Annotated in this window: 45 protein-coding genes (1 of these 45 running past the window's edge); 18 read left to right on the top strand and 27 right to left on the bottom strand. The window is 70.8% G+C overall.

The window, feature by feature from the left end:
* The 20 genes from AC5P1C_RS35905 to AC5P1C_RS35810 form a co-directional block, all read right to left on the bottom strand.
* Positions 1–947 carry the 5' portion of a sugar phosphate isomerase/epimerase family protein gene (locus AC5P1C_RS35905; RefSeq protein ID WP_493870185.1) on the bottom strand. The gene continues 223 nt to the left of window position 1, outside the view, so 947 of the gene's 1170 nt are visible here — the first part of the coding sequence; the start codon lies at positions 945–947; the stop codon falls past the left edge of the window.
* A gap of 118 nt (positions 948–1065) precedes the next feature.
* Entirely contained in the window at positions 1066–2442 is a 1377-nt protein-coding gene (locus AC5P1C_RS35900; protein ID WP_493870184.1) for an alkaline phosphatase family protein, read from the bottom strand.
* Positions 2439–3608 carry a metabolite traffic protein EboE gene (eboE, locus tag AC5P1C_RS35895; RefSeq protein ID WP_493870183.1) on the bottom strand — a complete coding sequence of 390 codons (1170 nt, stop codon included), beginning with the start codon at positions 3606–3608 and terminating at the stop codon, positions 2439–2441. The genes AC5P1C_RS35900 and eboE overlap by 4 nt, the downstream gene beginning before the upstream one ends.
* A 3-nt stretch (positions 3609–3611) precedes the next feature.
* Positions 3612–4460, bottom strand: a complete 849-nt coding sequence (locus tag AC5P1C_RS35890; protein WP_493870182.1) for a TatD family hydrolase — start codon at positions 4458–4460, stop codon at positions 3612–3614.
* Complete coding sequence (locus tag AC5P1C_RS35885) at positions 4460–5143, bottom strand: EboA domain-containing protein (protein WP_493870181.1); 684 nt, start codon at positions 5141–5143, stop codon at positions 4460–4462. The genes AC5P1C_RS35890 and AC5P1C_RS35885 overlap by 1 nt, the downstream gene beginning before the upstream one ends.
* On the bottom strand, positions 5140–6171 hold the full coding sequence (locus tag AC5P1C_RS35880) for a sugar phosphate isomerase/epimerase family protein (RefSeq protein WP_493870180.1): 1032 nt from the start codon (positions 6169–6171) through the stop codon (positions 5140–5142). The genes AC5P1C_RS35885 and AC5P1C_RS35880 overlap by 4 nt, the downstream gene beginning before the upstream one ends.
* Positions 6168–7238 (bottom strand): SCO3242 family prenyltransferase, encoded by a 1071-nt coding sequence (locus AC5P1C_RS35875; RefSeq protein WP_493870179.1) that lies wholly within the window; start codon positions 7236–7238, stop codon positions 6168–6170. Before AC5P1C_RS35875 ends, AC5P1C_RS35880 begins: the two co-directional genes overlap by 4 nt.
* Positions 7239–7399: 161 nt before the next feature.
* Positions 7400–8503, bottom strand: a complete 1104-nt coding sequence (locus AC5P1C_RS35870; RefSeq protein ID WP_493870178.1) for an inositol-3-phosphate synthase — start codon at positions 8501–8503, stop codon at positions 7400–7402.
* A gap of 154 nt (positions 8504–8657) precedes the next feature.
* Positions 8658–10037 (bottom strand): ThuA domain-containing protein, encoded by a 1380-nt coding sequence (locus AC5P1C_RS35865; RefSeq protein WP_493870177.1) that lies wholly within the window; start codon positions 10035–10037, stop codon positions 8658–8660.
* Between the two features lie 13 nt (positions 10038–10050).
* A complete protein-coding gene (locus AC5P1C_RS35860) occupies positions 10051–12540 on the bottom strand; it encodes a PQQ-dependent sugar dehydrogenase (RefSeq protein ID WP_493870176.1) in 2490 nt (829 codons plus the stop codon).
* Positions 12541–12755: 215 nt separating this feature from the next.
* On the bottom strand, positions 12756–13757 hold the full coding sequence (locus AC5P1C_RS35855) for a sugar phosphate isomerase/epimerase family protein (protein ID WP_493870175.1): 1002 nt from the start codon (positions 13755–13757) through the stop codon (positions 12756–12758).
* Between the two features lie 12 nt (positions 13758–13769).
* Positions 13770–14987 carry a Gfo/Idh/MocA family protein gene (locus AC5P1C_RS35850; RefSeq protein WP_493870174.1) on the bottom strand — a complete coding sequence of 406 codons (1218 nt, stop codon included), beginning with the start codon at positions 14985–14987 and terminating at the stop codon, positions 13770–13772.
* A 48-nt stretch (positions 14988–15035) separates the two neighbouring features.
* Positions 15036–16085: a substrate-binding domain-containing protein gene (locus tag AC5P1C_RS35845; RefSeq protein ID WP_493870173.1), complete on the bottom strand. Its 1050-nt coding sequence runs from the start codon at positions 16083–16085 to the stop codon at positions 15036–15038.
* A gap of 81 nt (positions 16086–16166) precedes the next feature.
* Positions 16167–17186 carry an ABC transporter permease gene (locus AC5P1C_RS35840; RefSeq protein WP_493870172.1) on the bottom strand — a complete coding sequence of 340 codons (1020 nt, stop codon included), beginning with the start codon at positions 17184–17186 and terminating at the stop codon, positions 16167–16169.
* The gene (locus AC5P1C_RS35835; protein ID WP_493870171.1) at positions 17183–18700 is read right to left on the bottom strand and encodes a sugar ABC transporter ATP-binding protein; all 1518 of its coding nucleotides are present in this window, start codon (positions 18698–18700) and stop codon (positions 17183–17185) included. Before AC5P1C_RS35835 ends, AC5P1C_RS35840 begins: the two co-directional genes overlap by 4 nt.
* 182 nt (positions 18701–18882) lie before the next feature.
* The gene (locus AC5P1C_RS35830) at positions 18883–20064 is read right to left on the bottom strand and encodes an ROK family transcriptional regulator (RefSeq protein WP_493870170.1); all 1182 of its coding nucleotides are present in this window, start codon (positions 20062–20064) and stop codon (positions 18883–18885) included.
* 284 nt (positions 20065–20348) lie between these two features.
* A complete protein-coding gene (locus AC5P1C_RS35825) occupies positions 20349–21029 on the bottom strand; it encodes a GntR family transcriptional regulator (RefSeq protein ID WP_493870169.1) in 681 nt (226 codons plus the stop codon).
* Between the two features lie 197 nt (positions 21030–21226).
* Positions 21227–22174 carry a beta-ketoacyl-ACP synthase III gene (locus tag AC5P1C_RS35820; protein WP_493870168.1) on the bottom strand — a complete coding sequence of 316 codons (948 nt, stop codon included), beginning with the start codon at positions 22172–22174 and terminating at the stop codon, positions 21227–21229.
* Between the two features lie 122 nt (positions 22175–22296).
* Positions 22297–22440 carry an MFS transporter small subunit gene (locus AC5P1C_RS35815; RefSeq protein WP_493870167.1) on the bottom strand — a complete coding sequence of 48 codons (144 nt, stop codon included), beginning with the start codon at positions 22438–22440 and terminating at the stop codon, positions 22297–22299.
* Positions 22409–23743, bottom strand: a complete 1335-nt coding sequence (locus tag AC5P1C_RS35810; RefSeq protein WP_493870166.1) for an OFA family MFS transporter — start codon at positions 23741–23743, stop codon at positions 22409–22411. Before AC5P1C_RS35810 ends, AC5P1C_RS35815 begins: the two co-directional genes overlap by 32 nt.
* 195 nt (positions 23744–23938) lie before the next feature.
* On the opposite strand from AC5P1C_RS35810, the gene AC5P1C_RS35805 reads away from it, so the two are divergent.
* The 7 genes from AC5P1C_RS35805 (at position 23939) to AC5P1C_RS35775 (ending at position 33940) form a co-directional block, all read left to right on the top strand.
* Positions 23939–24916, top strand: a complete 978-nt coding sequence (locus AC5P1C_RS35805; RefSeq protein WP_493870165.1) for a 2-dehydropantoate 2-reductase — start codon at positions 23939–23941, stop codon at positions 24914–24916.
* Between the two features lie 22 nt (positions 24917–24938).
* Positions 24939–26861 (top strand): molybdopterin oxidoreductase family protein, encoded by a 1923-nt coding sequence (locus AC5P1C_RS35800; RefSeq protein WP_493870164.1) that lies wholly within the window; start codon positions 24939–24941, stop codon positions 26859–26861.
* Positions 26862–26869: 8 nt separating this feature from the next.
* A complete protein-coding gene (locus tag AC5P1C_RS35795; protein WP_493870163.1) occupies positions 26870–28813 on the top strand; it encodes an NADH-ubiquinone oxidoreductase-F iron-sulfur binding region domain-containing protein in 1944 nt (647 codons plus the stop codon).
* Positions 28810–29670: a 2Fe-2S iron-sulfur cluster-binding protein gene (locus tag AC5P1C_RS35790; RefSeq protein WP_493870162.1), complete on the top strand. Its 861-nt coding sequence runs from the start codon at positions 28810–28812 to the stop codon at positions 29668–29670. Before AC5P1C_RS35795 ends, AC5P1C_RS35790 begins: the two co-directional genes overlap by 4 nt.
* A gap of 5 nt (positions 29671–29675) precedes the next feature.
* Positions 29676–30524 carry a formate dehydrogenase accessory sulfurtransferase FdhD gene (gene fdhD / locus AC5P1C_RS35785; RefSeq protein WP_493870161.1) on the top strand — a complete coding sequence of 283 codons (849 nt, stop codon included), beginning with the start codon at positions 29676–29678 and terminating at the stop codon, positions 30522–30524.
* 244 nt (positions 30525–30768) lie between these two features.
* Positions 30769–32667, top strand: coding sequence for an exo-alpha-sialidase (locus AC5P1C_RS35780; RefSeq protein ID WP_493870160.1), 1899 nt, complete (start codon positions 30769–30771; stop codon positions 32665–32667).
* Between the two features lie 10 nt (positions 32668–32677).
* Positions 32678–33940, top strand: a complete 1263-nt coding sequence (locus AC5P1C_RS35775) for a DUF5005 domain-containing protein (protein WP_493870159.1) — start codon at positions 32678–32680, stop codon at positions 33938–33940.
* Here the strand turns inward: AC5P1C_RS35775 and AC5P1C_RS35770 are convergent.
* Positions 33876–34898, bottom strand: coding sequence for a bile acid:sodium symporter family protein (locus AC5P1C_RS35770; protein ID WP_493870195.1), 1023 nt, complete (start codon positions 34896–34898; stop codon positions 33876–33878). The two genes, AC5P1C_RS35775 and AC5P1C_RS35770, sit on opposite strands and share 65 nt — an antisense overlap.
* Before the next feature lie 143 nt (positions 34899–35041).
* Between AC5P1C_RS35770 and AC5P1C_RS35765 the strand changes: the two genes are divergently transcribed.
* Positions 35042–35917 (top strand): LysR substrate-binding domain-containing protein, encoded by an 876-nt coding sequence (locus AC5P1C_RS35765; protein ID WP_493870158.1) that lies wholly within the window; start codon positions 35042–35044, stop codon positions 35915–35917.
* Between the two features lie 9 nt (positions 35918–35926).
* Here the strand turns inward: AC5P1C_RS35765 and AC5P1C_RS35760 are convergent, their stop codons facing one another.
* A complete protein-coding gene (locus AC5P1C_RS35760) occupies positions 35927–36949 on the bottom strand; it encodes an Lrp/AsnC family transcriptional regulator (protein ID WP_493870157.1) in 1023 nt (340 codons plus the stop codon).
* Between the two features lie 129 nt (positions 36950–37078).
* On the opposite strand from AC5P1C_RS35760, the gene AC5P1C_RS35755 reads away from it, so the two are divergent.
* The 6 genes from AC5P1C_RS35755 to AC5P1C_RS35730 all read left to right on the top strand — a co-directional run bounded on the left by AC5P1C_RS35755 (position 37079) and on the right by AC5P1C_RS35730 (position 47177).
* Positions 37079–38605 carry an MFS transporter gene (locus tag AC5P1C_RS35755; RefSeq protein WP_493870156.1) on the top strand — a complete coding sequence of 509 codons (1527 nt, stop codon included), beginning with the start codon at positions 37079–37081 and terminating at the stop codon, positions 38603–38605.
* Positions 38606–38809: 204 nt separating this feature from the next.
* Entirely contained in the window at positions 38810–40633 is a 1824-nt protein-coding gene (locus tag AC5P1C_RS35750; RefSeq protein ID WP_493870155.1) for an AMP-dependent synthetase/ligase, read from the top strand.
* Between the two features lie 112 nt (positions 40634–40745).
* Positions 40746–42008, top strand: a complete 1263-nt coding sequence (locus AC5P1C_RS35745; RefSeq protein ID WP_493870154.1) for an ABC transporter substrate-binding protein — start codon at positions 40746–40748, stop codon at positions 42006–42008.
* Positions 42009–42023: 15 nt separating this feature from the next.
* Positions 42024–44798: an ABC transporter permease subunit gene (locus AC5P1C_RS35740; protein WP_493870153.1), complete on the top strand. Its 2775-nt coding sequence runs from the start codon at positions 42024–42026 to the stop codon at positions 44796–44798.
* Positions 44795–45604, top strand: coding sequence for an ABC transporter ATP-binding protein (locus AC5P1C_RS35735; RefSeq protein WP_493870152.1), 810 nt, complete (start codon positions 44795–44797; stop codon positions 45602–45604). Before AC5P1C_RS35740 ends, AC5P1C_RS35735 begins: the two co-directional genes overlap by 4 nt.
* Before the next feature lie 781 nt (positions 45605–46385).
* Complete coding sequence (locus tag AC5P1C_RS35730) at positions 46386–47177, top strand: aldo/keto reductase (RefSeq protein ID WP_493870194.1); 792 nt, start codon at positions 46386–46388, stop codon at positions 47175–47177.
* 52 nt (positions 47178–47229) lie between these two features.
* On the opposite strand, the gene AC5P1C_RS35725 is transcribed toward AC5P1C_RS35730, so the two are convergent.
* Complete coding sequence (locus AC5P1C_RS35725) at positions 47230–50925, bottom strand: nSTAND1 domain-containing NTPase (RefSeq protein ID WP_493870151.1); 3696 nt, start codon at positions 50923–50925, stop codon at positions 47230–47232.
* 270 nt (positions 50926–51195) lie between these two features.
* On the opposite strand from AC5P1C_RS35725, the gene AC5P1C_RS35720 reads away from it, so the two are divergent.
* Complete coding sequence (locus AC5P1C_RS35720) at positions 51196–52623, top strand: glycosyltransferase family 39 protein (RefSeq protein ID WP_493870150.1); 1428 nt, start codon at positions 51196–51198, stop codon at positions 52621–52623.
* On the opposite strand, the gene AC5P1C_RS35715 is transcribed toward AC5P1C_RS35720, so the two are convergent.
* The 3 genes from AC5P1C_RS35715 to AC5P1C_RS35705 form a co-directional block, all read right to left on the bottom strand.
* Positions 52613–53506, bottom strand: coding sequence for a methyltransferase (locus tag AC5P1C_RS35715; protein WP_493870149.1), 894 nt, complete (start codon positions 53504–53506; stop codon positions 52613–52615). The genes AC5P1C_RS35720 and AC5P1C_RS35715 overlap by 11 nt on opposite strands.
* A 152-nt stretch (positions 53507–53658) precedes the next feature.
* A complete protein-coding gene (locus AC5P1C_RS35710; protein ID WP_493870148.1) occupies positions 53659–54402 on the bottom strand; it encodes a class I SAM-dependent methyltransferase in 744 nt (247 codons plus the stop codon).
* A gap of 6 nt (positions 54403–54408) precedes the next feature.
* On the bottom strand, positions 54409–54714 hold the full coding sequence (locus tag AC5P1C_RS35705) for a 4a-hydroxytetrahydrobiopterin dehydratase (RefSeq protein WP_493870147.1): 306 nt from the start codon (positions 54712–54714) through the stop codon (positions 54409–54411).
* 210 nt (positions 54715–54924) lie between these two features.
* On the opposite strand from AC5P1C_RS35705, the gene AC5P1C_RS35700 reads away from it, so the two are divergent.
* The gene (locus AC5P1C_RS35700; RefSeq protein ID WP_493870146.1) at positions 54925–55746 is read left to right on the top strand and encodes a helix-turn-helix domain-containing protein; all 822 of its coding nucleotides are present in this window, start codon (positions 54925–54927) and stop codon (positions 55744–55746) included.
* A gap of 21 nt (positions 55747–55767) precedes the next feature.
* Positions 55768–56181 (top strand): winged helix-turn-helix transcriptional regulator, encoded by a 414-nt coding sequence (locus tag AC5P1C_RS35695; RefSeq protein WP_493870145.1) that lies wholly within the window; start codon positions 55768–55770, stop codon positions 56179–56181.
* A gap of 48 nt (positions 56182–56229) precedes the next feature.
* Here AC5P1C_RS35695 and AC5P1C_RS35690 read toward each other — a convergent pair whose 3' ends face one another.
* The gene (locus tag AC5P1C_RS35690) at positions 56230–56676 is read right to left on the bottom strand and encodes a hypothetical protein (RefSeq protein WP_493870144.1); all 447 of its coding nucleotides are present in this window, start codon (positions 56674–56676) and stop codon (positions 56230–56232) included.
* A 261-nt stretch (positions 56677–56937) separates the two neighbouring features.
* On the opposite strand from AC5P1C_RS35690, the gene AC5P1C_RS35685 reads away from it, so the two are divergent.
* Positions 56938–57671, top strand: a 734-nt coding sequence (locus AC5P1C_RS35685) for a molybdopterin-dependent oxidoreductase (protein ID WP_493870143.1), incomplete at its 3' end; no start/stop codon positions are given.

Genomic DNA, 57671 nt, shown 5'->3' with positions numbered 1-57671 from the left:
TTGGCGTGGAACAGCGGGTAGCGCTTGTTGTTGCGGCTGACGAGCGCCGCCGGGTCGAAGACCTTCTTGCGCTGGGAGCCGTCGTGCGCGGTGTACGTGTGGAACTTGTACTGCGCGACGTGCGCCCAGTAGATGTCCATCTCCAGCCAGACCGACCTCGGGTCGGTGGCCTTGAGGAAGTACTCCAGCCTCCGGATGCCGGAGCTGCGGGTCGGGCGGCCCTGCGCGTCCAGCGGGCCGCCGTCGAGCAGGAAGCCGTACGCCGCGTCGTGGTTGTGGGTGTAGAGCTTGATGCCGGCCTTGCGCGCGATGGCGCCCATGGCGTTCCACTTGTCGGCCGCGACATCCCAATCGGCCTTGTACGAGCTGTTGGTGGGGTCGCCGCCGGTGCCCATGTGGTCCATGCCGAGGATGTTGGCGATCTCCAGGTGCTTCTTGAACGTGTCGAGGTCGGGCTGCGTCAGCGGCCATGACCCCGGTATGAAGCCGTGGTTGCCCTGGGCGCGCAGGCCGTAGTCGTCGAGCCAGGAGCGCAGCAGCTTGGCGCCCTCGACGGACTCCAGGCTGGCGCCGCCTGGAGCGTTGGCGTGCTGGCCGTAGCCCGCGAACTCGACCTGCTTGTAGCCGTAGCGGGCCAGCTCCTTGAACACCTCGCGGAAGCCGGAGGGCAGGGTGGAGGCGAGCGGGTCGCGGCCGGTGGCGTCACGCACCGTGTAGAGGATGAGGCCGCGCTTCTTCGCGGGCACCAGTTCACGGCCGTGTCCGCCGTGACCGTGGTCGTGGCCGTGGCCCTCCGACTGGGCGAAGGACGGTGCCGCGCCGAACACGGGCGCGGCGATCGCGCCCGCGCCGACGGCGGTGCAGGTGCTGAGGAAGCGGCGTCGGCCGATGCCGAGACGCTGTCTGAGGGCCTCGTCGGCTGCGGGAGTCTCGTGGAAGTCGGTCACGGGTACCTCTCTTGAGCTCTTCGACGTGCGGGCGGACGCCACTGGCGCGTTGTCAGTGACGCATGTTTCACTCTTAGTAACTGCTCCTGGCTGGAGGGGTGCTGGGGCGAGGTGTGCCTCAGCCCAGGCCGGCCAGGTCCAGGAGAAGAGATTTCACGGCGGTGGCCGCGATCCGGTCGGGAAGCGCATGGGGGGTGGAGCTGATGACGAGCGGACCTTCGTCGTCGCTCGTGGGGAGGCGACCGTGGCTGCCTCGAATAGGTGACGGGTCAAGGGGCACGACCGCCATGCGGTAGCGCATGCCGAGCTTCTTGCGGGCCAGGGCCTTCGCCGCCTTGACCTTCACGTACGGATCGAGCGGGTCCATGAAGAGCTCGACGGGGTCGTAGCCGGGTTTGCGGTGGATCTCGACGAGCTGCGCGAAGTCGGGCGCGCGGTCGTCGTCAAGCCAGTAGTAGTACGTGAACCAGGCGTCCGGCTCCGCTACGGCGACGAGTTCGCCGGAGCGCGGGTGGTCCAGATGGTGGGCCTTCTTGCCTTCGTCGTCCAGGAGTTGCTCGATGCCGGGCAGGTCGGCGAGTGCCTGGCGGGTGACTTCCAGGTCCTCGGGCCTGCGCACGTAGATGTGGGCGACCTGGTGGTCCGCGACGGCGAAGGCGCGGGAGGTCATGGGGTCGAGGTACTCCATGCCGTCCTGGGTGTGCACTTCGAGCAGTCCCGCGCGGCGCAGGGCGCGGTTGATGTCGACGGGGCGATCCACGCGGGTGATGCCGTACTCGGACAGGGCGACGACGGTGCGGCCCTCGGCCTTCGCCTCGTCGAGGAGGGGGGCGATGGTCGCGTCGAGTTCGGCGGCCGCCTGGTGGGAGCGCGGGTCGTCGGGGCCGAAGCGCTGCAGGTCGTAGTCGAGGTGAGGGAGGTAGCAGAGGGCCAGGTCGGGGTGGCGGGTGCTGATGATGTGGCGCGTGGCGTTCACGATCCAGCGGCTGGAGACGATATCGGCGCCGGGGCCCCAGAAGTGGAAGAGGGGGAACGTGCCGAGTTTCTCGGTGAGTTCGTCGTGCAGGGCCGGGGGCCGGGTGTAGCAGTCGGGTTCCTTGCGGCCGTCGGCGTAGTAGACGGGGCGGGGGGTGATGGTGATGTCGGTGTCGGCGCCCATGGCGTACCACCAGCAGATGTTGGCGACGGTGTAGCCGGGGTGAGCGCGACGCGCTGCGTCCCACAGTTTGTCGCCGGCGACGAGCCCGTTGTGCTGGCGCCACAGGAGTACGTCACCGAGCTCACGGAAGTACCAGCCGTTGCCGACGATGCCGTGTTCGGCGGGGGTGGTGCCGGTGAGGAAGGTGGTCTGGGCGGCGCAGGTGACGGCGGGCAGGACCGTGCCGAGCGGGGCCTGGGAGCCGGACTGGGCCAGGGCCTTGAGGCGCGGCATGTGGTCGAGGAGACGGGGGGTGAGGCCGACGACGTCCAGGACGAGGAGGGGTGTGGGGCTCATGGCAGTTCCTTCAGGCCGAGGTCCGTCAGGAGATCGCGGGCGAGGGTGAGCTCGGCGGCGATGCCGTCGGCGAGCTGGGGGCGGGAGCGGGGTCGCAGTTCGGGCGGCAGCGCCTGCCAGGTGTAGGTCTCGACCTCGAGGTGACGGGTGCGGGGCGCGGGCCCGCCGACCAGCTGGGCGAGGGTTTCCTTGAGTACGGGAAGCGTGGAGGTGAGGGGCGGCGCGGGAGCCGCGTGCAGGGGGACGTGGAAGTGGGCGCGCCAGGGTGCGGTCTCGGGCAGGGCGTCGCCGGCGAGGGATTCGCCGAGGTCGTCGGTGCCGCGCAGTCCGTCCGCGGTGCGGGTGCGGGTCTGGTGCAGGAAGCGGGGCTCGTCGAAGGCGGCGAGGGCCTCGCGGACTCCGGGGAGGTGGGGGTGTTCGGCGTGCAGGGCGGCGGAGAGCTGGGACTTGACGACGGGGATGCCCGCGGCGGCGAGCGCGTCGAGCGCGGTCCGCGGGTCCTCGAAGGAGGTGGCGAGGTGACAGGTGTCGACGCAGACACCGATGCGGTCGTGACCGATCGCGGTGAGGGGGGCGATCGCGTCGCCCGTGGTCTCCACAGTGCAGCCCGGCTCCGGTTCGAGGCCGATGCGGATGGACTTGCCGGTCAGATCCGCGAGTGCGTCCAGACGCTGGGCGAGCACGGTGAGGGCCGAGCGGGCGGCCTCCGCGCGGGTGGCGTCGAAGGGGGTGCGCCAGGCGAGAGGAAGGGTGGAGATGGTGCCTTCGGTGACGTCGTCCGGAAGGAGTGCGGCGAGCAGCCGGGCCAGGTCGGTCGTGTGGGAGAGCCGCTCGGGGTCGGTCCAGTCCGGCTTGTAGACGCGGTATTTGACCTCTTCGGCGCCGAACCCTTCATACGGGAATCCGTTGAGGGTGACGACTTCGAGGCCGCGGCGGTCGAGTTCGGTGCGCAACCCGCGCAGCGCGGCGGGGTCGGTGACCAGGGCGTGCGCGGCGTCCTTGGCGAGCCACAGGCCGATGCCCAGGCGGTCCCTGCCGAGCCGTTTGCGCACGGGTTCACAGTGGTCGCGCAGTTGCGCGAGGACGCCGTCGAGGGTCTCGGCCGGGTGGACGTTGGTGCAGTACGCGAGGTGGACGACGCTGCCGTCGGGGTGCCGGAAGCGCATGTCTCACTCCCCGCCGCGGAGGATGGAGTTGCCCTCGTGGGTGCCTTCGGTGTCCGTGACGTCGAGCGCGAGGCGGCCGCTGAGTCCGTAGAAGGCGACCGGGTTGCGCCAGAGCACCAGGTCGACGTCGTCCTCGCTGAACCCGGAGGCGAGCATGGCGTCGGCGACCTTGCGGGTCTTGAGCGGGTCGCTCTTGCCCCAGTCTGCGGCCGAGTTGACCAGGACCCGCTCGGGCCCGTGGTCGCGCAGGATGGTCACCATCCGGTCCTCGTCCATCTTGGTGTCGGGATAGACGGAGAAGCCGAGCCAGCAGCCGCTGTCCTTGGCCTCCTTGACCGTGGTCTCGTTGAGATGGTCGATGAGGACCCGCTCCAGGGGCAGGGCGGATTCCCGGACGACGTCGATGGTGCGGCGCAGACCGGCGAGCTTGTCGCGGTGCGGGGTGTGGACGAGCGCGGGCAGCTCGTGGTCGGCGGCAAGCTGGAGCTGGGCGGTGAGCGCGGCGTCCTCGGCGGGGGTCATGGAGTCGTAGCCGATCTCACCGACGGCGACGACGTTGTCCTTGACCAGATACCGGGGCAGGTCGTCCAGGACGGGGGTGCAGCGGGGGTCGTTCGCCTCTTTGGGGTTGAGGGCGATGGTGCAGTGGTGCGCGATGCCGTACTGGGCCGCGCGGAAGGGCTCCCAGCCGAGGAGCGAGTCGAAGTAGTCGAAGAAGGAGGCGGGTGAGGTGCGGGGCTGGCCCAGCCAGAACGCGGGCTCGACGACGGCTCGGACGCCTGCGGCGTACATGGCCTGGTAGTCGTCGGTGGTGCGGGACGTCATGTGGATATGGGGGTCGAAGATGCGCATCAGGACTCCTGCTCCTCGCCGGTGGAAGGGGTCACGGGGGACGGTGGCGCCTCTGCGGCCGCGGGGGCTGTAGGGGCGGTCAGGGCCAGGACGCGGTGCAGGTCGCCGGGGACGGTGCGACCGGCGGCCGTGCGTTCGCCGGCGTAGTCGCCGAGCATGCGGGCCAGTTCGGCATCGGCGCGGGCGCGGCGGTCGAGTCCGGCGACGGCATCCACGGGGACGCCGGTGAACAGGCACTTGAGAACCGCGTGGCGCCAGTCGTGCGGGGCGAGATGCCGGGCGGCGTACGGGCCGACGGCGGCGGCGACGAGCCGGGTGTCGTTGGTGCGCAGGGCGTCCTCGACCAGGGGCAACGCCTCCGGGCCCTGGACCAGGTGCGGCAGGGCGTGCAGGACGGCGCGGCGCTCGGCCGCGGTGCCTTGTTCGTAGACGCGGGTAAGGGTGGCCGGGTCCGCTTCGGCCGCGTGCAGGAGCAGTACGCGGGCGGCGTCGGCGTGGTCCTGGCCGCAACGTCGCCCGGCTTCGGCGAAGCGCAGCTCCCAGACGGGGGGCTGCTTCTGCTCCGGTCGTCCGCGGTGGGCGGCGGCCTCCGCCGTGGCCTGGTCGAGCCAGGCGCGGGCGGCCCCGTCCAGGTCGGCTTCGAGACGGGTGCGGAGGTCGTCGATGACGGGGGCTTCGGTCACGGGGTTCCTCCTCTGACTGGGGTGGCGGCCGGGGCGGGGCGGACCGCTTCCGTGGCCGCCTTGTGCAGGAACTCGATGGAGTGGGAGGCGAGTTGGGGACCCGCGTGGGAGTGGCGTGGCAGTTCTACGACGGTGAGGCCTTGGTAGCCGGTGGAGGCCAGGGCTTCGAGGACGGGCGGGAAGTCGATCTCTCCGTCCCCGAACGGGAGGTGCTCGTGGACGCCGCGGCGCATGTCCTCGATCTGGACGTGCCGCAGCCAGGGGCCGGCTGCGCGCACGCAGTCGGCGGGGGACTGCGGTTCGAGGCACTGGCAGTGGCCGATGTCGAGGGTGAGGCCCAGGAGCCGGGGGTCGCCCAGTGCGTGACGGAGCCGGTGGAAGTCGGCGAGGGTGGAAAGGAGGTGGCCGGGTTCGGGTTCGATGGCCAGGGGCACGTCCGCGCCGGAGGCGGCGTCCAGTACGGGGCCGATGGCTTCGGTGAGTCGCTGCCAGGCGGTGTCGTCGGGGGTGCCTTCGGGGGTGATGCCGCTGAAGCAGTGCACGGCGTGGGCGCCTAGGTCGGCGGCGACCTGGACGGCACGGATCAGCAGGCGGACGCGGGCGGCGCGCGCGTCCGCGTCGGGGTCCAGGAGCGAGGGGCCGTGCTTGCGGCGCGGGTCTAGCACGTAGCGGGCGCCGGTCTCGATCGTCACCGTCAGACCGAGCCGCTCCAGGGTGCGGGCCACGTGGCGGGTGCGGGCGGCGAGGTCGGGGGCGAGCGGGTCGAGGTGCATGTGGTCGAGGGTGAGTCCGACGCCCGCGTAGCCGAGGTCGGCGAGCAGGCCGAGGGCGTCGTCGAGGCGCAGGTCGGTCAGGCCGTTGGTGCCGTACCCGAAGCGGAAGGGGTGCGGGGCATGCGCCCCTTCGGCGGCGCCGCTCGTGCTCCGTGCTGCCCCCCGCTTCGTCGCCCCGGTCGCCTCGGTCACCCCCCTCGTCCCGGTGGCCTCGGTCGCCCCGGTCTCACCCGTCCACCCGGTCGTCCCGGTCATGTGACGCTCACCTTCCGGCCGAACTTGCGGGCCGCAGGCGCCAGAGCGGCGGTCAGCAGGGCGGAGCCCAGGGCGCCCGTGCGGGCGGAGAGCGCGGCCTGGAGCGGGATCATGGCCCGGATGCCGCCGCCCACGGCCCGCTGGGTGAGCTGGGGTGACGGGTTGAGCGCGGCGTGGAAGAGGGGACGGGCGGCGGTGGCGGCGTAAGTGGCGGCGAGCGCGGCCTGTACCGCGCCGCGGACGCTGACGGTGCGCCGCGCTCCGGGCTCCGGTCGCCCTGAGGTGGAGCCCGGTAGGCCGCAGGTGGCTGCTACACGGCGGCCTACCGGGAGTTGAAGGGCGCCGACCCCGCCCCCGGTGCCTGTACCAGTGGCTGTGCCGACCCTCGTGCCGGGGCCACCCCGGGCCAGCACCTGCGCCAGCGCGGCTGTGGCGGCGAGCGCGCCGAGTGGTGCCGCCACGGAGCCGCCCTGAGCCTCGCGGCGCGAGACCGCGGTCACCGCGAGAGTGTGGGCGCCCAGGACTAGGGCGGTGGGCACAGCCGCCCGGAGGCCGGGGTCGGCGGGCTCTCTGGAAGGGGCGGCGCGGGGGCGGGGAAAGCCGCCCGGCGGTTGGTTCCGTGCCGTGGCCGCCGCCCCCAGGAGCAAGTCGAGGGCGCGGGCCGTGGCCATGGCCGCCGGGCCCGCGGGAGTGTGCTTCAGGCCCAGGTCGTACGCCCATACCGTGGCCGCCAAGCCGCCCGCCACCGTCAGCGCGGGTCGGCCCGCGGCGGCGGCCAAGGCAAGGCCTCCCGCCGTCAGTGCCGCGGCCGCGCCCAGTGCGGCGGACGGGGCGATGCGGCCGGACGGCAACGGTCGGTGAGGGCGTTCGATCGCGTCCTCCGCCCGGTCCGCCCAGTCGTTGAGGGCCATGCCCGCTTCGTAGAGGGAGAGAGAGGCGGCGATGGCGAGGAGAGTGCGGCGGTTGGGACGCAGCCCCGTCGCCGCCGCGCCGGCGAGGGCGTCGCCGGGGACGGTGAACAGGGCGGAGACCCGCAGCAGTTCGGCCCAGTCACGGCCCGCGCCCATACGCGAGCCATGGCCTGCACCCGAACCCGATCCACGGCCCGCACCCGCCTCCGAGCCATAACCCGCACCCGACCCCGAACCACGGCCCGCACCCGACCCCGAAACCGAGCCTGCCCCCGAGCCCGCACCCCCACCGACACCACCGACACCACCGACGCCCCTCACGCACCCACCCCCCGCAGCCGCGAAGCGAACCCCGCGAGTGCCGTGTACTGCTCGGCGAGGGCCGATGAGGAGCCGTCGTCCGGGTCCTTGAAGTAGAAGCCCAGTTCTCCCAACGGGCCTGACAGGCCCCTCTCGTGGGCGCGGGCCAGCAAGCGGGCCAGGTCCAGGATCAGAGGTGCCGCGAGGGCCGAGTCGCAGCCCTGCCACGTCGTCTGGAGGACCATCCGCGCGCCGAGGAAGCCGTCGAACGCGATGTGGTCCCAGGCGGTCTTCCAGTCACCCAGCGACGGGACGTCGTCGATGTGGACCTCGCCCTCCGGGGCGGAGCCCAGCGTGTCCGCGAGCACCCGCTCCTTGCCCGCGTTCTTCGCCGCCGCCGCTGCCGGATCCGCGAGGGCCGCTCCGTCGCCGCCGCCCAGGAGGTTCGTGCCCGACCAGGCGCGGACGGCCAGCGCCCGCTGGGCGAACATCGGGCCGAGGACCGAGCGGAGCAGTGTCTGGCCGGTCTTGCCGTCCCGGCCCGCGTAGGGCAGCCCCGACGCGGCGGCCGCCGCAGCGAGTGCCGGGTGGTGCAGGCCCGTCGACGGGGTGAAGTTCACGTACGGGCAGCCCGCCCGCAGCGCCGCCGCCGCGTAGAGAGAGCTGGCGGGCAGCCGCCCCTCGCCCTCCGCGGGCAGCGGTTCCGTCGAAGCCACGTTCACCACCACCGCACGGGCCAGCCCTCGGCGGCGTACGAAATCGCGGAGGTCGGCGGCGAAGGAATCGATCAGTTCCTCGTCCGTCCTGCCGTCGGAGTCTCCGCGGCGCGGCCCGCCGGTGCGGATCTCCGCGTCCGCCGCGGCGAGTTCCGCGCCCACCGCCGAGGGGACGCCGTGCGGGAGCACGCCCCCGGCTGCCAGTTGCTCCGCACGCTTGGGCAGCGGGCACTCCATCACGTCGTGGCCGCCGAAGACGAGCGACGACAACGTTGGCAGGCCGCAGTCCGCGAACGGCCGGGTCTCCGTGACCATGCCGGTGGGCGGGTGCAGACCGGCCGCCACGGCCGCGCATCCCGCGACAGCCGTCGTGGCGACCGAACCTCGCGCCCCGATCAGCCACACCCCGGTAGGACCACTGGTAGTCGGACCACCAACAGAAGGAGAGGTGGAAGAGGGGGAAGAGGAATTGGACACGGCTGCCTCCTGTCGTACGCGCGCGAACGCGCAGGGAAGAAAGACGGCGGGCGGAGGTCCGGCGTCCTCCGCCCGCCGTCGTCTAGCGGCCCACCCCGGACGCGGTGCGGGCCGGCAGGTCCTTCACCCGGATGTCGCGGAAGGAGACCTGGTCGTCGGCACCGTGGTTCTGGATGCCGATGTGACCGTCCTTCAGGCTCCTCGCAGGATCCGTGTTGGTGAAGTCGTTGATCTTCACTCCGTTGAGATAGATCCGAAGGCGTTCGCCCTCGACCCGGAGCTCGTAGGTGTTCCACTCCCCCGCCGGGTTCAGCGCCTTGTCGCGCTTCTTCAGGTCGGCGGACTTGAAGCCGTAGACGGAACCGGTGGTCTTCTCCGGTACGTCCGTGGCGTCGATCTGGATCTCATAGCCGTTGTTCACGGCCGACCAGGGGTCGTCGGAGGCCGGGAAGCCCACGAAGATCCCGGAGTTGTCGTCGCCTTCCATGCGCCAGTCCAGCTTGAGGGAGTAGGAGCCGAGCTCCTTCGCCCCGTCGTACCAGAGCATGCCCATGCCGCCGACCGTCGTCAGGGTGCCATCGTCCTCGTTCAGGGCGAACGAGCCGGGGCCCGCCTGCTTCCAGGCCTCCAATGACTTGGCCGTGCCGTCGAAGATCGGCGAGTAGCCCTTCTCCGGACGGCAGTCGGCCTGCGCCGCACCCGTCGCCCAGCGGATCCCGCCGAGCAGATGCGTGCGGTACGCGGGATCCGCGAACGACTCCTTGGTGTGACCGCTGCCCGTGTAGAAGGAGCGGCCCCCCTGGTAGTCCTGGCACCAGGCGATGGGATGGTCGCCCGACATGGAGCCGCCCGAGTAGGACGACTCGTCGAGCGAGGCGAGGACGTGGGCGCGGTCCCGGGGATTGGAGCGGTAGTTGTACCACTCGTCGGTCCGGTCCCAGATCCCCGGCAGATGCGCGGTGGCCGGGTGCCCGTGGTCCTCGACCTGCACCTTCGCGGGCTGGATCGCGGGGTGCGACTGGAAGTACGCGCCCGCGAGCCCGCCGTAGAAGGGCCAGTCATACTCGGTGTCGGCGGCGGCGTGGACGCCCACGTATCCGCCGCCCTTCTTGATGTAGCCCTCGAACGCCGCCTGTTGCTTCCCGTCGAGGACGTCGCCGGTCGTGGAGAGCCAGATCACGGCGTCGTACTGCGCCAGGTTCTCGGCCGTGAAGGCCTTGGCGTCCTCGGTCGCGTCGACGGTGAAGCCGCCCGCCGCGCCGAGCTCCTTGATGGCCGCGATGCCGTCGGGGATCGAGTCGTGGCGGAAGCCCGCGGTCTTGGAGAAGACCAGGACCTTCTCGCCCGCTGTCGGACCCGTCGAACCCGAGGGCTCGGGCTTGGAGGCCGCGGGGCCCGAAACGCAGCCGATGAGCAGAGCGGCGGTGCCGCTCGCGATGGCGATCCGTGCGGATGCGCGCATGGTGACCCCTTCCTCAGCTCGTGGTGAAGGTGAAGTCGTCGACGTCGTACAGAGCTCCGGTGCCCTTGCCCTTGAAGACCAGGAAGAGCGTCGTGGTCTTCTTGGGTGCCTTGCTGATGGCGGTACTCACGTCGGCGTAGGTCTCCCAGCCGCCGGTCGGTTTGACCGTGGCCTTGCCCAGGAGCTTGCCCTTCGCCGATCCGCTGCGGACCTCGAGCGTGCCGCCCGCCCCGCCCGACGCGACGCGCGCGGTCAGCTTGGTGGCGTTGCCGAGGATGTAGGGCTTGAAGGAGATCCAGTCGCCGTTGTTGATCTCGCCGACCGTCTTTCCGCCGTGCGCCGGGGTGTGGTTCGCCACGGAGACGCCCTTGGAGTCGTTGAAGTGCTCGCCCTGGCGGTGCTTGGGCTGGACGACGTTCTGGTCGTGGGTGGTCAGCGCGGGCTGGCCGTTCGCGCCCTTGTCGGTGTACTCGGCGTCGAAGACCCCGAAGATGTTGGCGTTCGGGTCGTGCTCGCCGTCCGCGGACGTCTGGAGGGTCCCCTCGCAGCCGTTGGCCGACGTCACCGGGTGGCCGTGGCTGTCATGGCCGAGGATGTGGGTGACCTTGACCTTCGTGCAGTCGATCGGTCCGTCCTCCGGGTCGGTCACCTTCACCTTGAAGGGCACCTTGTCGCCGAAGGTGAACAGCTGCCCGTCACCGGGGAGTTCCAGGGCCACCTTGGGCGCGGTGTTGCCGACGGTGAGGTGCGCGCTGGCCGAACCGGTGCGTCCGGTGGAGTCCTTGACGGTCACGGTCGCGGTGTAGACGCCGTTCTTCTCGTACGTGTACGAGGGGTTCTGCTCGGTCGACTTGCCGCCGTCGCCGAAGTCCCACGCGTAGGTCAGTGTCCCGCCGTCGGCGTCCGTGGCCTTGGCGGTGAACTTGGTCGTGAGCGGGGCCTGACCGCTGGTCACGGAGGCGCTGGTCTCGACGACCGGCGAGTGGCCGTCGGTGGCGTTCTCGATGCGGAAGAGACCGGAGTTCTCGTCGCCGCCGAACCAGGCGGTGCCGTAGTCGAGGACGTACAGCGCGCCGTCGGGGCCGAACTCCATGTCCATGATCTGTGTGCCGGTCCACGGGAACGGGTTGATCTTCGAGACCGTGCCGTCCGCGCCCTGCTCGATGCGCTTGATCCAGCGCCGTCCGAACTCTCCGGCGAAGAAGTCGCCGTCGTACGCCTCCGGGAACTTCACCGGGGAGGTGTTCGCCGCGTCATAGCGGTAGACGGGGCCGCCCATCGGGGACTCGGAGCCGGAGCCGAACTCGGGGACGGAGCCTCCGTCGTACGGAATCCAGGCTTCCTGCGCGGCGGGCAGATCGGTCAGGCCCGTGTTGTGCACCGAGTCGTTCTTCGGCGCTGCGCAGTCGAAGGCGGCGCCGGAGGTCTGCGTGGCGAAGTCGTAGTCGATGTACGCGTCGTTCTTGCCGGTGCAGTACGGCCAGCCGAAGTTGCCCGGCTTGGTCACGCGGGCGAACTCGACCTGTCCCGCGGGGCCGCGCTTGGGGTCGGCCGCTCCGGCGTCGGGGCCGTAGTCACCGACGTACACCGTGCCGGTGGGCTTGTCGACGCTCATGCGGAAGGGGTTGCGGAAGCCCATCGCGTAGATCTCGGGACGGGTCTTCTCGGTGCCCGGCGCGAAGAGGTTGCCGTCCGGGACGGTGTACGTGCCGTCGTCGGCGACCTTGATGCGCAGGATCTTGCCGCGCAGGTCGTTGCTGTTGCCGGCGCTGCGGCGGGCGTCGAAGGCGGGGTTGCGGTCCGCGCGCTCGTCGATCGGTGTGAAGCCGTCCGAGGCGAAGGGGTTGGAGTCGTCGCCCGTCGAGAGGTAGAGGTTGCCGTCCTTGTCGAAGTCGATGTCACCGCCGACGTGGCAGCAGATGCCGCGGCTCGCGGGGACGTCGAGGACCTTCTTCTCGCTGGCGTTGTCGAGGGTTCCGTCGGCCTTCAGGACGAAGCGGGAGAGGCGGTTGACGCCGTCGAACTTCTTGAAGTCCTCGGCCGTGCCGGTCTCCGGCGCGTCGCCCGCCGGGGTGTCGAGCGGGGGCGCGTAGTAGAGGTAGATCGCGCGGTTCTCGGAGAACTTCGGGTCGAGGCCGACGCCTTGGAGGCCTTCTTCGTCGTGCGTGTAGACCGGTATCTTGCCCGCGATCTTGGTGTTGCCCGCGGAGTCCGTGAGGCGGAGCGTGCCGTCGCGGGAGGTGTGCAGGACCGAGCGGTCGGGCAGGACGGCGAGTGTCATCGGCTCGCCCGTCTCGGGTTCGCCCTTGGCGAGGGTCACTTGCTGGAAGTCTTCGGCCACCGGTGCCGCCGCGGCCTTGTCCGCCTGGGCCTGGGCGGCCCGGATCGCCTCCGGGTCGGCGGCGTTCGCGGTGGGGGCGGTGAGGCTGAGGGTGGCACCGGCCAGCAGGGTGCCGGTGAAGAGGGCGAGGGTTTTGCGGAGTCTCAGGCGTTTCCTGTGCACGGGGGTTCCTCCGGTAAGGGGGACAGTCGTACGCGGGTGTGGTGCGGGAGCGCCGGGCGCCGGGGTGCGCCGTCACCCCGGAAGATTCATGTCCTGTACACATCAGGGACGGTAGCCACGTTTGTCTCGGACGGAAAGCCCTTGCACAGCAACAGAGTTCAGCTTTTTCCTTGGACAGGACAAAGTGGCACCGCGGGAGTCGGGGCCGGTGGTGGTCAGTTCCCGCCGAACGCCGCGTCGAAGGACGCCGTCGGCGGCTCGAAGTCGTACGCCTTCAGGCGCTTCAACGCCTCGGGCGCCCCCTGGAGGCGGTCCATCCCCGCGTCCTCCCACTCCACCGAGATCGGTCCTTCGTACGCGATCGAGCCCAGCATCCGGAAGACGTCCTCCCACGGGACGTCACCGTGGCCCGCGGACACGAAGTCCCATCCGCGGCGCGGGTCACCCCACGGGAGGTGCGAGCCCAGGCGGCCGTTGCGGCCGTCGAGGCGGCGCCTCGCCTCCTTGCAGTCGACGTGGTAGATCCGGTCCCGGAAGTCGTAGAGGAAGCCGACCGGGTCCAGGTCCTGCCAGACGAAGTGCGAGGGGTCGAAGTTCAGGCCGAACGCCGTACGGTGGTCGACCGCCTCCATGGCGCGCTGCGTCGTCCAGTAGTCGTACGCGATCTCCGAGGGATGCACCTCATGCGCGAAGCGCACGCCCTGTACGTCGAAGACGTCGAGGATGGGGTTCCAGCGCTCGGCGAAGTCGTCGTAGCCGCGCTCGATCATCGTCTCCGGCGCGGGCGGGAACATCGCCACCAGATGCCAGATCGCCGAGCCGGTGAAGCCGACGACCGTGTCGACGCCGAAGGCAGCCGCCGCGCGCGCCGTGTCCTCGATCTCGCGGGCGGCACGCTGCCGCACGCCCTCCGCCTCGCCGTCGCCCCAGATGCGGGCCGGCAGGATCGCCTGATGCCGCTCGTCGATGATCGCGTCGCAGACGGCCTGGCCGACCAGGTGGTTCGAGATGGCCCAGCACTTGAGGCCGTACTTGTCGAGGAGCTGGTGGCGCGAGTCCAGATAGGAACGGTCGCTGAGCGCCTTGTCGACCTCGAAGTGGTCGCCCCAGCAGGCGAGTTCGAGACCGTCATAGCCGAAGTCGCGGGCGAGGCGGCAGACCTCCTCCAGCGGCAGGTCGGCCCACTGACCGGTGAACAGCGTGAAGTCGCGGGGCATGAACAGGCCTCCTCAGACCGTGACGGGGGTGGAAGCTACGAGGGTGTAGACCGAGTTCTTCGCCGCGCTCTCCTCCACGGCGGAGAGCACCCGCTGCACCGACAGACCCGCCGCGAAGGACGGTTCGGGCTGCTGCCCCGTGGCGATGGCGTGCAGCAGGTCGCGCGCCTGGTGCACGAACGTGTGCTCGTAGCCGAGGCCGTGACCCGGCGGCCACCAGGCCTCCAGGTAGGGGTGGCCGGGCTCGGTCACCAGGATGCGACGGAAGCCCGATGACGTGGCGGGCTCGGTGTGGTCGTGGAAGGAGAGCTCGTTCAGACGCTCCAGGTCGAAGGCCAACGACCCCTCGGATCCGTTGAGTTCGAGCTGCAGCGCGTTCTTGCGGCCCGCGGCGAAACGGGTCGCCTCGAAGGAGGCGAGGGCGCCGGACGGGAAACGGCCCGTGAAGACCGCGGCGTCGTCCACCGTGACCTGACCGGTCGCGGAGCCGCCCTCCGCCGTGAGCCCGCTCGACGCGCCGTCGAGCAACGGCCGCTCCCGGACGAACGTCTCGGTCAGCGCCGAGACCCCCGCCACCGGCTCCCCCACCAGAAACTGCGCGAGGTCCACGATGTGGGCTCCGAGGTCGCCGAGCGCCCCCGAGCCCGCGCGGTCCTTGCGCAGCCGCCACGTCAGCGGGAACGCGGGGTCGACCAGCCAGTCCTGGAGGTACGTGAGACGGACGTGCCGCAGCGTGCCGAGCCGCCCGTCGGCGACCATCTGCCGGGCGAGCGCGAGAGCGGGCACGCGGCGGTAGTTGAAGCCGACCATCGCCACCTGCCCCCGCGCACGCGCCCGTTCGGCGGCTTCGGCCATCGCCTCGGCCTCCTCGACGGTGTTGGCGAGCGGCTTCTCGCACAGCACGTGCTTGCCCGCGTCGAGCGCGGCGATCGCGATCTCCGCGTGGCTGTCGCCGGGGGTGCAGATGTCGATCAGGTCGACGTCGTCACGGGCCACGAGGGCGCGCCAGTCGGTCTCCGCGGCCGCCCAGCCGAGCCGGTCCGCCGCGGCGCGCGCCGCGGCGCCGTCGCGTCCGCAGAGCGCCGAGAGGACCGGCCGTACCGGCAGATCGAAGACGCGTCCGACGGTGCGCCAGCCCTGGGAGTGGGCGGCACCCATGAAGGCGTATCCGACCATGCCCACCCCCAACGGCCGCTTACCTGTCCCAGCCTCGTGTTCCGTCTCACGCATGCGGTACTCCTCCTCGTCGACGCTCGGTGGGGGGTGCGGACGCGCGCATCACTTGAAGCCGGTGGACATGTACTTGCTGATGTTTTCCTTGTCGACCACGGCCGAGTAGCAGGTGATGAAGGCCGGGATCTCGAACTCGGCCATGCCGCTGACGCCCTTGCTCTGGCCGAGCGCGCGGGCCAGGTCGATCGCCGACGCCGCCATGGACGGCGGGTAGAGCACGGTGGCCTTGAGCACGCTGTCGTCGGACTCGATGGCCTGGAAGGCGGAGAGCGCGCCCGCGCCGCCAACCATCAGGAAGTCGTCGCGGCCCGCCTGCTTGATGGCGCGCAGGGCGCCCACGCCCTGGTCGTCGTCGTGGTTCCACAGGGCGTCGAAGTTCTTCTGCGCCTGCAGGAGTTGGGACATCTTCGACTGACCGGACTCGACGGTGAACTCGGCGGCCTGCCGGGCGACCTTCTCGATGTTCGAGTAGTTCTTCAGGGCGTCGTCGAAGCCCTTCGTGCGCTGCTTGGTGAGCTCGAGGTTGTCGAGTCCAGCCAGCTCGATGACCTTGGCGTTCTTCTTGCCCTTGAGCTTCTCGCCGATGTAGTGGCCGGCGCTCAGGCCCATGCCGTAGTTGTCGCCGCCGATCCAGCAGCGGTAGGCCTGCGGCGTGGCGAAGACGCGGTCGAGGTTGACGACGGGGATGCCCGCCCGCATGGCCTTCAGGCCGACCTGGGTGAGCGCCTTGCCGTCGGCCGGCAGGATCACCAGGACGTCGACCTTCTTGTTGATCAGCGTCTCGACCTGGCCGATCTGGGCGGCGGTGTCATTGGAGCCCTCGGTGGACTCCAGCGTGACGTCCGAGTACTTCTCCGCCCGCTCCTTGGCGTTGTCGTTGATCGCGTTGAGCCAGCCGTGGTCGGCCTGCGGGCCCGCGAAGCCGATGGTGACCTTCTTGCCGGGCTTGTCGTCGGCGACCGGCTGATCCTTGTCGTCCGACCCCTCGTCCTTGGGCTCGTTGCTGGTGCACCCCGTGATGAGGGCACCGGTCGACAGGGCGGCGGCTCCGAAGAGCAGTCCTCTGCGGCTCGCGAATGGGGATGTGTCTGGCATGGCGGTGAACCCTTCGGGTCTGCGGGTCAGGGATCGGGTGTCAATGCAGGTTTCAATGCGGGTTTCAATGCGGGTGTCGCGTCAATGAGTTGAGGCCGTACGCCGCTGGACGAGCACCGCGGCGACGATGATCGCCCCCTTGGCGATCTGCTGGACGTCGCTCTGCAGGTTGTTGAGCGCGAAGATGTTGGTGATCGTCATGAAGATCAGTACGCCGAGCACGGAGCCGGTGATGGTGCCCCGGCCGCCGCTGAGCAGGGTGCCGCCGATGATCGCCGCGGCGATGGCGTCGAGCTCGTAGAGGTTGCCGTTGGTGTTCTGGCCCGACCCGGAGAGGATGATCAGCAGGAAGGCCGCGATGCCGCAGCACAGGCCGGAGAGCAGGTAGAGGTAGAGACGCTGCCTGCGTACGTCGATGCCGGCCAGGCGCGCGGCTTCCGCGTTGCCGCCGACCGCGACCGAGCGGCGGCCGAAGGTGGTGCGGTTCAGGAGCAGCCAGCCGATCACGGTGACGGCCGCGAAGACGAGCACGAGCGGGGGTATACCAAGGATGTAGGAGTCGCGCTCACCGAGCTTCAACACCCCGTCCACGGTCACCATTTGGGTCTTGCCGTCGGTGATCTGCAGGGCGAGGCCGCGGCCCGACGCCAGCATGGCGAGCGTCGCGATGAACGGCACCATCCCGCCGTACGCGATGAGCAGGCCGTTGACGAGGCCGCAGGCCATGCCGACGATCACCGCGGTGAACAGGATGCCCGCGAAACCGTACTCCTGGGTGGCCACCGTCGTCGCCCACACCGAGGCCAGCGCGACGATCGCCCCGACCGACAGGTCGATGCCCCCGGAGATGATCACGAAGGTCATGCCGACGGTGACAACGCCGATGACGGACGCCTGGGTGAGGATCAGCTGGACGTTGTCGGTGTCCAGGAACGAGTCGGGCTGGGTGATTCCGCCGATCAGGATGAGGACGGCGAGCACACCGAGCAGGGACAGCGTCCGCACGTCGGCACGTGCGGCGAGCGTCCGCAACGGGCTTGCGCCGTCCGCCGGTTCACTCTTCGATGTGGCGGGCCGTGGCGGCGATGCGGGCTGCGTCATGACGCCGGGCTCCCTTCGAGTACGAGGTCGAGTACGCGGTGTTCGTCGAGGTCACGGGCCGGGGCCGTGTGGATGACGCGGCCCTCGCGCAGGACCAGGACGCGGTCGGCGAGGCCGAGGACTTCGGGCACTTCGCTGGAGACGAGCAGGACGGCGAGGCCGTCGTCGGCGAGGCGGCGGATCACGGCGTACAGCTCGGCGCGTGCGCCGACGTCCACGCCGCGGGTCGGCTCGTCGAGCAGCAGGACGCGGCAGCCGCGCAGCAGCCAGCGGGCCAGGACGGCCTTCTGCTGGTTGCCGCCGGAGAGCGTGCGCACGGGCGCGCCGGGGTTGTCGGGGCGCAGGGACAGCTCGCGGGTCGCGGTCTGTGCGGCCTTCTTCTCGGCGGCCCGGTCGAGCCAACCGCCGCGCGAGAAGCGGGACATGGAGGAGACCGACACGTTGTTGGTGACGGACTCCAGCATCAGCAGGGCCTGCGCCTTGCGCTCCTCGGGGGCGAGCCCGACTCCGGCGCGGACGGCGGCACGGACGCTTCCGGGCTTCAACACCTGCCCGCCGAGCGTCACTTGACCTGCGGTCGCCTTGCGCGCTCCGTAGATGGTCTCCAGTATCTCGGAGCGTCCGGAGCCGACGAGCCCGGCCAGGCCGACGATCTCTCCGGGGCGCAGTTCGAGGTCGAGGGGTTCGAACTCACCGGCACGGGCCAGCCCCGAGACCTTCAACACCGCTTCGGTGGTGGGTGGTTCGACGGGGCGGTCCGGGAAGACGTACTCGACGTTGCGGCCCGTCATCAGGGCGACGACCTCGCGGGTCGGGGTCTCCTTCGCGGGGAGACCGCCTGCCACCGCGCGGCCGTCCTTGAGGACGGTGACGCGGTCGCCGATGCGGCGGATCTCTTCGAGGCGGTGGGAGATGTAGACGACGGCGACGCCGTCCGCCGTGAGGTCGCCGACGATGCGGAAGAGGTTGTCGACCTCGTCCGGGTCGAGGGCGGCCGACGGCTCGTCCATGACGATGAGGCGCACTTCGTGGGAGAGGGCGCGGGCCATGGACACGATCTGCTGCTGGGCGGCGGAGAGGTCGCCGACGAGCGTGCCCGGATCGATCTCGCCGTGGCCAAGTCGCTTGAGCAGAGAGGCCGTTGAGGCCTTGGCCTCCCGCCCCTTCACGACGAAGCCGGCCGCGGTCGGCTCATGTCCGAGGTGGACGTTCTCGGCGACGGACAAGCCCTCCACCAGGTCGAGTTCCTGGTAGATGGTGGCGATGCCGAGGCGCATGGCGGCGATGGGCGACTTGAGCGTGGTGCGCTCGCCGCGCCAGGCGATCTCGCCGTCGTCCGGCTGGTGGGCTCCGGCGAGGACCTTGATGAGTGTGGATTTTCCGGCGCCGTTCTGGCCGAGGAGGCAGTGCACTTCGCCGGCCAAGACCTGGAGGTCGACGCCGTCGAGGGCGCGGACGCCGGGGAACGACTTGGTGATGCCGGACATGGTGAGCAGCGGTGGTTCTGGTGCCATGACGGTTCCCTTGGGCGGGTGCGGCGGGTGCGGCCGGTTTCAGGGCAGGGCGGGGTAGGGCGGTGGCCCCCTTCGGGTGTGGGGCCTGTTTCGGAGCAGGGCGGGGCAGCGCGCTGTACTGGGTGAGGTGTGGTGCGTGGCGCCTTATGGGTCTTGCGGGTCGTACAGGTCGTACGTACCGGTCAGGCCGGTGAGAACAGGTGGTCGCTGATGAGCCGGGCGCCGCCGATGACTCCGGCGGTCGGCCCCAACTCGCCCAGGACGATGGGGAGGTTGCCGGTCGCCAGGGGCAGCGACTGGCGGTAGACCTGTGTGCGGATGGCGGCGAGCAGCGTGTGGCCGAGGCCGGTCACACCGCCGCCGATGACCACGAGGCCGGGGTTGAAGAAGCTGACGAGTCCCGCGATGACCTGGCCGGTGCGGTTGCCGCCCGCGCGGATGAGGTCGAGTGCGGCGGCGTCACCGGCGGCGGCCGCCGCGGCGACGTCGACCGCGCTGAGCTTCCCTGCGGCTTCCAGACGGGTCGCGAGCTCCTGGGAGAGCCCGGATCCCGCGGCGTCCTCCGCCTCGCGGGCGAGTGCCGCACCGCTGAAGTACGCCTCCAGGCAGCCCTTGTTGCCGCAGGCACAGGGCCGCCCGTCCGGTTCGACCTGGATGTGTCCGATGTCGCCCGCGCTGCCGGTGACCCCTCGGTAGACCTCGCTGCCGACGACGATCCCACAGCCGATGCCCGTACCGATCTTGACGCAGAGGAAGTCGCCCACGGAGCGTGCGACGCCCGCGTGCTGTTCCCCCATCGCCATCAGGTTCACGTCGTTGTCGACCATGACGGGGCAGCCCAGATCCTGGCTGATGGCCTCCCGTACGGGAAAGCCGTCCCACCCCGGCATGATCGGCGGGGCGACCGGGACACCTTCGGGGAAGCGGACGGGACCCGGGACGCCGATCCCGGCGCCGTCGAATCCTTCCGCGAGCCCGGAGGCCTTCAACTTGGCCGCCATGGCGAGGACTTGCTCGAAGACCGCGACCGGGCCTTCGCGCACGTCCATGGGCTGGTTGATGTGGCCGAGTACCTCCAGCTCGGCGTTGGTCACCGCTACGTCGACCGAGGTCGCGCCGATGTCCACGCCGAGGAAGCGGAGGGCGGGGGCCAGGCGGATGTTGTGGGAGCGGCGGCCGCCGCGCGAGGCGGCGAGTCCGTCGGCGACCACGAGTCCGGTCTCCAGGAGCCGGTCCACCTCGACGGCCAGCTTCGACCGCGAGAGGTCGACCTGATCGCCCAGCTGGGCACGGGAGTTGGGCCCTCCGTCACGCAGCAGCCGCAGCAGTCGCGCCTGGTGCGCATTGGCGGGTCGAGCCGTCATACGTCTCACGCGCCCCTCCCCGCCTCATCGGGCAACTCATGTCGTCACGCCCGGCTTTCGTTCTTCTCGTCGGGCTTTCGAGGGGAACGTAGCAGCGCCTGCCGGGAGTGGGAAGAAGTTGCGCACGAATTACCCATGACTTTCTCCAGTCACAGGACAAAGAGACGGACAGACGCGTCCCGGGCGCTCCAGCCGCGGAGACACCGGCCGACGACGACAGAGCCACGGCCGGCCACCTCATCGGTGGTCCACGCCGTGGCTGCCCGCCGCTCGCGCCTGATGCGTCAGGCGTCGCGGTCCCGCTGGTGGTACGTCTCGCGCGTGTGCTCCGTGTGCGCGCGCATGATCTCCGTGGCCCGGCCCTCGTCGCGGTCGGCGATCGCCGCGATCAGCCGGCGGTGCTCGATCCAGGACTGCTTGCCGCGCTGGCGGGCCACCGGCGTGTAGTACCAGCGCACGCGGCGGTCCACCTGTCCGGCGAGTTCGGCCAGGACGACATTGCCCGCGAGCTCCATGACCTTGGCGTGGAACGCCGCGTTCGTGGCCACCACCAGGTCGACCTCCCCGTCCGCGACGGCCTGTTCACCCTTGGCGCACAGCTCCTCCAGCGCGGTGATCCCGGCGGTGCCGGTGTTGGCCGCGGCGAGCCGGGCGGCCTCCGCCTCCAGGAGCGTACGGACCGTGAGCAGCTGGTCCGCCTCCTCCTCGGTGGGCTCGTGCACGAACGCGCCCTGCGCGGGGCGCAGGTCGACCCAGCCCTCGGTGTTGAGCCGCTGCAGTGCCTCGCGCACCGGCTGCCGCGACACCCCCAGATGCCCGGCCAGTTCGCTCTCCACGAGGTGCTGGCCCGGCTGGAGCGCGCGGGTCGTGATGAGTTCGAGCAGCGCTTCGTAGACCCGCTCACGGAGCGGACCAGGGCGTTCCAGCTTGGGCACCGCCCCCTGCGGCAGTCCTGTGGACAACATCGCGGTCCCCTCCTCGACGATTGCCTTTTGTCTACAGTCTACTGAGCACAATGGCCAGTACCAGGGGGAGTCGGTCCCGTCACACGGCTCGGCGGCGGTGATCGCCCGCGCCAGGTCCTGTCCTCACACTCCCGTCGTCTCCCGAAGGGAGCCCCGTGCCGGGCGTCACGGGGCAGGCGGGAGTGTGACGACAGGGCCTACGGGCAGCGGATGACCTGGCCCGCGTACGAGAGGTTCCCGCCGAAGCCGAAGAGCAGCACCGGGTCCCCATGGACGATCTCGCCGCGCTCCACCAGCTTGGACAGGGCGAGCGGGATGCTGCCCGCCGAGGTGTTGCCCGAGTTCACGACGTCGCGCGCGACGACCGCGTTGACCGCGCCGATCCGCTCGGCGAGCGGCTCGATGATGCGCAGGTTGGCCTGGTGCAGGACCACAGCGGCCAGGTCGGCGGGCGTGAGTCCGGCCCGCTCGCAGGCCTTGCGGGCGAGCGGCGGCAGCTGCGTCGTCGCCCAGCGGTAGACGCTCTGGCCCTCCTGCGCGAAGAGCGGGGGCGTGCCTTCGATGCGGACCGCGTTGCCCATCTCGGGCACCGAGCCCCAGAGCACGGGGCCGATGCCGGGCTCCTCGCCGGGTCCGCACGCCTCGACGACGGCCGCGCCCGCCCCGTCCCCGACCAGGACGCAGGTGGTGCGGTCCGTCCAGTCCGCCACCTCGGACATCTTGTCCGCGCCGATCACCAGGGCACGCGTCGCGCCCCCGGCCCGCACCGCGTGGTCGGCGGTGGCGAGCGCGTGTGTGAAGCCCGCGCAGACCACGTTGATGTCCATGGCGGCCGGTGACGGGATGCCGAGGCGGGCCGCGACCCGCGCCGCCATGTTCGGCGAGCGGTCGATCGCCGTGGAGGTGGCGACCAGGACGAGGTCGATGGCGTCGGGCGCGAGGCCCGCGGCGGCCACGGCCTTGGCCCCGGCGTGCGCGGCGAGCTCGTCCACCGGCTCGTCGGGTCCCGCGATGTGCCGGGTGCGGATGCCCACGCGGGAGCGGATCCACTCGTCGCTGGTGTCGACCATGCCCGCCAGATCCTCGTTGGTGAGGATCTTGGCGGGCTGGTAGTGGCCGACGGCGGCGATGCGTGAGCCGTGCATGAACGGGTCCCCCTTGTTGCCGGAGATGCGGGACCGTCCAGTCTGGTCAGCGACTCACCAGTAACAGGACACGTAAAGCGACAGGAATCGGGCGTGGGCTTTGGACACTTCTCATCATCGGGTCACCCGGTGAAGAGCTGAGTGGCCTTGTGTACGAGTTCATACACCCCATATGCGAGCGGAACCCCCACCCAGAGCCAGGCGCCGACGATCAGCGCCCTGCGGCGGGGCGGACTACTTTGCGGCGTGCTGGTCGGTGCCGTCATGGGCGGCCTCCCTCGGGGCGGGAATGTGGTGGCGGGCATGGACGGGGCGGACGAACTCGTTCGCCACGAAGCCGACGATCAGCAGCCCGATCATGATCGTGAGGGAGAGGCCGTAGAGCCCCGCCCCGCGCTTGCCCGCCTCTTCCTGGTGGTCGGCGACCCAGTTGACGATCAGCGGCCCGAGGACACCGGCGGTGGACCAGGCGGTCAGGAGCCGGCCGTGGATCGCGCCGACCTGGTACGTCCCGAAGAGGTCCTTCAGATACGCGGGGATCGTGGCGAAGCCGCCTCCGTAGAAGGAGAGGATCACCAGGGCGCAGACGATGAAGAGCGGCTTCGACGCGTCCCCGAACTGGACGATCAGCAGATACATGAGCGCGCCGACGCCCAGATAGAGGCGGTAGACGTTCTTGCGGCCGATCAGGTCGGACGTCGACGACCAGCCGATGCGCCCGGCCATGTTGGCGGCGGAGAGCAGCGCGACGAAGCCCGCAGCGGCGGCGGCCGAGACCGGCGTCGAGGTGTCCGAGAAGAAGTCGGTGATCATCGGCGCCGCCTTCTCCAGGATGCCGATGCCCGCGGTCACGTTCATGCAGAGCACGATCCACAGGCACCAGAACTGGGGCGTGCGTACGGCGGCCCGCGCGGAGACCTGCGGCCCGTCGAGCACGCCGGGGGCGCCCGGGGTCCGCGCCCCTTCCGTACGCGGCACGCGTACCAGGAGCACGCCGAGCGCCATGAAGACGGCGTACGTGAGGCCGTGCACGAGGAACGCGAGGGCGATGCCGTCGGAGTCCGAGCCGAAGGACTCCAGCATCTGCGCCGACCACGGCGAGGCGATGAGCGCGCCGCCGCCGAAGCCCATGATCGCGATGCCGGTCGCCATGCCGGGGCGGTCGGGGAACCACTTGATCAGGGTCGACACGGGCGAGATGTAGCCGATGCCCAGGCCGATGCCGCCGACGAAGCCATAGCCGAAGACGATCAGCCAGTACTGACCGAGCGCCGCGCCGAGCGCCGCGATCAGGAAGCCGGACGAGAAGCAGACGAGGGCGACCGTCATCGCCCAGCGCGGACCGTTGCGCTCCACGAGCGTGCCGCCGAAGGCCGCCGAGAGGCCGAGCATCACGATGCCGAGCTGGAAGGGGAGCGCGCTCTGCGTGCCGCTGAGGTGGAGCGCTGATTCCAGCGGGGGCTTGAAGACGCTCCAGGCGTAGGCCTGGCCGATGGAGAGGTGGACGGACAGGGCGGCGGGCGGTACGAGCCAGCGGCTCCATCCCGGAGGTGCGACGGGGGGCCTCATGATCCCGAACACTAGGAATCAAAGAGGTGAGTTGGGAAGAGCCCAGGGTGTTTTCGTCGACGGTATGCAATGTGCCGCGCGACCCCTTGCTGGGCCAACTTCCATACTGTAGACAATATTCCATCGACAGTTCATCACGCGTGATGTCGAACCTGAGCCTTCTTCGGATCCCTCAACCGAACGGAGCGCGCCACCGTGAAAGTCGCAGTCCTCGGCGCCGGTGCGATCGGCGCCTACGTCGGAGCCGCGCTGCACCGCGCCGGTGCCGACGTCCATCTCGTCGCCCGTGGACCGCATTTGGCGGCCATGAGGCAGCACGGAGTACGTGTCCACAGCCCGCGCGGCGACTTCACCGCGCGGGCCCACGCCACCGACGACCCTGCCGACATCGGCCCCGTCGACTTCGTCTTCCTGGGCCTGAAGGCCAACTCGTACGCGGCGTGCGGGCCGCTGATCGAGCCGCTCCTGCACGACAAGACGGCGGTGATCGCCGCCCAGAACGGCATCCCCTGGTGGTACTTCCACCGGCACGGCGGCCCGCACGACGGCCACCGCGTCAGCAGCGTGGATCCCGAGGGCGCGGTCAGTGCGGTGATCGCGCCCGAACGGGCCATCGGGTGTGTGGTGTACGCGGCGACCGAGCTCGAAGGTCCGGGAGTCGTCAGGCACTTGGAAGGCACCAGGTTCTCCATCGGGGAGCCCGACCGCTCGCGCTCCGAGCGCTGTCTCGCCTTCAGCGAGGCGATGCAGGCGGGCGGCCTCAAGTGCCCCGTGGAGCCCGAACTGCGCGGTGACATCTGGATCAAACTGCTCGGCAACATCTCGTTCAACCCGATCAGCGCGCTCTCCCGCGCCACGATGCGTGAGATGTGCCTGCACGGCGGCACGCGCCGTGTCATCGAGATCATGATGAACGAGACGCTCACCGTCGCGGCGGCACTCGGCTGCCGCCCCGACATCTCCGTCGAGCGGCGCCTCGCGGGCGCCGAGCGCGTGGGCGACCACCGCACCTCGACACTCCAGGACCTGGAGCGCGGCAAGCCCCTTGAACTCGACGTGCTGCTCGCGGCCGTCGTGGAGCTGGCCGAGATCACCGGCGTGCCGGTGCCGACGCTCCGTACCGTCCACGCCATCTCGGATCTGCTGGCCGACCGCATGAGGAGCGCGGCATGAGCGAGAACACGAGGAGCCCGGCATGAGCAGGAAACGGGACCGGGTGCCCACGACGTACACCCGGCTCACCCACCCCCTCGTACGCGACGCGCGCGACGAGCCGCTGCGCCGGGCCACCTGGGACGAAGCACTGGACCGGACGGCGGCGGGACTGCGGGCCGCACGCGGCGCGTTCGGGATGTTCTCCTGCGCCCGCGCGACCAACGAAATGAACTACGTCGCGCAGAAGTTCGCCCGCGTGGTGATGGGCACGAACAACGTCGACTCCTGCAACCGCACCTGCCACGCGCCGAGCGTCGCGGGCCTCTCCGCGGCCTTCGGCTCGGGCGGCGGCACGTCCTCGTACGAGGAGGTCGAGCACACCGACCTGATCGTGATGTGGGGCTCGAACGCCCGCTTCGCGCACCCGATCTTCTTCCAGCACGTCCTGAAGGGGATCAGGAACGGCGCCCGCATGTACGCCGTCGACCCGCGCCGCACGAAGACCGCCGAGTGGGCGGAGAGCTGGCTCGGCCTGAACGTCGGCACGGACATCCCGATGGCGCACGCGATCGCCCGCGAGATCATCCACGCGGGCCTGGCCAACCGGGCGTTCATCGAGCGCGCCACGTCCGGCTTCGAGGAGTACGCGGCCCTGGTCGAGCCGTGGACGCTCTCGCTCGCAGAGAAGGTGACGGGCGTACCGACCGCCGCCATAAGGGAGTTGGCGCACGCCTACGCGCGCGCCGAGCGGGCGCAGCTGTGCTGGACCCTCGGCATCACCGAGCACCACAACGGCACGGACAACGTCCGCGCCCTGATCAACCTCTCGCTCCTGACCGGCCACGTGGGGCGCTACGGCTCGGGCCTGCAACCCCTGCGCGGGCAGAACAACGTGCAGGGCGGCGGCGACATGGGCGCGATCCCCAATCGCCTGCCCGGCTTCCAGGACATCCTCGACCCGGACACCCGGCTGAAGTTCGAGACGGCGTGGGACACCGTCATCCAGCCGCGCTACGGACTGAACCTGACGGAGATGTTCGAGGCGATGGAGGAGGGCGCGCTCAAGGCCGTCTACTGCATCGGCGAGAACCCCGCGCAGTCGGAGGCGGACAGCGAGCAGGCGGTGCGGCGGATGCGGGCCCTGGACTTCTTCGTCGTCCAGGACATCTTCCTCACGAAGACAGCCGAGTTGGCGGACGTGGTCCTTCCGGCTACCGCCGCCTGGGCGGAGACCGACGGCACGACGACCAACAGCGAGCGGCGGGTGCAGCGGGTACGCAAGGCCCTGCGGCCGCCCGGTGAGGCGCGCGAGGACATCGACATCCTCTGCGACCTCGCCGAACGTCTCGGCCACGACTGGAAGTACGCGGACGCGCAGGCGGTCTGGGACGAACTGCGTTCGGTGTCGCCGGATCACTGGGGCATGACGTACGACCGCCTTGAGTCGCTGCAGGGCATCCAGTGGCCGTGCCCGTCGGAGGAACGGGTCGAACCGACGTACCTGCACGGCCGGTTGTGGGACGCGGATCCCGCGCGGCGCGGCGTGCTCGCACCCTTCGGGCTCGTCGCGCACGACCCGCCGGTGGACCTCACGGACGACTCCTACCCCATCCGGCTGACGACGGGACGGCGGCTCGACTCGTACAACACCGGTGTACAGAGCGGGAGTTTCGCTTCCCCGCTACGGCGCGGCGAGTACGTCGAACTGTGCCCGGAGGACGCGGAGCGGTACGGCGTCGTGGTCGGCGAGGAGGTCCGGGTGTCGTCGCGGCGCGGGACGGTGACGGCCCCCGTCTGGGTGGACCCCGGGCTCCGCCCCGGGCTGGCCTTCATGACCATGCACTTTCCCGACGAGGTGGACACCAACCAGCTGACGATCGAGGCCAATTGCCCGATCGCGGGGACGGCGGAGTTCAAGGCGTCGGCGATACGTATCGAGAAGCTGACCGCGCTGACGACGTGAGGTGACGCATGGATCTGCACTTCGGTGACAGCAAGCCGACGGACGAGGAACGGGCGGCCGTGGACGCGCTGCTCGGCCCGCCCGAGTCCGCCTGGGAGGGGGCCGCCGACCGCAGCGACGCGGACCTGCGGTGGGCGCGGGGCGGCCGTGCGGCGCGGGAGCGGCGGGATGAGCTGTTGCCGGGGTTGCACGCGCTCAACGACCGCGTGGGGTGGGTGAGCGAGGGGGGCCTCGACTACCTCTGCCGGCGCCTTATGGTGCCGCCGGCGGAGGGGTACGGGGTGGCCACGTTCTACTCGATGTTCTCGGTACGGCCACGTCCCGCGACAGTGGTGCGGGTGTGTACGGACCTGGCTTGTGGGGGCGGTGCGGAGCTGTGCGGGGAGGTTTCGGCGCGGCTCGGCCCCGCGTCCGGGGTGGCCGTGGAGGCCTCACCCTGCCTGGGGTTGTGCGAGAGGGCTCCGGCGGCGCTTGTGGTACGGGCGGGAGTGGTTGGGCGGGAAAATTCAGCCCCTCCGGCGTTTGAGGAGCGGGGTCTGGGGCGGAGCCCCAGGGACGGCGCCCTCGAGGCGGCGGAGCCGCGGGATTCGGGTAGGGGTGGGAGCGGGGAGAAGACCTACGCCACCGCAACCATCGCCCCAGCCGCCCCCGAAACCCTCACCCAAGCCGCCCTGGCCCCGGAATCCGCCCCCGCGGAGCCCCCCGCGGCCCTGGCCGTCCCCCAGGCCGGGCAGGAGGGGCTGATCCTCCTCAAGCGCATCGGCGCAGTGGACCCGACCTCGCTCGACGACTACCGCGCCCACGGCGGCTACACCGCCCTCCGCACCGCCTTCGACATCGGCCCCGCCGAAGTCATCCGCGAAGTCACCGACTCCGGCCTCCTCGGCCGAGGAGGCGCCGCCTTCCTCACGGGACGGAAGTGGCAGGCCACCGCCTCGCAACCCGATCACCCCCACTACCTCGTCTGCAACGCCGACGAGTCCGAGCCCGGCACCTTCAAGGACCGGGTGATCATGGAGGGCGACCCGTACTCGCTCATCGAGTCGATGACCATCGCGGGGTACGCGACAGGGGCCCACCTCGGCTACCTCTACCTCCGCGGCGAGTACCCCCGCGCCCTGGAGCGGCTCACCCACGCCATCACGCAGGCACGTGCGCGCGGGCTTCTCGGCGACGACATCCTCGGACAGGGGTACGCCTTCGACATCGAGATCCGCCGCGGCGCCGGCGCCTACATCTGCGGGGAGGAGACCGCCCTCTTCAACTCCATCGAGGGATATCGGGGCGAGCCCCGCTCCAAGCCGCCCTTCCCCGTGGAGAAGGGGCTCTTCGGCAAACCCACCGCCGAGAACAACGTCGAGACCCTCGTCAACGTGCTGCCCGTCCTCACCATGGGCGCCGAGGCCTACGCCGCCATCGGCACCGCCACATCCACCGGACCCAAGCTCTTCTGCGTCTCCGGCAGCGTCGAACGCCCCGGCATCTACGAGCTCCCCTTCGGCGCCACCCTCGGCGAGCTCCTCGCCCTGGCCGGGCAGCCGGACAACCTCCGCGCGGTCCTCCTGGGCGGCGCGGCCGGAGGCTTCGTACGGCCCGACGAGCTCGACATCCCGCTCACCTTCGAGGGGACCAGGGACGCGGGCAGCACCCTCGGCTCCGGGGTGGTGCTCGCCCTGGACGACACCGTGCCGCTCCCCCGCGTCCTGCTCCGCATCGCCGAGTTCTTCCGCGACGAGTCCTGCGGGCAGTGCGTGCCCTGCCGGGTCGGCACCGTCCGCCAGGAGGAGGCCCTGCACCGCATCGTCGAGCGGACCGGGGCCGACGCCGCCGGTGACATCGCCCTGCTGCGCGAGGTGGGGCGGACCATGCGGGACGCCTCCATCTGCGGGCTCGGCCAGACCGCCTGGAACGCCGTGGAATCCGCCATCGACCGTCTGGGGGCGTACAAGTGACCGCCGTACCGCTGGGAATCCCGCGCCGCCTCGTCGAGTTCACGCTGGACGGGCAGGACGCCAGAGTGCCCGAGGGCGCGACCATCCTGGACGCCTGCCGTGCCGCGGGCAAGGACGTCCCGACCCTCTGCGAGGGCGACACCCTCACCCCGAAGAACGCCTGCCGGGTGTGTGTCGTCGAGGTGGAGGGCGCCCGCACCCTCGCCCCGGCCTGCTCGCGCCGGGCCGAGCCGGGGATGACCGTCCTCACCGACACCGAGCGCACCCGCCACAGCCGCAAGGTGGTGCTGGAACTGCTCGCCTCGTCCGTCGACATGTCGACGACGCCGAAGGTCGCGGGCTGGCTCAAGGAGTACGACGCCAAGCCTGACCGCTTCGGCCCGGACGCTGCCCGGCTCAACGAGGAGCCCAGGGTCGACAACGACCTCTATGTGCGCGACTACGACAAGTGCATCCTCTGCTACAAGTGCGTCGACGCCTGCGGTGACCAGTGGCAGAACACGTTCGCCATCTCCGTGGTGGGCCGCGGCTTCGACGCCCGGATCGCCGTCGAGCACGACGGACCGCTGACCGAGTCCGCGTGCGTGTACTGCGGGAACTGCATCGAGGTCTGCCCGACGGGCGCCCTCAGTTTCAAGTCCGAGTTCGACATGCGGGCCGCCGGGACCTGGGACGAGGAGCAGCAGACGGAGACGACGACGGTGTGCGCGTACTGCGGAGTCGGCTGCAATCTGACCCTGCACGTGCAGGACAATGACATCGTGAAGGTCACCTCACCGCACGACAATCCGGTGACCCACGGCAACCTCTGCATCAAGGGCCGCTTCGGCTACCAGCACGTACAGAACCGGGACTGATCGACATGGGACGAGTCACGGAGCGCCGCCGCGTCATCCGCATCAGGGACGGGGCCGTCACCGAGCGGCCGGACACCCTGGTCGCGGAGGAGCCGCTGGAGATCCGGCTGAACGGGAAGCCGCTCGCGATCACCATGCGCACGCCGGGTGACGACTTCGCGCTCGCGGCCGGCTTCCTCGTGAGCGAGGGGGTGCTCGGCTCCGCGGACGAGCTCCAGTCCATCGTCTACTGCGCCGGGGCCACGGCGGACGGCGTGAACACGTACAACGTGGTCGACGTGAAGACCGCCCCAGGGCTCGTCCTGCCCGACATCAACCTCGAACGCAACGTCTACACCACCTCGTCCTGCGGCCTGTGCGGCAAGGCGAGTCTGGACGCGGTCCGGACGACGGCCCGATTCCCGATCTCCGACACTCCCCCGGTCCGGCTCGAAACCGAGCTGCTCGCGTGCCTCCCCGACCGGCTGCGCGCGGCGCAGCGGGTCTTCGACCGGACCGGGGGGCTGCACGCGGCGGCGCTCTTCTCCGAGGACGGGGAACTCCTCGACATACGGGAGGACGTGGGCCGGCACAACGCGGTCGACAAGCTCGTCGGCCGTGCGCTCCAGGACGGGCGGCTGCCGCTGTCGCGCGCGGTCCTGCTGGTGTCGGGGCGCGCCTCGTTCGAACTGGCGCAGAAGGCGGTGATGGCGGGCATTCCGATGCTCGCCGCCGTGTCCGCGCCCTCGTCCCTCGCCGTCGATCTGGCCGCCGAGACGGGCCTGACCCTGGTCGGCTTCCTGCGCGGCTCATCCATGAACGTGTACGCGGGCGAGCACCGGATCGCCGTGCGGGCCGCGGCCTCCCAGGGCTGACCGGCCACTCCCCGCTGCACGGCGGCGGGACCCCGGCCGGCGGGGAGCGCCCCCTGCGCCGGCGGGGTCCCGGACCCGCCCCCATGCCTCGGTGCCCTTCGGGTCCGGGCTCCTGACCAGGCTGCGGCCATTCGTGCCACGCACGCTTCTTGTGGGGTGTCGAGCCGTCCAAGTAGCGTCTGTGGCGCGAACGTTGGACGTGGGATGTCAGGATGTCCAGTCACCTTGAAGGGTGGGCCGCGCCATGCCATCAGCTCTCCGTGTACGCCTCAGATCCCTCCGCACCGCCACGGCCGCACTGACCGTCGTCGCCGTCGGGGCACTGCTCCCCGGACCCACCGCGCAGGCGGCTCCCGAGGCCACCGCCACCGGGTTCGAACAGCAGGTGCTCTTCAAGGCCTCGCAGGATCCCGGGTACGCCTGCTACCGCATCCCCGCCGTCGTGAAGACGGTCAAGGGCACACTCCTCGCCTTCGCCGAGGGGCGGGTGAACGACTGCAGTGACGCCGGCGACATAGATATCGTGGTCAAGCGGTCGCACGACGGCGGCCGCACCTGGAGTCCGCTCCAGGTCGTCAACGAAGGCGCGGGCGACACACACGGCAATCCCGCGCCGATCGTGGACCGCAGGACCGGCCGCATCCTCCTGGCGGAGACGTACAACACGGGCCGCACGGACGGCGGGAACTGCGCCGTCCCCTGTGACCGCACCCCGCACCTCCAGTACAGCGAAGACGACGGCCGCAGCTGGTCGAAGCCGCGCGACCTGAGCGACCAGATCCTGCCGGACGACTGGAACTCCTGGTACGCGACCGGGCCCGTGCACGGCCTCCAGCTGACCCGCGGCAAGCACGCGGGGCGGCTCGTCTTCACCGTCAACACCGAGACGTGGAACGGCAGTCGGGTCACGGCGAACCACGCGGCACTGATCGTCAGCGACGACGGCGGCGACAACTGGAAGATCGGCGCGAAGGATTCGTACCCGATACCGGCCGACGGCACGTTCCGGCAGAAGCCGTCGGAGATGACCATCACGGAGCGCCCCGACGGGGCCCTGTACGTCAGCGGTCGCGAGCAGGACGGCACCGATCTCGGGCACCGCACGCACACGGTCAGCCGTGACGGCGGCGACAGCTTCGTCGCGCCATTCAAGGCCATCCCCGATCTCTACACGCCCCAAGTGCAGGGCTCCACACTCCAGTTCGGCAAGCGGATGCTGCTCGCCTGCCCCGGTGACCCCGACCGCCGCCGCACCATGCAGATCCGCTCCTCCTACGACGGCGGCCGCACCTGGGACAGCGTGGACCGCGGCACGACGGTGACCACGGACTGGTCGGGCTACTCGGACATGGTGCGGGCGGACGGCGCGCACGTGGGTCTGATGTACGAGGGCGGGGCGGTCGACGCCCGCGACGAGATCCGCTTCGCGCGCTTCACCGAGGACTGGCTGCAACCGCGCCGCGGCCCGGACCCGAAGACCACCGACCGCGCCCCGCACGCGAAGCCGGCCGCCGTGCTCGGCGGGGCGTCCACGACGGAGGGCCGGTTCGGCAAGGCCATCTCGTTCGACGGCACGAACGACGCCGTGCGCCTGCCCTACCGCAGCCAACTCCCGCTAGGCACAAAGGACTTCACGGCCTCGCTGTGGTTCCGCTACTCGGCGACCAGCGGTGAACAGCCGCTGCTGTGGATGGGCGGCATCGGCACCAACCAGCCGCAGGTGTGGTTGCGCGGCGAGCCCGCGAGCAACCGCGTCACGGGCCTGATCACCACGCGTGACGGTACCGCTCCCCCGAAGTCCGCGTCCGTGCGCACCACGGGCGCGTACAACGACGGCGAGTGGCACCACATCGCACTGCGCCGCGGTGGAGGGCGGCTCACCCTGTCCGTCGACGGCACGCCGATCAGCACCTCCGACGTCCCGGGGACGGTCACCCGCACGTCCGGGTACGGATTCCACGTCGGCCAGCGGGTCGACAGCCGCGCGCACTTCACCGGCGCGATCGATGAAGTGCGCGTGTACGACAGGGCGTTGAGCGACGCCGAGCTGGCAGGCCTGGGCCGGGACGGCGCGGCCAAGGCGCCTGTGACGCGGGACACCGTGGCATGGCTCCCCATGGACCACATCCGCGCGAGCAACTAACGTCCCGCACGTGTCCGCCGACCAAGGTCCACGCGGAGGCCGGAGCGCGCGCAGGACCTGGATCGTCCTGCTGCTCGCCCTGACCTGCGCGGCCGTGCTGCTCACCGCCCTCCCGGACGACCGGGAGGGCGGTGACGCATGCGAGGCGCGCACCGTCTCGTCCTGGGCCGCCGACCACGAGGTCACCGGGGCGTTCGCCCGCTACGGGGACGACACGGCGCGGGCGGACGACTGGACCGGCGGGGACGGCACCCACTCGGTGCGCCTCCCGGACGGGCGGCTCCTGTGGCTGTTCTCCGACACCTTCCTCGGCCAGGTGCACGCCCCGCCCAACCCGGCGGGCCAGCCCCACACCTGGCGGGACGCCACCGCGCCCATGGTCCGCAACTCGGCCGTGGTGATGTCGCGCTCGGGCACCCTGCAGCGCACCCTGCCCGCCCCGATGTTCCCGGACCCGGCGCCGCAGCAGTGGCGCTGGCCGGTCGCCGCGAAGGTGGAGCCCCGCTCCCCCGGCTCGTCCGACAAGGTCGTACGCGTCCTGCTGTGGACCCGCGCCACCGGGACGGGCCCGTGGATCTACGGCGTCCCGACCGCCACCGAGGTCGCCACGCTCTCCCTGCCCGATCTGCGCGTCGAGGGCATCGTCAAGGTCTCCGATCAGCAATCAGTGCCGGACCCGGAGAAGCGCGTCCTGTATGGCACGACGACGGTGGACGACGGCGACTGGACGTACGTCTTCGGCGGCAACGACGCCCAGGCCGCCGCGCGCCCCGCGTCGGACGCCTACGTGGCCCGCGTCCCCAAGGGCAGGCTGGCGGAGCCCGGCGCGTGGCGCTACTGGGACGGCAGGGACTGGACGGAGTCCGGGAAGCCGCGGCCCGTCCTGGGGGACGGTGACGGTGAACGCAAGGGTGTGGGCAGCGCGTTCACGGTGGTGCGCGTGAAGGGGACGTACGTCCTGTTCACGATGGCCGCCGGGACCGAAGGCCTGACCACCGTGACCTCCTACTGGTCGTGCTCGCCCACCGGTCCCTGGCGCGGACCGGCAAAGGGTTTCGCGCCGCCGCTGCCGAAGGACGGCTCGACCGAGCAGGACATGGCCGCGTACAACCCCCAGGCCCATCCGGCGCTCAGCGGGAACGGCCGGCTGCTGCTCAGTTACGACGTCAACTGGCTGGACGCGGCGCCCGCGAGCGCGGCGGCGAACGTCAGCCGGAACGTGTCCCTGTACCGACCGCGGTTCGTGTCTCTTCGCCTCGCGACGGCTCAGTGACGAAATCCTCGACGTCTTCGATGTCTCGCGAGCGGCGCTTGGCGATCACCGCGCAGACCATCAGCTGCATCTGGTGGAAGAGCATCAGCGGCAGGACGGCGAGCGAGGCCTCGGCCCCGAACAGGACGCTCGCCATGGGCAGTCCGGCCGCGAGGGACTTCTTCGACCCGGCGAACTGGATGGCGATGCGGTCCCCGCGGCCGAAGCCCAGCTTCTTGGCCCCGTACCAGGTGAGGGCGAGCATCACGGCGAGGAGCACCGCCTCCACGCCGAGCAGCGCGCCGAGCCGCAGCGGCGTCACCTGGTGCCAGATGCCCTGCACCATGCCCTCGCTGAACGCGGTGTAGACGACGAGCAGGATCGAGCCGCGGTCGACGAGGCTCAGCACCTTCTTGTTCCGGGCGATGAAGTCGCCGATCCACCGGCGCAGGAACTGTCCGGCGAGGAACGGCACGAGCAACTGCAGCACGATCTTCAGGATCGAGTCCGCGGAGAACCCGCCCCCGCTGTTGCCGAGCAAGGCAGCCGCGAGCAGCGGGGTGAGGACGATGCCTGCGAGCGAGGAGAAGGAGCCCGCGCAGATCGCCGCGGGGACGTTGCCGCGCGCCATGGAGGTGAAGGCGATCGACGACTGGATCGTGGACGGCACGAGCGTCAGGAAGAGGAACCCGCTGTAGAGCGCGGGCGTCAGGACGTACGGAACGAGTCCCTTGGCCGCGAGCCCGAGCAGCGGGAAGAGGAGGAACGTACAGGCGAGGACGGTGACATGGAGCCGCCAGTGCTTGAGGCCGTCCAGCGCCTCGCGGGTGGAGAGCCGCGCCCCGTAGAGGAAGAACAGGAACGCCACGGCACCGGTCGATGCCCCGCCCGCGACGTCGGCGCCGATGCCGCGCGCGGGCAGCAGCGCGGCGACACCCACCGTGCCGAGCAACGCCAGGATGTAGGGGTCGATCGGCATCCAGGTGGGCCAGCTCGGGCGTTTCACTTCGCTCCATCGGTTCGGTTCATGTCGTGCCCTCTCGATGATCCTCCTGATCAGCGCGATCGGGAATCCCGCATACCGCTCTGACTGTCATCACGTTCCGCGATAACCTCTTGACCATGTACGACCCCGCACAGCTCCGCACGTTCCTCGCGGTGGCCCAGACGTTGAGCTTCACGCAGGCCGCCCGGCGCCTGAGCCTGCGCCAGTCCACGGTGAGCCAGCACGTGCGCCGCCTGGAGGACGCCACCGGACGCCAGCTCTTCGCGCGCGACACACACTCCGTTGAGCTCACCGAGGACGGCGAGGCGATGCTCGGCTTCGCGCGGCGGATCCTGGAGGTGCACGAGCAGGCGACGGCGTTCTTCACCGGGACGCGGCTCGGCGGGCGGCTGCGGTTCGGGGCGTCGGAGGACTTCGTCCTGACCCGGCTCACGGACATCCTGGAGTCGTTCCGGCACGACCACCCGGACGTCGACCTGGAGCTGACCGTCGAGCTGTCCGGAACGCTGCACGAGAAGCTGGACGCGGGCAAGCTCGATCTGGTCCTCGCCAAGCGGCGTCCGGAGGACCCGCGCGGCGAGCTCGTCTGGCACGACGAGCTGGTCTGGATCGGCGCCGAGCGGCTGCGCCTGGACCCCGAGGAGCCAGTGCCGCTCGTCGTGTTCCCGCCGCCGGGCATCAGCCGCGCCCTTGCCCTGGAAGCGCTTGAGCGGCGCGGCCGTGCCTGGCGGATCGCCTGCACGAGCGGCAGCCTGAACGGCCTGGTCGCCGCCGCCCGCGCGGGTCTGGGGGTGATGGCGCACTCCCACGGCCTGATCCCTCCGGGCCTTGTCCGTGTCCCTGAGCGTGCGGGCCTCCCGGAGCTCGGCGCGGTCGACTTCGTGCTCCTGCACGGCGAGCGGCGGGCCTCGGCACAGGGCGCGGCGGACGCGCTCGCGGCGTCGATCCTGGCGGGCGGCGACCGGCTGCACCGGCGGCGGCAGCGAGGGTAGGGCGCGCGCTCAGCGGTGGCGCTCAGCGGGGACAGGCCGGTACGTGAGCTGCTTGACGCGGCGCATGAACGGCGCGGTCTCGACGTGCTGGACGCCGTCGAGCTGCCCCAGTTTCCCGCTCAAGTAGACGTAGAGCGCGGGGATGTCGCGGGCCACGGCCGTTGCCATGATGTTGGAGGGGCCCGCCACGGCGGTGGCGTGAGCGATCTCGGCGTGGGAGGCGAGGGCCCTGCCCACCGAGTCCATGGCCCAGGGCGCGGTGGTGATCCAGAGCATCGCCCCGACATGCAGGCCGATGAGGGCGTCGGCGTACTCGATGTCGATGTAGATCGCGCCGGAGGCGAGGAGAGCGCCGAGGCGGCGCTTGACTGCCGACTCCGAACGTCCGGTGGCCTGCTGGAGCTCCGGGTAGGTCGCGCGGCCGTCCTGTTCGAGCGCGGCGACGAGCGGCTCGTCCTCCGGCTCGATCCGCAGGGGCGCGTCGGCGCGGACGGTGGGCGCGGGCGGCGCTCCGCGCAGGGCCGCGATCTGTTCCCGGCCGAGCGGCCCGTGCTTGATCAGCCAGCCGTCCGGGCCGCCGAAGAAGCGGTGCAGCATCTGCTGGGCGCGGATGTCGACGATGTGCGGGGTGCGGGGGAGCTTGGCGAGCAGCAGCTCGTCCTGGTCGGTGCGGGTGCGGGGCCGGGTGCAGCAGACGACTTCGGTGCCGCCGGACGTGAGGCCGATCCATGAGGTGTCGCGGCGGCGCGCAAGCGCTGTGGCGATGGCGTCGGCGCCGTCGGGGGCGCAGCGCAGCCGCAGCATCCACTGGTCCTGGCCGAGCCTCTCGTGGTCCCGGACGGCGACGATGCGCAGGCTGCCGTCGGCGACCAGCCTGCGGTAGCGGCGGGCGACGGTCTGGTCCGAGACGCCGAGGACAGCGGCGATCTTGCTGAAGGGCGCGCGGCCGTCGATCTCCAGGGCCTGGAGGAGTCGGACGTCGAGCGAGTCCGGAGCTATCGGAGTGGGTGATTCTGCCGCTTCACTGCCCATCGGTGTCGGATTCCTTCGATTCATTGTGACTAGTGACTTGGATCGTCCGGCGCGACTCCATCGTACGAGGCACGCACACGCGTCGTAGAAGTCGTAGAAGACGCACAAGTCGTACGAGGAGAGTTGACAATGCGTACATGGGGGCCGCTCACAGCGGTATGCCTGGGGACGTTCATGCTGCTGCTGGACGTGACCATCGTGGTCGTGGCACTGCCCGACATGGCGAGGGCGCTGAACGCCTCGCTGAGTGATCTGCAATGGGTGATCGACGGCTATGCGCTGGCGCTCGCCGCGCTGCTGCTCGGAGTCGGGGCCGCGGCGGACGTACTCGGCCGGCGGCGGCTCAACGTGGCGGGCACCGCGCTCTTCGCGGTCGCGTCGCTCGGCTGCGGGCTCGCCACGAACGCGGAGGTCCTGGTGGCCGCCCGCGCGCTGCAGGGGCTCGGCGCCGCCGCGATGTTCGCGACGACGCTGCCGCTGCTCGGCGCCGCCTATCAGGGGCGGGACCGGTCGGTGGCGCTCGGCGTCTGGGGTGCGGTCAGCGGGGCCGCGGCGGCGATGGGGCCGATCGTGGGCGGGCTGCTCACCGAGGGGCCCGGCTGGCGGTGGATCTTCTTCGTGAACCTGCCGGTGAGCGTCGTGTCGATGTGGCTGACACTGCGCGTGGTGCCGGAGTCGAAGGGCCGGGCGGGCCGTCGGGTCGACTGGGCGGGCACGGTGACGTTCGCGCTGTTCGCGGGCGCGCTGACGTACGGAGTGGTGCGGGCCGGTTCGGAGGGCTGGACGTCGGCGCCCACCGTGGTGACCCTGACGGTCGCGGTACTCGCGCTCGCCGCCTTCGTGGCCGTCGAACGCCGCGTCGCGCACCCGCTGCTCGACCTGAAGCTCCTGCGCGTGCCCGCCTTCACGGGCGTACTGGTCGGCGCGATCGGCTACAACGCGGCGGCGTTCGGCCTGATGCCCTACCTCTCGATCTGGCTGCAGACCGTGCTCGGCATGAGCCCGGTGACCGGCAGTCTCGTCATGCTGCCGCTGGCCGCCACCTCGTTCGTCGTGGCCGCGATCGGCGGACGGCTGCTGCACGGGGTGCCCGCGCGCCTGACGATCGGCGTGGGTCTGCTCCTGATAGGAGGGGGCGGGGTCGCCATGGCGGTGCTCGACGCCGGGTCCTCCTGGGGCTCACTCGTCCCCGGACTCACCCTCGCGGGCATCGGCACCGGCCTGGTCTCGCCTGCGCTGGGGGGCGCGGCACTCGCGGCCGTGCCGCCGGAGAACTCGGGGATGGCGGGCGGCGCGGTCAACACGTTCCGCCAGCTCGGGTACGCGCTCGGGGTCGCCGTCTTCGGCACGGTGCTGACCTCGCGCATGCAGGACACGCTCGGCCATGACGCGGCTCACACCGTCGCGGGCGGCGGCGCGTCGGTAGTGCGTGGCACGCTTTCCGAGCACGCCGTGCGGACGGCGTTCGCCTCCGGTCTCAACGCGGCGGCGGTCGTCGCGGGCGTGGTGGGTCTGGTGGCGGGGGCGGCGGTCCTCGTCATGGTGCGGTCCGCTCGCACGGCGTCGGGCACCGGTACGGGGCCGGGAACCGAGACACCGGAAGCGAAGATTCCGGCAGCCGCCGGGCACGTCTCCGAGAGGCAGCCACAGCCGTGACCTCTGCGTACAGATTCGGTGGAGATTACGCCACCGAAACTTACTGAACCGTAAGTATTCTGTCCCGCCTCTCCCCTTGTGGCCGGATTTCAGCGGCTGACCAGCGTGGATGGTACGTACCGAGGGGTCGGTCACCCCTCTCCCGCCCGGCTGCGCGGTGGGGTACCGTCACCGGCGCTGTGCGGAGCGCCACAAGGAGCATCATTGCGCGAGTTCACGAACCCTCCGATGGCGTCGGCGCCGCTGGTGGGCGGCCTTGCCGACGTCGTGTTCGACCATGCCCTTGAGGATCCGCTCCACATCGCCCTCGGCCGCAAGACCGACGGCGTGTGGCGCGACGTCACGTCGGCGGAGTTCCGCGACCAGGTGATGTCGCTCGCCAAGGGGCTGCTCGCGCAGGGCGTGCGCTTCGGCGACCGCGTGGCCATCATGTGCCGCACCCGCTACGAGTGGACGCTCTTCGACTACGCGCTCTGGACGGTCGGCGCCCAGGTGGTCCCCGTCTACCCCACGTCATCCGCCGAGCAGGTCTTCTGGATGCTGCACGACGCGCAGGTGTCGGCGGCCATGGTCGAGCACGAGGACCACGCGATGACGATCGGCTCGGTCATCGACCGGCTGCCGCAGCTGCGCAGGCTGTGGCAGCTGGACGCGGACGCCGTGGACGAACTGAACCGTGCGGGCATGGACGTGGACGACGAGGTGGTGAACCGTCACCGCCGCGCCGTCACCCCCGACTCGATCGCCACGATCATCTACACCTCGGGCACCACGGGCCGCCCCAAGGGCTGTCTGATCTCCCACGCAAACTTCATGTTCGAGGCCCGGACGGTCATCGAGCGCTGGGAGCCGGTCTTCCACTCGCGGCGCGGCGACGAGGCGACGACGCTGCTCTTCCTGCCCCTCGCGCACGTCTTCGGGCGGATGGTGCAGGTCGCGGCGGTCTCCGGCCGGGTCAAGCTGGGCCACCAGCCGAGCCTGAACGCGGCGGCGCTCATCCCGGACCTCGCCGCGTTCCGCCCGTCCTTCATCCTGGCCGTGCCGTACATCTTCGAGAAGGTGTTCAACGCGGCGCGGCGCAAGGCCGAGAAGGACGGCAAGTCGGGTCCTTTCGACAAGGCCGTGGAGTGCGCCGTGCGGTACGCGGACGCGATGGAGGCCAAGGCCTTCGGCACGGGCCCCGGGCCTTCGGCGGCCCTGCGCATGCAGCACTCGCTCTTCGAGAAGCTCGTCTACGCCAAGGTGCGCGACGCCATGGGCGGCCGTGTGCGCCACGCGATGTCCGGCGGCTCGGGGATGGACCGGCGCCTCGGGCTGTTCTTCGCGGGCGCGGGCGTCGAGATCTACGAGGGCTACGGCCTGACCGAGTCCACGGCGGCCGCGACCGCCAACCCGCCCGAGCGCACCCGCTACGGCACGGTCGGCCAGGCCATCCCCGGCACCACCGTGTACATCGCGGAGGACGGCGAGGTGTGGCTGAACGGCGGCAACGTCTTCCAGGGCTACCTCAACGACCCCAAGGCCACCGACGCGACCCTGCACGAGGGCTGGCTCGCCACCGGTGACCTGGGCGCGCTCGACGAGGACGGCTACCTCACCATCACCGGGCGCAAGAAGGAGATCCTGGTGACGTCCGGCGGCAAGAGCGTCTCGCCGGGGCAACTGGAGGAGCGGGTGCGCGACCATCCGCTGGTCGCGCAGTGCATCGTCGTGGGCAACGACCGGCCCTACATCGCGGCGCTCGTGACCCTGGACGGCGAGGCCGTGGAGCACTGGCTCAACATGCGCCGCAAGCCGCCGATGTCGCCCACCGACCTGGTGCGCGACCCGGATCTGGAGACCGAGGTACGGCGGGCCGTGGTGGCCGCCAACACGCTCGTCTCCCAGGCGGAGTCGATCCGTACGTTCCGGATACTGGCCCACCAGTTCTCGGAGCAGCACGGGCTGCTCACGCCTTCGCTGAAGCTCAAGCGCAAGGCCATCGAGACGGCCTACTCGGCCGAGGTCGAGGCCCTGTACCGGGCCTGAGGTGACCCGGAACGGTTTCTGACGGTTCATCAATTACCGACGCGTCAGTTATTGACGGTTCATCAGGTCCCGCACAGAATCAGCCCCACTTCGACTTCAGGGGGCTGCACCCGTGTCGCGATCGATCCGCACCATCACTGCCACCGTGGCCGCACTCCTGCTCGCCACTGCCTGCAACTCCGCCTCCAACAGCAGCGATTCGAGCGGCGGCGACCGAGCCGGCGGCTCCGTACGCGGCGTGAGTGCCGACTCCATCAAGGTAGGCGGCATCGTCTCCATGACGACCGCCAGCGGCTACAGCAAGAAGGACACCGACCTCGGCGCCCAGGCCCGCTTCGACCGCGCGAACGCCGAAGGCGGCGTACACGGGCGGAAGATCGACTACCTGGGCGCGGAGGACGACGGCCAGGACCCGGGCAAGAATCTCGCGGCGGCGCGCAAACTCGTCCAGCAGGACAAGGTCTTCGCGATCTCGCCGATGAGCTCGGTCACCTTCTCCGGCTCCGACTTCCTCCAGAAGCAGAAGGTCCCGACGTTCGGCTGGGGCACCATCCCGCCGTTCTGCGGCCCGAGTTACATGTACGGCTTCGGCGGCTGCATGGTGCCGATGCCCGGCGGCACCATCACGCAGAGCTGGCCCGAGGGCCTGAAGAAGGTGACGGACGGCTCGAAGGGCAAGTCCGTGGCCATCCTCGCCAACGACAACGACGCGGGCACCTTCGCCATCCGCACCTACAAGCAGAGCTTCGCTGCGGCCGGTTACGAGGTCACGTACGCCAAGTCGACCGTGCCCGCGACCTCCGTGCCGAGCGACTGGTCGGCGTACACCAAGGAGATCCTGCGCTCCGACGGCGGAAAGGCGCCGGACGTGGTCGTCTCCGTCATGCAGACCCCGTACAACATAGGCCTTTTCACGGCCGTCAAGCGCTCCGGCTTCAAGGGCGTGATCACGGACCCGACCGACTACGATCCCGGCCTGCTTGCCAAGAGCGCGACGAAGAAGGCGCTCGACGGTGTGCACATCCTGCTGTCCTTCCAGCCGTTCGAGCAGAACACCCCGGCGATGAAGCAGTTCAAGGCGGACATCAAGAAGGCGGCGGGCAAGGACGTCCCGCTCAACATGCACATGATGACCGGCTACATGTCGGCCGACCTCTTCCTGTCGATCGCCGAGAAGGCCGGCAAGGACCTGACCGTGGATTCCTTCCAGCAGGCGGCGAACGGCTTCTCGGACAAGGACACGATGGTCGGCGACCGCAGCCTGCCCAAGGGGCAGAAGGAGTCGTTCGGCTGCGGCGCGCTCGTGCAGCTCAAGGGCGGCAAGTACGCGGTGTCGTCGCCCTTCAAGTGCTACGAACCCATCCCCTTCAAGTAGGGGGGTACGACACCCATGTCGGACCTGCTGGGATTCGTGCTGAGCGGTCTCGTCTCCGGCGCCCTCTACGCGCTGCTCGCGACAGGCCTCGTCCTGTCCTACTCCGCATCCGGACTCTTCAACTTCGCGCACGGCGCGACCGCCTATCTCTGCGCGCTCACCTTCTACGAACTCCACTCCGGCTTCGGCTGGCCCGCCGTACCGACGGCCCTCCTTCTCGTCTGTGTCGTGGCGCCCGCGCTCGGCTGGGGCCTCGACCGGATGATGTTCCGCAAGCTGGCGAGAGTGGGCGAGACCGCGCAGATCGTGGCGACGATCGGACTGCTCGTCGCGCTGCCCGCGCTCGGCCTGTGGGTCGTGGAGCTCCTCGATGAAGCGGGGGCCTCCGTCAAACCGGCCGAGAACCAGTTCGGTCTGCCGGGCGTCGGGCCGAGCCCCGCCAAGAACTGGCAGCTGATGGACGGCGTCGGCATCGACTCCGACCAGCTGATCACGTGGGTAGCGACCGCCGTGGTCGCGGTCGGCCTGTGGATCCTGATGCGCCACACGCCGCTGGGCCTTCGGCTGCGGGCGGCGGTGGACAACCGCTCGCTCGTGGAGCTGCGGGGCATGAGCGCGGACCGGCTCTCGTCGGTGGCGTGGATGCTGTCGTCGGGGCTCGCGGGTCTCGCCGGAGTGCTGGCGACTCCCTTGCTGGGCCTGTCCTCGCACGATTTCACCCTGTTCCTGTTCGTGTCGGCGACGGCCGCGGTGCTCGGGCGCTTCATGTCGATTCCGCTGGCGTTCGCGGGCGGGCTCGGGCTCGGTGTCCTGCAGAACCTGGTCGCCGGGTACGCGGATTTCGCGGAGAAGATCACCGGGTTCCGCACGGCGGTCCCCTTCCTGATCCTCTTCGCCGGGCTGCTCCTGCTGACGCGGCGGCAGCGGACGGCGGGCACGGCGGCGGTGGACGCGCCGCCGATCGACTATCTCGCCGGGAAGTCGTGGCTGCGCAGTTGGGGTCCCTGGACGGTGGGAGGCGTACTGCTCGCCCTCTCCTTCTACACGGTCACCACGCCCTTCTGGAGCGGCATCCTCGCGCAGGGCCTGGCGATCTCGCTGGTCTTCATCTCCTTCACCGTGGTGACGGGCCTGGGCGCGATGGTGTCCCTGGCGCAGGCGACGTTCGTGACGGGCGCGGCACTCGTGGCGGGGCTGCTGATGAGCCATGGGTGGCCGTTCATCGCCGCGGCGCTGGTGGGCACGTGCGGGGCTGCGGTGCTCGGCGCGCTCGTCGCGCTGCCGGCACTGCGTCTCGGCGGCCGGTCGCTGGCGCTCGCGACCCTCGCCCTTGCCTTCCTCGCCGATCAAGTCCTCTTCCAGATGGGGTGGTTGAGGAACGGAGACACCGGGTGGGAGATCCCCCGCGCCGTCTTCGGCCCGGTCGACCTGGGCGACGACCGCGCGATGGGCGTGGCGATGGTCGTCCTGGTGGCGGTCGCCGTGGCCGCGTTGAGCGCGCTGCGGGGATCTGCCACGGGCCGCGCGATGCTGGCGGTGCGGTCCGCTCCGGCGGCGGCGATGGCCTCCGGGGTCTCGGTGGTGCGGACGAAGCTGCTGCTGTTCACGTTGTCGGCGGGGCTCGCGGGGTTCGGCGGCGTGATGTACGCGTCGTTCAACACGCGGATCACGGCCACGGACTTCACCGCGATGACGGGCCTCGTGTGGTTGGCGGTCGTGGTGGCCGCGGGTGTGCGACGGCCGCAGTTCGCGGTGGTGGCGGGGCTCGTCTTCGCGATCGTGCCGCATCTGGTCGCCGATTACGTGACGGAGTCCGTGCAGTTGCCGGTGATCCTGTTCGGGTTGGCGGGGTTGGCGCTCGCCAATGATCCTGACGGGTACTGTGCGGCGGTTTCGGTGCGGTTGCATCGGCGGCGGGTGGCGGGGGTTTCAGCCCGTCGTGGGGGTCCCTCCCTGCTCTTCAAGAGCTTGGGGGAGTTTGAGGACGAACTCGGCGGAGCCGGTGATCGACGGCCACCGGTGGCGGCGGAGCCGGTTTCGGGAAGGGGCGGGATGGGGGAGAAGAACCCTCCCTCCCTCGCCCTGCGTGACGTCCACGCCGGATACGACGGCGCCCTCGTCCTCCATGGCGTGGACCTCACCGTCCGTCCCGGCGAGATCCTCGCCCTCCTCGGCCCCAACGGCGCAGGCAAGTCGACGACATGCCGCGTCGCGGCGGGGCTGATCACCCCCGCCAGGGGGCAGATTTACGTCGCCGGCGCGGACTCCACCCGCAGCGGCCCCGTCCACCGTTCCCGGGCGGGAGTCGTCCTCGCCCCCGAAGGCCGCGGCATCTTCCCCTCCCTCACCATCGAGGAGAACCTCGCCCTGCACCTGCCGGACGGGCACGCCCGCGACGCCGTGTACGACCGCTTCCCCGGCCTCGCCTCGCGGCGGAAGGTCACCGCGGGCTCCCTCTCCGGAGGGGAACAGCAGATGCTCGCCCTCGCACCCCTCCTCCAGCGCCCGCCCGAGGTCCTGATCGCGGACGAGCCGTCCCTCGGGCTCGCACCCCGCGTGGTCGACGAGGTCTTCCGTCTCCTCGCCGAACTCCGTGACGCCGGGACGGGGTTGCTCCTGGTGGAGGAGAAGGCGGCCGAGATCCTCGGCATCGCCGACACCGTCGCCTACCTCGCGCAGGGCCGGGTCTCCTGGTGCGGCCCCCGCTCCGAGGTCCGGGCGGACCAGCTGACCGAGGCCTATCTGGGCATCGCCGCGCAGGGCCGCGCCGAAGGAGTGGGCCAACCATGAGTGACCGCGTCCTCGAAAGCGACCGCGTCCTCGAAGCCTCCGGCATCGGGGTCCGCTTCGGCGGCGTCCATGCCCTCACGGGCGTGGACCTGAGCCTGCGTCCCGGCGAGGTCTGCGGCCTCATCGGGCCCAACGGGGCAGGAAAGACCACCCTGTTCGACGTCGTCTCCGGCATCCGCCGCCCCGACCAGGGGCGCGTCCTGCTCGACGGCGTCGACGTGACCCGCCGCTCCCCCGTATGGCGCGCACGCCACGGAATGCGCCGCACCTTCCAGCGCCAGCAGCTCTTCGGGCAGCTCACGGTCGCCGACAACCTGCTCGTCGCGCAGGAGTGGCGGGGCGGCGGTGGCGGGTTCGGCGCCGATCTGCTTGCGGCGCCCACCCGGCGTACGCACGAGAGGGAAAGGCGGGCCCGCTCCTCACGTGTCTTGCGCGAGTGCGGACTTGAGGCACTCGCAGAGGACTACGCGGGCGCCCTGCCCGTAGGCCAGGCCCGCATGGTGGAACTGGCACGGGCGGTGGCGGACCCGCCCAGGGTGCTGCTCCTGGACGAGCCCGCCTCCGGAATGACGGCCGACGAGCGGGGCCAGCTCTCGGCCGTCATCCGGCACCTCGCGGACGAGGAGGACTGCGCCGTGCTCCTGGTCGAGCACAACGTGGCCTTCGTGATGGAGCTCTGCGCCCGCGTGGTGGTCCTCGACCTCGGCAACGTCCTGGCCGAGGGCACGGCGGCCGAGGTACGCGCGGACGCGAAGGTGCGGGACGCGTACCTGGGGACGACCGTGGCCCGGGACCAGCCGACGTAGCCGCCCCGGGGGACCTGTCCGAGGGCCACGCGGAAGATCCCCTCCGAACCGTCTGGCTTGCCCTCCGTGGTTGTCGGCGTTCGTGGTGGAGAGCCGGAGCTGGTTGCCGTCGGCTGCCGCGTCCGGCACGGCCGTGACCGCGCGCGCAGCCGCCCGTACGCGCGGACGTAGAACGCCCTCGGCGTCCCGACGTCCTCGTTGTCCGCGTTGCTCGGTATGCGCCAGAGCCGCTCGCCCTTCAGCGCCGCCATGTGGACCGCACCGTCGACGATCGGCCGGACGGAGGCGAAGGGGTGGGTGGATTACGGGAGTTGGGAGCACCGTTTGTGGTGTCCGGCCCCGCCGGGGTGGCTGTCCGGGACCGATCGCGAGTGTCGGCGAGGGACGCGGCGGTGCTGGCCGAGGTCGGTGTGTTCCCGGGTTCGCCGGCGCGGCGCGGGCAGGCCGCCCATCTGGTGGCACCCGGCTGAGCATGGGCTCTGGCAAGAGGACCCGCTCCCGCTCAGTCAGTAGGAACGGCTCAGGATTCACGGTTCGCATCCATCATGTTCACTTCGTTCGTTCACATGAGTGTTCCGCGTTCAGTGGCGTGCAATAGGGTCGTGGCATGACGGAACGCGGTCAATGGTGCGGGCCAAAAACCGCCCGGACTTCACCCGGGAGTGTTCAAGGAATGCAGTACCGCAGCTGATCGTTGACCATGGGAGTACCACCCGACGAATTAAAGGATCGAGAGCTCGTGAGCAAGGTCCCCCCGATCATCCTGAACAATGGCGTCGAGATGCCGCAGCTCGGCTTCGGTGTCTGGCAGGTGCCGGACGCCGAGGCGGAGACCGCCGTCGCCACGGCGCTGGAGGCCGGATACCGCAGCATCGACACCGCTGCCGTCTACGGCAACGAAGAGGGCACCGGCAAGGCCATCGCCGCATCCGGCGTCGCCCGCGAGGATCTCTTCGTCACGACGAAGCTCTGGAACGCCGACCAGGGATACGACTCGACGCTCCGCGCATTCGACACGTCCCTGGAGAAGCTCGGTCTCGACCATGTGGACCTGTATCTGATCCACTGGCCGCTGCCCGCCAGGGGTCTCGCCCTGGACACGTACAAGGCCTTCGAGAAGATCCACGCCGACGGCCGCGCGAAGTCCATCGGCGTCTCGAACTTCCTGCCCGAGCACCTGGAGCAGCTGCTCGCCGAGACGTCGGTCATCCCCGCCGTCAACCAGATCGAACTCCACCCGCACCTCCAGCAGCGCGCCTCCCGCGCATTCCACGCGGAGCAGGGCATCACCACGGAAGCCTGGTCCCCGCTCGGCCAGGGCAAGGGTCTCCTGGAGGTCCCGGCGATCGTGGCGATCGCCCAGAAACACGGCCGCACACCGGCCCAGGTGGTCCTGCGCTGGCACATCCAGCTGGGCAACGTGGTGATCCCCAAGTCCGTGACTCCGTCCCGGATCAAGGAGAACATCGACGTCTTCGGCTTCGAGCTGGACCCCGAGGACATGGCGGCGATCAGTGCGCTGAACGAGGACCGGCGGCTGGGGGCGGATCCGGCGACGTTCGACGTGGTCTGAGGTCAGCTTGGGCGTCCCCGTCCGGTCCGCCGGGTGGGGGCGCCTCTCTGACTCAACAGGTCCTTCGGTACTCGGTAGTCGGCAGATACGTACGCCACTGAGCCCTGCTGAGCCCGCCTCGGGCCCGATCGCACACCACGTCCGCCATGCGCCCCGCGGCGATCGGCATCGAACGACTGGGTATGTTCGTGGTCGCCACACGGAGTTCTTCCCCCGCGAAGCCGAGCGCCAGGACGGGTCCGTCGGTGCCGGGGTACTCGGCGCCCGCGAGGCGGGGGGCATCCGTCTCCCAGACGCGTACGGCGCCGTCCGCCCCGCCCGCCGCGAGGTAACGGCCGTCCTCGGAGAAGGAAAGGGACGACCCGAAACCCTGGCTCTCCTCGGCCCGGTCGTACGACCCCGGGGAGAGCACACCTAGAGCGCGGGTGCCATGGGCGTCCCACAAGGTGAGTCTCCCCTCGTCATCGGCCACGGCGAGATAGCGGCCGTCGGGGCTGTACACGGAGGTCTCCAACAGATTCTCGCCGCGCAATGCCCGCGCGGACCGACCCGTCGCGAGGTCCGTCAGCACACCGTCCCAGGTGAGGACGGAGCGTCCGTCGGGTGACAGCGTTCCCGAGAGACCGGCCGTCGCCCGGCGCAGCACCCTGCTCGACGCCTTCTTCGTGACCTTCCAGACCTCGATCTCCCAGTCGTCGTTGTCCCGCGCGCCCAACGGCGCACCCCCAGTGACCACTTCCGCGCCGTCCGGCGGGACCACGAGGCTCTCTACCCACGACGGCACCGTCGTGCGGGTCGACTCCTCGCCCTGCACGACATCCCACTGCCGAACGGTCGTGCCACGCTTCCCGATGACCCCGTACGCGAACGTCCGGCCGTCCGGTGAGAACGCCCACGGCGGCGCCTCGCAGTCCGCGCACGCCGGACCGGGCAGCGACGCCGAGACGGCACCACTCTGCGCGTCACGCAGCTTGAACTCCGCCTTGCCGGCACGGCGTTCGACGGTCGCGAGCGTGCGGCCGTCCGAGCTGAAGCGCGCAGCCGTCAGCGGCTGCTCCAGCCGGTGCGCCGACAGGGCCGTACGGATGTCGAGGCTTCGTACGACTTCGGCGTTGGCTTGGTAGCGGATCACTCCGTCCGCTGCGTCCAACCTCACGTCGGTGACTCCACGATCCTGCACTGGGTATCGCAGCAGAGGCCTGCCGGGGGCCTGAGTCCGCCGCAGCGTGATCGTCCCCTCGGCGAGGACGGCGACGTTGGCACCGTCCTCGCCGAAGTCCAGGCTCGCCTCCGTGTCACCTGGCAGCTTGATCTTCGGCCGCTCCCGTCCGGTCCGCAGCTCCCATGTACGGATGCCGCCCGGGATGGAGAAGGCGAGCGCCCGACTGTCCGGGGTGAAGGTCACCTCCGGGGCGCCGCAGACCTGCTCGTCCACCTCCCGCGGCCAAGTCCTCCGGAGTTCTCGCCCCCTCGCGATGTCCCGGACGGAGAGACTGCTGCCCGTCTCCGAGCAAGTCGCGAGCAGCCGGTCGTCAGGGCTGAGCACGGGGGCCGGGCTCTCCGTGGTCCGGCCGCGGATCTCATCGAGCAACTTGTGCCTCCGAACGTCCCACACCTGGACCGTGGCGCCCTCACGGGCTCCCTTGCGGATGACGAAGGTCCGCCCGCTCGACCCGAACCAGCCGTCCGTGTCCTGCCACTCCCCTGTACCGAAGCGCGGACCCACCGCTCGGTTTCTGCTCAGGTCCCACACCAGTACGCCACGCTTGCCGTGCTGCGCGATCAGGCGTCCGTCGGCGCTGACATCCATGTTGCTCTGGTGGATCCCCTGCCGTTCGTACGTGCCGATGCGGCGTTGGCCGCGCACGTCCCACCGGACCACGCGGTCACGGTCGATCGCCGTCAGCGTGCGGCCGTTCGCGCTCAAGTAGCGTGGTGCGTTCGGTGCGCTGCCGTCGTCCAGGCCGGAGAACGAGTCCTGCTCCTGCCACGCGCCTGCGGCACGCACCGCTTCCCTCGTCTCAGGTAGATCCGCCACCCGCCAGGCTGCCAGACTCAGCCGCATCGCGGTCACCGGATCCGAGAGCCTCAGCGTCCGCGCGACGCCGACGATCCGCCGCGCCTCCGACTCCGCCCGCTGCCGCTCCCCGTTCCGGTTCTGCTGCCAGGCGGCGACACTCGCCATCACGGCGAGGCAGAGCAGCACGGCCAGGCCGGACAACAGCGTGCGTGTACGCCGTGCGGCGCGGGCTCCGGCCCGCACTCCCTCTTCGTACGCGTCGACGCCCGCCTCCAGGAACTCAGCCTCGAGCGCCGTCATCTCACCCCCGGCAGGGACTTCACCGAACGTCTCCCGAGCCGCCTCGAGCCGGGTCCCCCGGTACAACGCCCCGGGATCCCGCCCCAACTCCTCCCACATCACGGCAGCCTCCGTCAGCGCCCGGTGCAGCCGCAGCCGGTCCCGGTCCGCGTCCACCCAACCCCGCAGCCTGGGCCAGGCGCTGATCAGGGCCTCATGGGCGAGGTCGACGGTAGTGCCGTCGACGATGAGCAGCCGCGCGGTGACGAGGCGTTCCAGTACGTCGTCGCAGCCGGGCGGGAGTTCGGCTCGGTCGACGGGGCGGCGGGTGTCCTGCGTGCCGTCGCCCGGCGCCACCATCCGCAGGAGCAGCCGACGCGCTGTCGCGGCTTCCGCCTCCGTCAGACGCCCGAAGACGTCCTCCGCGGTGTGCGCGATGGCGCCCCGTACACCGCCGATCGCCTCGTACGCCGCCTCCGTCAGTGTCTTGCCGCTGCGCCTGCGCCACACTTCGCGCAACGCGTGCGCCATGAGCGGAAGCCCGCCCGGCTCGCCCGCCACGTCGGCCACGATCCGGGCGGTCAACGACCGCTCCACGATGAGCCGTTCGGATGCCGCCGGTCTGACGATGGCCTCGCGCAGGCGGCTCGGCTGCATGGGTCCGACGAGGAGGTTGGCATCGCCCAGCGCTTCGGCGAGCGGGCCGTGTTCGGCACAGCGGCCGTAGAAGTCGGCGCGCACGGCGACTATCACGCGCAGGCGGCTCTCGTAGGCGCGGGCCGCCAGCAACCGGTGCAGGAATTCCGCCCGTTCGGCCGGGTCGTGGCAGAGCGAGAAGACCTCTTCGAACTGATCGATCACAAGAAGCGTATCGCCCTCGCCGTCGGCCGGCTCCAACAGGCCGCGGTGGGTGCGGGCCGGGCGGTCGCCCGGAGTGAGGATGCGGATCGCGGCGGGACGCCACGCGGCGGAGGAGTCCCGTAGCGCCGGGATGAGCCCGGCTCGCAGCAGTGAGGACTTGCCGCTACCTGATGCGCCGATCACTGCCGCGACGCGGCGTCGTGAAGCGAGCCGCACCAGTTCGTCCACGAGGTCGTCGCGGCCGTGGAAGCGGGCCTGATCGTCGGTGTCGAATCTGGTAAGCCCCGGATAGGGCGATTCGCCGCCCTCCGTGTCCCGTCGGGCGTCCTCGGCGACCGTCTTGTACCAGCGCCGCTGCCACTCCGCCGGGTCCCCCTCGCACACGGCCACATAGGCGAGCAGCACGGGCAGCGTCGGCAAGCGTTCTCCTGCGGCAGCCGCGGAGAGCGTGGGCGCAGAGTACGGCACGCGCTGCGACATCGCCCGGTACGTGGGACTGCCCGCCTCGGCGCGGAGCTTGCGGAGTTCGTGCGCGAAGCGATGGACGGGGCCCGCCGTCGGCTCCAGCGGCTTCTCGCGACGCCCCATCGCAACCCGCCCCTCCCAGCCCCCTCTGGTCAAGATCTGGGGCCACGCTAGCAATTGATCGGCACGGCGGAACAGGGCTGCCTATCAATCCACGCGCCGCTGAACTCGGCTTCCTGGGCCCGTTCTTGGGCCCGGGGCTTAGAAAGCCGACCGCACACGCACGGGGAGCCCGCCATCGCCGCCGCCACGCAGACCACTCGTCCGCCCCCGTCACGGGCAACCGCGCCGCGAGCGGAACGCGCACTTCAACTCCTGGGATGGAGAGCGTGGTTGCCTGCGCTCCTGCCAGGTGTGCTGCTCGCCATCACCCTCGGACTCTGGGGCATACGCCGCGGCGGCCACATGTGGCGGGACGAAGCGGTCACCTATGATGTCGCGCACCGCGGCCTGTCCGACCTCTGGCAGACATTGGGGCACGCGGACGCCGTCCACGGGCTCTACTACCTGCTGACGTACGGCCTCTTCCGGATCTGTGAACTCTTCGGCGGCGCCGATCCGATGCTCGTCATGCGGATCCCGTCCGTCCTCGCGATGAGCGTGGCCGCCGCCGGTGTGGCGGTGGTCGGGCGACACCTCGCCGGTCCGCGTACGGGGCTGTTCTCCGGGGTCGTGTTCGCGGTGGTGCCGTCGATCCAGCGGTTCGCGCAGGAAGGCCGCTCGTACGCGCTGGTGTGCGCGTTGGTCGTCTGGGCCACGTACGCGCTGGTGCGCGCGGTCTCGGCCGACGGGCGTCGGGCGCACCGCCTGTGGTGCTGGTACGGCGCGCTCTTGCTTGTGGCCTGCCTGCTGCACGAGTTCGCGGTGTTCGCGCTGCCCGCGCACGCACTGACGGTGCCGCGAACCGCGCGCCGGCCGTGGGCCCTGGCCGCGGCGGTCGTGGTCACGGGGCTTGCGCCGCTCGCTGTGCTGAGCCAGAGCCAGAAGGATCAGGTGGGGTGGCTGCATGTCGACCTGAACCTGTACGCGGGGGCCGTCGGCCTGTGTGTGGCCGGGGCCGTCTGCGCCGCGCTCCTGGGGAGGCGGGCGGGGGATGCGAGACAGCCGATCGGGCTACGCCGACTCGCTCTGTCCCTGCTCGCCGCCCCCACCCTCACGCTGCTGCTCATCGCCCCGGTCAAGCCCCTCTACACGGACCGCTACGTCCTGTACGGCCTCGCCGGGCTCGCGCTACTCATCGGTGCGCTCCTCGACCGGGTCACGCGCGGCGGGCGCGGGCGCGCCGCCCTCGCCGTGGCGGCCACCGCTGCCGCTCTGCTCGCACTGGCGCCCGTCAGCATGCATCTGCGTACCCCTGAGAGCCGCCTCGACGACACCACAGCGGTCACGCAAGCCATTCAGGACGCCGGGAGGGAGGGCGACGCCGTGCTGTACATGCCCCTGCGGCGCCGGGTATGGACCCTGCCACACCCGCGGGCCGTCGCCGGGCTCGACGACCTCGCCCTCGATCGGCGTCCGGCCGCGTCACACACCTTGTACGGCACCGAGGCCCCCGCCGATGTCATCCGGGCCCGGATGCTCAAGCAACACCGGATCGTCTTCGTCACCGATCCCTCGCGCGATCCCGGCGACGCGATCGAGCGGGAGACCGTGAAGCGCGACGTCCTGGAGAACCGCTTCGAGCAGTGCGGTACCAAGAGCGCCCGGGGCTGGCGCGTCACCGTGTACGCCCGCCCCGGCCACTGCGGCGCTAACCCTTGACCCCCACATGCACCGTCTGCACCGACAACAGGAACACATCGGTCCTGTGGTGCAAGCTCTGCTCGTCGCCCTGGTCCAGGAGGCGGTCGACCGTGGTCAGGTCGTCGGCGTCGAGGGTGTCCGCGTGCATCTCCCGGCGGCGGGAGAGCTCGGTGACGAGGTGGGCGCGGGCTTCTGCGGAGACGGGGGACGGGAGGTCCAGGAGGAACGAGCGGGTGCCCCCGTGGCGCAGGCCCGCTTCGGTGAGGAGCGTGGGCCAGTCCTCCGTGACCGTCTTCGCGCCCGGCAGGTCCGCGCGCATCTGCGTGAACCACTTCTCGTCCGTCAGGTCGAAGCGGGTCTGGAGGCCCGGCCGGCCGAAGCCGATGTCGCGGGGCAGGCTGCGGGAGTTCAGGCCGCCCTCCAGGAGCGCGATCGCGCCGCCCGGTGCCAGGCGGTCGGCGAGGGCGGCAAGGGCCGCCTCCTGGTCGCCCACGTGGTGCAGCGCCCGGCCGATCCAGAGCAGGTCGGCGTGCGGCAACTCGCCGATTCCCTCCGGGAGTTCCGCGTGCAGGGTGGTCACTCGGTCCGTCAGGCCCTCTCGGGCTGCCCGCTCCCTGGCTCGCTCCAGGAGTGGCTCCGCCGGGTCCACCGTGATCACGTCCGCCTTGGGGAAGATCTCCGCCAGGAGGAAGGAGATGCTGCCCGAACCGCCGCCCACGTCCGCGATCAGCTTCGGCTCCGGCTGCCAGGTGCGCAGCCACGCCGCGATCTCGCGGTTCTGCGGGGCGGCGAGCTGTGCGTGCCGCTCCAGCATCGGGCCCATGGTGGCCCAGTCGATGTCCTCGTGGTGGTGCCCATGGCCGTGGCCGTGGTTGTGGCCGTGCTCGTGGTCGTGAGCCATCGTCTCTGCCGCCGCCTTCGGTCTGTTGGAGGTCAGGCCCTCACGCGGGCCCTGGGAGCGGTTTCCACCCTGCTCGACGGCCTCCGCCGTGGCTAGTCGGCTTGCCGTTCCGGCAAACCGCGGCACATCAACCGCGCGTCGGTCGCGAACCCTCACCCGGCGGGCCGCCTCCGGAACGACCTGAGCGTGAACCGCGGGTCCGGGCGCGGTACTTCCTGGTCCGGGAGTGCCGCCAGGCCTTCCGCGAGCCGTGCCGCCAGGGGGCCGTCCGGCGGGATCCGGGTGAACCAGCCCCGGTGGAGGTCGTCGACCGTGGAGCGTGGGGTGCGGCCCTGGCCGTGGCCGCGGAACCAGGTGTGGCCGGCCGATGCCAGGCCCTGCGCCGCCGCGTACGCCTCGACCGCCTGGGCGCGGTCTACCGCGGGGCGCACCGGGCGCGGGGCCAGTACGGCGTCGATGTCGCTGCCCACGTCGTGCGCGGCGGCCTTGTCGACGGTCGTGACGAACACGCCGCCGGGGCGCAGCACCCGCACGCACTCGGCGACGACCGCCGCCGCTTCCTCGGCGCCGGACAGCAGGTGCAGCAGCCACACCGCGCACACCGCGTCGAACGAGGCCGAGGGGAAGGGGAGTTGGCGGCTGTCGCCCAGGACTATGGCGCCCGGCAGCCGTCCCGACGCCATGCGCGCCATGTTGTGCGCCGCGTCGACCCCGGTCACCCGCAGGCCCGAGCCCGCGAGGCGCCGGGTGACCAGGCCCGTGCCGCAGGCCACGTCCAGGAGGTCACCCGCGTCCGGCGGCAGCAGGCCGACGACCGCTGCGGCAGCGGCGGCGGCGCGGGGCTCGCCGCCACGCGACGCGTCATAGCGGTCGGCTTCCTTGCCGTAGTCCAGCATCGGCCCTCAGACCGCCCCGTGCCCGACCGCGATCTCCTCGACCCTGCCCGCCAGTTCGAAGTCGAGGGCGGTGAGAGCGCCGCCCGCGCTGTGCGTGTTCACGGACAGCGAGACGGTGTTGTAGCCGAGGGTCAGATCGGAGTGGTGGCCGAGTTCTTCCTGGATCTGCGCGATGTGGACGACCATCGCGGCCGCCGCGAAGTGCGAGCCGAGCCGGAACGAGCGGGTGATCCGGTCGCCGTCGAGCGACCAGCCCGGCAGCTCCGCGAGCCGCTCCTCGACGTCCTTCTGTGACAGCGGTTCGACTGACATGACCGCGCTCCTTTCCGTGCGTACGGCGTACGTATCGACGCACGCGGTAGGGCGTACGTATCGACGCACGCGCATATTGCTCAGCTGTACGTACACGTATATCCCTCAGCCTGACACATCGCCTCCCGCGAGGCTCTGATCAGGCCACCCGGCCGCGGAACCCCTCCGCCGCCCCGGCGGATCGCGCACGCCTTCGATTACTGTCTGGGTATGACAAGTGCCGCGTCCACCAAGGAAAACACCGGCATCGGCCCGCTCCTGCGCGGCTGGCGCGAACGGCGCAAGGTGAGCCAGCTGGAGCTGGCCCTGCGCGCCGACTCCTCGGCACGGCACATCAGCTTCATCGAGACCGGCAGGTCACGCCCGAGCGAGGAGATCGTCCTTCGCCTCGCCGAGCACCTCGACGTACCCGTGCGCGACCGCAACTCGCTGCTCCTGGCGGCCGGTTACGCGCCCCGATTCCGCGAGACCCCGCTGGACGACCCCTCGATGGGCGCCCTGCGCGAGGGCCTGGAACAGCTCCTGCGCGGCTACGAGCCCTACCCCGCCCTGGTCGTCGACGCGTCGTACGACGTGATCGCCGCGAACCGCGGCATCGCGATGTTCCTCGACGGCGTCCCCGAGCGCCTCCTGCAGCCGCCGCTGAACGCCATGCGGCTCACGCTCCACCCGGAGGGCCTCGCCCCGAAGATCCGCAACCTGCGCCAGTGGCGGGGGCATCTGCTGCACCAGATGGAGCGGCAGATCGCTCTGCAGCGGTCGGACGCGCTGCGCGCGGTGTACGAGGAGGTGGCGGCGTATCCGGTGGCGGACCCTGGAGTCGACGTCTTCGAGGGCGAGGGCCCGCAGAGCGGCGTGCCCTACTTCGCGCTGCCCCTGCGCCTCGAGCACGACGGGCACCTGCTCTCCTTCATCTCGTCGATCTCGACCTTCAACACCCCCATGGACGTGACGGTCGCCGAGCTGGCCATCGAGACGCTGCTCCCGGCCGACCCGGCGACGGTCAAGTACCTCCAGTCGTCGGCGTCCTAGCAGCCGACCAAAGGGAGCCTGATGAGGAACACCGAGCGGACCGGCGGCGGCCCTGCCGACGACGCGGACCTGACCCGCGCCGACTCGCTGGCCCGCGAGATCTTCTCCGGCGTGGCCAACAAGTGGGCGCTGCTGATCATCAACGCCCTGGCCGACCGGACGCTGCGCTTCACCGAGCTGCGGACCGCGGTGGACGGCATCAGCCACAAGATGCTCACCCAGACCCTGCGCGGCCTGGAGCGCGACGGCGTCGTGCACCGGACGGTGTACGCCACCGTGCCACCGCGCGTCGAGTACCGCCTGACCGAGGCGGGCGAAGGGCTGCTCGCCACGGTCGACGGCATGTGCGCCTGGACGCACCGGTACCTGTCCGAGATCGAGGCCGCCCGCAGCCGCTTCGACGCGCGCGGCGCCGAGGCACCCCCGCGGGCCTAGGGGCCGAAGCGCCCCCGCGGGCCTAGGGGCCGAAGCGCCCCCGCGGGCCTAGGGCCGAAGAGCCCGCAGCGCCGCGTACTGCACGGCCGCGAAGCCACCGACGACCACGGCCTGGAGCGGGATCCACACCGCGCCCGCCGTGCTGGGCGAGAGCCAGGTGAACTGGGCGACGACGCTGAGCACCACCCAGGCCGTGTTCACCTCGATCACCCCGCGGACGGGCAGTTGGGGCGGGCTCTTGCGTGACGCGAGGTAGCCGACGCCCACGCCATACAGCGCGAGGGAGACGCCGAGGACGAGCAGGAGCCCCGCGTCGACACCGAGGAGGCGACCGAGCGGGCCGGACGCGGCGGCGTACGCGATTCCGTTCGCGGTGGTCACGACCGCGTCGAGGGCGAGGAAGCGGCGCAGCATCGTCTTCGGGTCGTTCGTGCGGGCCAGCGCGGTGAGCGCCGTGTGCGGGTGCGGGTGCGGGTGCGCAGAGTACGTGGACATGCGGGACCAGCCTCCAAGCGGCGGAAGAGAGAGGAAGAGAGAAGAGGTCGGAAGAGAGAAGAGCGGGCGGAACCGGTCCGGAGTGCGCCGGACCGGATCCGGTGACACCACCCTGCCGGGCCCCCGCGCGCCGGTCGATTACCTCTGGGGTAAGGACTCCGCCCCCCACGTGCCGCCGCAACCCGTACGGCGGTCGCCGCCGTGTGCCCCCGCCGCCCCGCACCTAGGTTCGTTGAAAGGCAGACTTAGGGAGCTCACACGGTGACAGAGACGACCGAGCCCGGCGCCGCCCTGCTGAAGGCGGGCAAGTACTTCCGGCGCGGCACCGCCGCCCCCGACCTGCACAGCATCGGACTCGTCGGCGGCAGGGACGCGGACACCTTCTACCGGGACCGGTGGAGCCACGACAAGGTCGTGAACTCGACGCACGGCGTGAACTGCACGGGCTCCTGCCGCTGGAAGGTGTACGTCAAGGACGGCATCATCACCTGGGAGACCCAGCAGACCGACTATCCGTCCGTGGGCCCCGACCGCCCCGAGTACGAGCCGCGCGGCTGCCCCCGCGGCGCCGCGTTCTCCTGGTACACGTACTCGCCGACCCGCGTGCGCTACCCCTACCTGCGCGGCGTGCTCCTGGAGATGTACCGCGAGGCGAAGTCACGGCTGCGCGACCCGGTCCTCGCCTGGGCGGACATCCAGGGCGACCCGGAGCGGCGCAGGAGGTACCAACAGGCGCGCGGCAAGGGCGGGTTGGTGCGGGCGAGCTGGGACGAGGCCGTCGAGATCATCGCGGCGGCGCACGTCCACACGATCAAGACGCACGGCCCCGACCGGGTCGCCGGCTTCTCCCCCATCCCCGCGATGTCGATGGTGTCGCACGCGGCGGGCGCCCGCTTCATGTCGCTGATCGGCGCGCCCATGCTGTCCTTCTACGACTGGTACGCGGACCTGCCGGTCGCATCCCCGCAGGTCTTCGGCGACCAGACGGACGTGCC

Source organism: Streptomyces sp. A18, from assembly GCF_059026065.1.
Note: the sequence above shows the minus strand (reverse complement) of the source record. Positions and strands in the feature narration are given on the sequence as shown.

What these genes read in the sequence shown, in the direction of transcription:
- AC5P1C_RS35700 (WP_493870146.1), top strand. Translation starts at nt 54,925, where the DNA reads ATGACAAGTGCCGCGTCCACCAAGGAAAACACCGGCATCGGCCCGCTC.
- AC5P1C_RS35730 (WP_493870194.1), top strand. Translation starts at nt 46,386, where the DNA reads ATGCCGCAGCTCGGCTTCGGTGTCTGGCAGGTGCCGGACGCCGAGGCG.
- AC5P1C_RS35825 (WP_493870169.1), bottom strand. Translation starts at nt 21,029, where the DNA reads ATGTTGTCCACAGGACTGCCGCAGGGGGCGGTGCCCAAGCTGGAACGC.
- AC5P1C_RS35765 (WP_493870158.1), top strand. Translation starts at nt 35,042, where the DNA reads ATGTACGACCCCGCACAGCTCCGCACGTTCCTCGCGGTGGCCCAGACG.
- AC5P1C_RS35865 (WP_493870177.1), bottom strand. Translation starts at nt 10,037, where the DNA reads ATGCGCGCATCCGCACGGATCGCCATCGCGAGCGGCACCGCCGCTCTG.
- AC5P1C_RS35715 (WP_493870149.1), bottom strand. Translation starts at nt 53,506, where the DNA reads ATGGCTCACGACCACGAGCACGGCCACAACCACGGCCACGGCCATGGG.
- AC5P1C_RS35755 (WP_493870156.1), top strand. Translation starts at nt 37,079, where the DNA reads ATGCGTACATGGGGGCCGCTCACAGCGGTATGCCTGGGGACGTTCATG.
- AC5P1C_RS35760 (WP_493870157.1), bottom strand. Translation starts at nt 36,949, where the DNA reads ATGGGCAGTGAAGCGGCAGAATCACCCACTCCGATAGCTCCGGACTCG.
- AC5P1C_RS35815 (WP_493870167.1), bottom strand. Translation starts at nt 22,440, where the DNA reads ATGACGGCACCGACCAGCACGCCGCAAAGTAGTCCGCCCCGCCGCAGG.
- AC5P1C_RS35770 (WP_493870195.1), bottom strand. Translation starts at nt 34,898, where the DNA reads ATGCCGATCGACCCCTACATCCTGGCGTTGCTCGGCACGGTGGGTGTC.
- fdhD (WP_493870161.1), top strand. Translation starts at nt 29,676, where the DNA reads ATGGGACGAGTCACGGAGCGCCGCCGCGTCATCCGCATCAGGGACGGG.
- AC5P1C_RS35830 (WP_493870170.1), bottom strand. Translation starts at nt 20,064, where the DNA reads ATGACGGCTCGACCCGCCAATGCGCACCAGGCGCGACTGCTGCGGCTG.
- AC5P1C_RS35900 (WP_493870184.1), bottom strand. Translation starts at nt 2,442, where the DNA reads ATGAGCCCCACACCCCTCCTCGTCCTGGACGTCGTCGGCCTCACCCCC.
- AC5P1C_RS35725 (WP_493870151.1), bottom strand. Translation starts at nt 50,925, where the DNA reads ATGGGGCGTCGCGAGAAGCCGCTGGAGCCGACGGCGGGCCCCGTCCAT.
- AC5P1C_RS35875 (WP_493870179.1), bottom strand. Translation starts at nt 7,238, where the DNA reads ATGGGCGCGGGCCGTGACTGGGCCGAACTGCTGCGGGTCTCCGCCCTG.
- AC5P1C_RS35835 (WP_493870171.1), bottom strand. Translation starts at nt 18,700, where the DNA reads ATGGCACCAGAACCACCGCTGCTCACCATGTCCGGCATCACCAAGTCG.
- AC5P1C_RS35735 (WP_493870152.1), top strand. Translation starts at nt 44,795, where the DNA reads ATGAGTGACCGCGTCCTCGAAAGCGACCGCGTCCTCGAAGCCTCCGGC.
- AC5P1C_RS35810 (WP_493870166.1), bottom strand. Translation starts at nt 23,743, where the DNA reads ATGAGGCCCCCCGTCGCACCTCCGGGATGGAGCCGCTGGCTCGTACCG.
- AC5P1C_RS35795 (WP_493870163.1), top strand. Translation starts at nt 26,870, where the DNA reads ATGGATCTGCACTTCGGTGACAGCAAGCCGACGGACGAGGAACGGGCG.
- AC5P1C_RS35845 (WP_493870173.1), bottom strand. Translation starts at nt 16,085, where the DNA reads ATGCCAGACACATCCCCATTCGCGAGCCGCAGAGGACTGCTCTTCGGA.
- AC5P1C_RS35800 (WP_493870164.1), top strand. Translation starts at nt 24,939, where the DNA reads ATGAGCAGGAAACGGGACCGGGTGCCCACGACGTACACCCGGCTCACC.
- AC5P1C_RS35890 (WP_493870182.1), bottom strand. Translation starts at nt 4,460, where the DNA reads ATGCGCATCTTCGACCCCCATATCCACATGACGTCCCGCACCACCGAC.
- AC5P1C_RS35705 (WP_493870147.1), bottom strand. Translation starts at nt 54,714, where the DNA reads ATGTCAGTCGAACCGCTGTCACAGAAGGACGTCGAGGAGCGGCTCGCG.
- AC5P1C_RS35820 (WP_493870168.1), bottom strand. Translation starts at nt 22,174, where the DNA reads ATGCACGGCTCACGCATCGCCGCCGTCGGCCACTACCAGCCCGCCAAG.
- AC5P1C_RS35855 (WP_493870175.1), bottom strand. Translation starts at nt 13,757, where the DNA reads ATGCCCCGCGACTTCACGCTGTTCACCGGTCAGTGGGCCGACCTGCCG.
- AC5P1C_RS35740 (WP_493870153.1), top strand. Translation starts at nt 42,024, where the DNA reads ATGTCGGACCTGCTGGGATTCGTGCTGAGCGGTCTCGTCTCCGGCGCC.
- AC5P1C_RS35840 (WP_493870172.1), bottom strand. Translation starts at nt 17,186, where the DNA reads ATGACGCAGCCCGCATCGCCGCCACGGCCCGCCACATCGAAGAGTGAA.
- AC5P1C_RS35690 (WP_493870144.1), bottom strand. Translation starts at nt 56,676, where the DNA reads ATGTCCACGTACTCTGCGCACCCGCACCCGCACCCGCACACGGCGCTC.
- AC5P1C_RS35850 (WP_493870174.1), bottom strand. Translation starts at nt 14,987, where the DNA reads ATGCGTGAGACGGAACACGAGGCTGGGACAGGTAAGCGGCCGTTGGGG.
- AC5P1C_RS35780 (WP_493870160.1), top strand. Translation starts at nt 30,769, where the DNA reads ATGCCATCAGCTCTCCGTGTACGCCTCAGATCCCTCCGCACCGCCACG.
- eboE (WP_493870183.1), bottom strand. Translation starts at nt 3,608, where the DNA reads ATGCGCTTCCGGCACCCCGACGGCAGCGTCGTCCACCTCGCGTACTGC.
- AC5P1C_RS35695 (WP_493870145.1), top strand. Translation starts at nt 55,768, where the DNA reads ATGAGGAACACCGAGCGGACCGGCGGCGGCCCTGCCGACGACGCGGAC.
- AC5P1C_RS35710 (WP_493870148.1), bottom strand. Translation starts at nt 54,402, where the DNA reads ATGCTGGACTACGGCAAGGAAGCCGACCGCTATGACGCGTCGCGTGGC.
- AC5P1C_RS35880 (WP_493870180.1), bottom strand. Translation starts at nt 6,171, where the DNA reads ATGACCGGGACGACCGGGTGGACGGGTGAGACCGGGGCGACCGAGGCC.